The organism is Rossellomorea aquimaris (assembly GCF_020171925.1).
Classification (GTDB): Bacteria; Bacillota; Bacilli; order Bacillales; family Bacillaceae_B; genus Rossellomorea; species Rossellomorea aquimaris_F.
On sequence record NZ_JAIVAR010000004.1, the window covers coordinates 1 to 57,671 of the forward strand.

Sequence of the window (57,671 nt, forward strand, 5' to 3'; positions counted from 1 at the left end):
TCCTAGATTTCCAGATAAATACTCGATGACAAGTTTCATTTTAAATTCATCACTATATTTAGCCAAAAAAACACCCCCGAAAGTTAGTTTTTTCACTCTAACTTTCGGGGGTCGGTACCAAGGTCATCCTTTTGGACGTTTTTTATTTTGATGGGTTGGTGTAAGTATATGCAGGATTTTTCGCTATACCAAGAGAGGTATGAGCAATGATTTATGTGCGAAATTTCATTTTTATGCTCTAATTCTCTGATATATGCGCGAAATTTTCATTATATGTGCGAAACCCCATTTTTATGCGCGAACTATCGATTTTTCGACAAACCGCAATCCGGAATACCCTTCCTCCCGAAAAGGATCATCCACATCAATAAAGGTCTCCTTCAATAAAAAAACCGGCCCCCATATGGAGAGCCGGCAACTAATCACAATTCGCTTTTTCAGATAAACTAGAATAAGTCCTTAAGGTTATCCATTTGATCAAGAAATCTCCTGGATTTCAACATTAAACCTGAATTCTCGTCGTAGTACGTCCTGATTACGAGCTTGAGCTGACGTTTAGTTTCGTCTTTTACCGAGATATTCCCTAAACGATTGATATCAAAATAATAAAATAACCTCAATAATTTCACCGTACCTTGTGAAATGGGTAAATGATGCGGATCATTTTCAAGGCATCGGTGACAGATGAATCCATTTTCCTTGAAGGAAAAGCCAAATGTCCCTTCTGTTTCACCACAGACAGCACAGCCATTCAGATGAGGATGCAAACCTAGTACCGGAAGCATCTTCATTTCAAAGATATGCATGATGATTTCAGGATCGTAATCCTCGTTAAGATAGTGCAATACCTTATATAAAAGTTCAAATAGAAACGGGTTGGGTTTTCGGTCCTCCGTACTCTTATCGAGAAGGTCGACGATATACGTAGCATATGCGGTCTTAAAAAGATCTTCCCTCACATGCCTGAGGGATTCCGCAATCTCCCCTTGCTGGAGAGTCCCCAATCCATTTCCTTTGATAAATAAGAAATGGCCATATGTAAACAATTGGGAGATGGAGGAAAGACGACTGTTCGGCTTTTTGGCGCCTCGAGCCATCATTCCTACTTTCCCGAATTCTCTCGTGTATAAAGTGATGATCTTGTTCGATTCTCCGTAATGGTTGGTTCTGATCACAATTCCTTCACACTTTTGCAGCATGCCGGCCACCTCCCGAAATGATTCCACCCGGGTGATGACAACCTATTACGTCAGGGGGAAGTCGACTTCCGAAACCTCTTCCTCTAGTTGAAAAGGTTCTTCCATCCCTTCTTTCTCAAGCTCCTTAAAAAGTAAATATGTGTCGATATTACCTGTTTGAGAAAAAACTTTCCAAGTTAAGTCTAACATCAAAAACCCACCTTTCTGGATTTAAACTAGCAAGACTTCAAAGCTTTCTTGTGATTAGACTTAGCATCTTTGTAGTAAAGCATGTGAACTAAATATTGTTAATTGAATCGGCTTGACATTCCGCAAGTCTGGATTTAATACTCATCATCATTGAAACCGAAATCTCGCAGGTTCGAGGAGCGATTACGCCAATCCTTTTGCACCTTCACCCATAACTCGAGATACACCTTCGATCCCAAAAGGTTCTCTATATCCACTCGGGCACGCTTCCCTACCTCTTTAAGCATGGAACCTTGTTTCCCGATCACAATCCCCTTCTGGGAATCCCTTTCGACTACAATCGTGGCGAGGACATCAATCAGGTTCTTTTCACCTTTTCTTTCCATCTTATCAATGACAACCGCAATGCTATGAGGAATTTCTTCACGAGTCAGATGAAGTACCTTCTCGCGGATCAATTCTGAAACGATGAAGCGTTCAGGATGATCCGTGATTTGGTCGGCAGGATAGAACTGCGGTCCTTCAGGAAGGTTATCCTGGATAAGTCCGAGCAAATGCTCCACATTATTGCCTTCTAATGCAGAAATCGGAACGGTAGCGGCAAATGGAAACTGGTCATTGTACTCTTGGATGATCGGTAATAATTCGTCTGGATGGATTTGGTCGATTTTATTCAGGATCAAGAATACTGGAGTCTTGATTCCTTTCAGTTTCTCGATGATGAATTGATCGCCTTTTCCAAACCCTTCTTCGACATTGACCATGAAAAGGATGATATCCACTTCTTTTAGCGTATTTTGAGCGATCTTCATCATGAAGTCGCCGAGCTTATGTTTAGGTTTGTGAATACCCGGGGTATCAATGAAAATCATTTGCGACTCATTGGTTGTCAATACGCCCTGAACCTTATTACGGGTCGTTTGTGGTTTGTCACTCATGATGGCGATTTTTTGACCGATCACACGATTAAGGAATGTGGACTTGCCCACATTTGGACGACCGATTATTGAAATGAATCCTGATTTGTAAGCTGTGTTTGTTTCAATATTATTCATTGAGATCCTCCGGAGAAAACGCTCCAGGGAGCAGCTCGGCAACAGTCAACTCTTCCACATCGCCCTTAAGATTTGTCAGTACCACTTTCATATCCTTGGCACAAAGTTCCGAAATGACTTGGCGGCATGCACCACATGGAGGGACCGGTCTCGCCGTGTCAGCAACAACGGCAATCATGGAATAATCTTTGTCACCTTCCGAGTAAGCTTTGAATAGCGCTGTTCTTTCTGCACAATTACACATGCTGTATGCAGCATTTTCAATGTTGCATCCGTGATAAACCTTGCCGTCTTTCGTAAGAAGAGCTGCACCGACCTTGAATTTACTATAAGGTACATATGCTTTTTCTCTTGCTGCTTTCGCTTCTGTAATCAATTGTTCTTTGTTCATTGTTTAACTCTCCTTTTAGTCCTTACATATTTCATTTTACTATATTTTTCATAAAAGAAAATGGGCTGATATCATTTTGTAATGAAATAGTTAGATTATTCAAATAATTTAACGATAAATATTTTGCTTACGCCCTACTTATTCTATACAACAATAAGAGCGTTTTCAAATCAAACAGGGTTTTTGACGCACTTTATCAACGTAAAAAAAGGGGCGCTATGAAGAAATGCTCCATACAGCCCCTTTATTGACTAGAATCTGAATATTTTCGGAATGAAGATCAGGCACCCAATGATGAATGATCCAATCGCAAAGAAAAATACTGCAGCGGAAGCCAAGTCTTTTGAAGCCTTCGCCAACGGGTGATACTCCTCTGTAATGAGATCTACCGCTTTTTCAACCGCTGTATTCAATGTTTCAAGTGCCAGCATGCCGAATATTAGAAGTACAAGGATCATCCACTCCACCACCGAAATGGAAAGGATGATCGCGAGAATGACGGCAACAAACGCTGCACACACGTGAATCCTGAAGTTCTGTTCCGATTTCCAGACACCCTTGATCCCCTGCCATGCATAGCCGAACGATTTGGTGAACCGCCGCATCCCAAATTTATTCTCTTTTAAGTCCATATTCTTCCAATATATCCTTTTGTCTTTTGAACATTCTTTTCTCATCTTCAGGGTTCATATGATCATATCCAAGAAGATGAAGAAAACCGTGAAGAGCAAGGAATCCGAGCTCACGTGACAGTGAATGACCATATTCCTCCGCTTGATCCTTCGCCTTTTCAACCGAAATGATGATATCCCCCAACACCCGGGGCATATCCGCTCCCACGATCTCGATTTCATCCTCGCCCATTTCCTCGAGTGCGAAAGAAATGACATCTGTAGGCTGATCTTTGTCACGGTATTCTCTATTTATTTCCCGTATCCGTTCATCCGTTACAAATGTCACCGACACTTCACTCCCTTCCTCGACCTGTTCTTTGCCTGCTGCAAAGTCCAAAATACCTTTAATCAGAACCGAATGTTCCTCTGTTAATCGATCCGTTTCATCGATGAAGTCTATTGATAATGTCATATATTATTCTCCTTCTGCTTTAAGTTCTGGGTATTCGATCCTCGGGTGATAAATTCCGTTTAATGTTTCGCATAGTGACTTCTTTACCAACTCAAGCTCTTTTAACGAAATATCACATTCATTGAATTGGCCATCGCTCAGCCGGTCTTTGACTATGGCTGCGACCAGCTGCCTTATTTCTTCCTGAGTCGGGGATTTCTTCGATCTCACGGCCGCTTCCACACTGTCGGCAATGTTGATGATGGCCGTTTCCTTGGATTGCGGTTTAGGGCCGGGGTATCTGTATTCTTCCTCTGTTACATCTTTCCCCTGTTCTTTCGCCTTATAATAGAAAAATTTCAGTAACGTCGTTCCATGGTGCTGTTCCGCAATATCGACGATTTCTTTTGGAAGCTTGTTCTTCCTAAGCATCCCCGCGCCGTCGGATGCGTGGTCTATGATGATCCTCTTACTTGTTTCCGGCGACATCTTGTCATGGGGGTTTTCCATATTCATCTGATTCTCTATGAAGAAATGTGGGCGCTTCGACTTTCCGATGTCATGATAATAACAACCGACCCTCGCCAGGAGCCCGTTTGCCCCGATTGCTTCACAAGCTGCCTCAGCCAGGTTGGCTACCATGACACTATGGTGGTAGGTCCCTGGCGCCTCGGTCAACAACTTCTTGAGCAGCGGTTGGTTGGGGCTTGAAAGCTCCACCAACCTCATGGAGGACAAGATTCCGAATCCTGTCTCGAAGAAAGGTAAAAACCCGATTGTCAAAATCGAGGAACCGATTCCAGAGACGAGCGCAAACACCAGGTAATAAATATATTCCGTGCTAGAATACGATACGTCGCTCAAAAGAACGAGGAATGCGATGATCAGGATATTCACAAAGGAAACATAGATCCCCGCTCTCAGTACGTTTGTACGCTGATTTCTGCTAACAAGCGTCAAGATACCCGCTACACCGCTGAATAACGTGTAAATGGCGACCTCTATATCGACTGAACCAGAAAATTTCTCGTTGAATACGATGCTCGCACACGCAGACAAAATAAAGACCATCATCATGGCAATCCGTTCATTGAGCAGGATCCTTAAGATCATGCCGGTAAAAGCTGCTGGAAACAAAAATGCAATATCATTGATTTCTAACTGCTTCAATAGTCCGGTTATTTTCATGATCAATAATGAGATGACAAACACGATACTCGTCAAAATCAAGTAATTCTGCTTCTGTTCTTCCCTGACTTCCAGCGTATAGAAGAAATAATACAGGCAGCTGATGATGACGATGATGAACAAAGCCAGCCCTATCAGAGGTTTCAGTGAAAAATCTTCTTCTACCATGCCGAAAGCGTTTAACTTTTCATATATATTCGGAGTGATCAGGACACCTTCTGCCACAATAAGTTCCCCATCGAGAATCTCAACAGGCTTGATCCCTTCTCTCGCTTGCTTTTTCAGCATTTCAGTCTTCTCTGCATTGTAGTACTCTGTCGGCTCGATGGCAGATTTCCCAAGAGCGACTGCGGCTTCTTCAAGCTCACCTTTGAACGAGAAGCTGGAAATCCTTTGTTCTAAGTTCAAGGAAGCTTCCTTCAAATCATCTTCCTTCACTTTATCTCCCATGATGACCTCGAGCTGGGTGGAAACGATCGATTCGACTCTTTCGAGATCCGTCACTTCAGCCGCAAGGAGCGTTGTGAGGATGTTATCATTGAGCGTCTTTGTTACATTGTTTTCCTCACCTGATGGAAGGCGCTTCTTTAATTCCTCTAACTGCTTATTTAGATTCGAAGTTTGAGGGTTCAAAGACTCCTCTTCCGGCGGAATGGCATCGGCAGATTCGCTTTTTACTTCGATGACGCTGTCGATCAAGGAACTTACGAGTTTCACTGCGTTATCGACTGCCCCTTCTTTCGGGCTGTATACTTTGTCGACTTCTGCTGCAGCTGCTTCCCTTTTCTTTTCCGTTTCTTCCTCATCAGGTATCGTCCTTGGTGCCCTGATGGTTTCCGGTGCCTCTTCATACAGATTCAAATCCATCGGTTTCGGCTTGACGTTTCCATATAGTACGCCGAATACAATGATCCCGAGGAGGACAAACATGATATTCGTAAATAACCTGTAACTCAAAAAATTCCTGATTTTATGTAAGAATGGGTGTGTGTGCATATGTACCCCCTATAATGACGGCCTCTGACTAGACAATCTATTATGTAAAATGATAACAGTTTTTGGCTTAATTATCTATTCTAACCTACACGCTTTTATTTTCCCGGGATTTGAAAAGGATGTGACTCATGACGTATGGCTCCCGCCACTAATAACGATAAAAAAGATTGATCGGCATCCTTGATGCACGATCAATCTTTCAAATAAACGATTATTTCTCACTGTTTTCGTATGCGTTGATGACTTTCGCCACAAGCGGATGTCTCACAACATCAGCCTGCTCGAGATAAATAAAGGATACGCCTTTGACATCCTTTAATATCCTCTCGGAAGAAATCAGTCCTGATTCGACCCCTCTTGGCAAGTCAACTTGGGAACGGTCACCCGTTATGATCATTTTGGAATCGAATCCAAGTCTCGTCAGGAACATCTTCATTTGAGCCTTGGTCGTATTCTGTGCTTCATCGAGTATGACGAACGCATCATCAAGCGTCCGCCCCCTCATATACGCCAAAGGTGCAATTTCAATCGTGCCTCTTTCAATTAAGCGGGCTGTGTGCTCTGCCCCCAGTACATCATGCAGGGCATCATACAGAGGACGAAGATAAGGGTCCACCTTTTCCTTTAAATCACCTGGCAGGAATCCAAGGCTTTCGCCAGCTTCAACGGCGGGACGTGTTAGGATGATCTTTTTGACCTCCCCATTCTTCAATGCATGGACAGCCATTACGACTGCGAGATACGTCTTTCCGGTTCCGGCAGGGCCGATCCCGAAAACCATATCGTGTTTCCTGATGGAGTGAATATATTGTCTTTGACCAAGGGTTTTTACCCGAATCGATTTCCCCTTGGCATTTTTCGTTATTTCTTCATTGTACAAATCGATGAAATAGTCCAATGTGCCGTTTTTGCCCATTTGAATGGCATGAAGAACATCACGCTGGCTGATATTGATGCCTTTCTTGATGACATTCACTAAACGGTCACAAATCTCAAGGGCCAGTTCTGCTGTATCTTCCTTTCCTGAAACTAGCAATTCTTCGCCCCTTGTCACAATTGAAACATGTAATTCTTCTTCGATTAGTTTAAGGTGAGAATCTGAAACTCCAAATAAAGCGACTGCTTCGTTTGGGTTGTCCAGCTGTAATTTCATTAAGATATCATCTGACATTCATTAGTCTCCTTGGATAATTGGTTGGCCTTCAGCAATATTTTCTACAACTTTAAAGTGAAGATTCACCTTAACTTTACCATTCTCCACCTTTTCTTGCAAAATTTTTTCACTGATGATCTTTGCATCTTCTGGCAGGGATGATTTCAGGTTATTTTCGGCAAGTTCTTTCGCTTGCTCCACTGCCTCATCCTTTGAATACACTCGTTCAACATTTTCCTTTTCTTTCATGCTTTTATCGATGTAAGCAATCGGTAGCTGCCATTTAAGGAAATTGATCGGCTTTTCAGTTTCTTCCGTTACATATTCCTTGAATTCCGGCTTACCAAATCCCCAAATCGGAATCCTCAATGAACCAATTTCAAGGTAATGATTTCTCTTTTCATTCCCACTGAAAACTGCGAAATCGCTCTTCAAGGGGAGTTCCACAGCCGTCTTATACCACGTTTCGCCCAGTACCTCGGCTGTCGCTGAGACTCCCTTCGGCTCTTTCTCGTTTCCGATCACTCCGGAAACAAGGAGTTGTCCTTTTTGAACGTAATCATTGACTTTGACCTGGGGATCCCCCTCTTCTACGAACATTTTGACGATGACAGCTTTTTTCTTAGCGACAATATGCTGCAGTCCCGTCTTCTCAATCGGTTCTGGAGCATTTTTCTCCACAACTTGAAAATGGAAGGTTGTCCCTCTTAATTCAACACCTACCCAGGTGATGTTATCCATCCTCGAGGATAGCTCCCTTTGAATGTTTTCAACATCCGGGATGGAGAATTGCATCTTACCGGTCGTGACACCCATTGCATTTAGTTCCTTGCGGATGTTATATTCCGTTTCCGGTGAAGCTCCTTTGATCTGGATCCCCCAAACCATATTCGAGAGCAGGAAGACCAGTATGAAGAACGAAAGTGCCCCTATAAGGAAACCTGAGTTCTTCAACGTTCTCTTGAACAGGAACGGCCCTCCCTGACCCCTTAGGAACGTTACCTTGCATTCTGATGACCTTACCGCTCTTCTGAAGTTATGTACATCCTCCAACCCAAGGTAAAACGTAACTGTCTCTGTACCGGCCCTTTTTACATTCCAAATGGAGATATTCGACCTGATCAATTGGTTGATGACCCTTTCAATCGACCTGCCTTCCATCTTCACCAATACTTTGCCCCTCAAAGAGGTGATCCAATGGTTCTTCAAGTTCTTCCCTCCTAATTCTCTAAGTACGTCACATCTACAATTTTTCCTTGAAGAAGTATTTCTTCCGGAAGGATCATTTTAATGACAAACTGTTCCCCCCGTATCAATAATTGCCCTTGCTTAAGCAATAATCTCACTTCACGATCGGTGAACGTCAGGAGTCCCCGGTGGTTTTCTATATAGATATGGATTTGTCCAATCATTGTGACGCGCGGAAGGTCCATCATGACATCCTCAGGCAGGTCCATGGTTTGCGTCATCCATTTCCGCATTTGCTGTACCCAATTTTTCGCCATAAAAAAAGAACCCCCTTTCATCTCATATTTATGAAATGAAAAGGGGATTCATCACTGTTATTTTCGATGATGCGGTTTTTTTGCACGTGGCGGACCGAATACTTCCGAGAAGATGAAACCTTTCACGATGTCATCCTTGCTCTCAAAATCGATGCTATAAGGTGAGTCCTTCATTTCTTTGATGGACTTCACCTTTGTCCGATGCATTTGTGCCTGCTTCTTATAGCCTTCTTCCTGTTTCTTAAGCTGGGCATACTTATTCTCGATCTTATTCTTCTGTTCTTCGAATTTTGTCTGTGCAGCGTAGGTTTCAGCTGAAGGATAACCAGGTTCATCGTTATCTTCAGGACGGGATTCCTCACTGTATGATTGTACCGGTCTTCCCGTCCCGATTGTTCTTGGCTTTTGCCGATTTGACTCGGAAGACGATTCTTTCATCCGGTTGAAAATGGTCGTCACGATCCCGATTATGACGGCAAGAATTAGACCTTCCATAGAGAAGTCTCCTTTCTTATCGGGGGAGATTATTCACCTTTAGGATTTTTCCCGTCCTTCTTATCCCCTGTAAGTTTTCCGATGGAGTCCCTCATATCGGTATCAGCATCGATATTTTTGATGTTCATGTAATCCATCACACCGATATTCCCTGAACGCAAAGCCTCGGCCATAGCAAGAGGAACTTCAGCTTCCGCTTCTACAACCTTCGCTCTCATTTCCTCTACTCTTGCTTTCATTTCCTGTTCATTCGCTACGGCCATCGCTCTTCTTTCCTCTGCTTTTGCCTGTGCGATGTTCTTATCTGCTTCCGCTTGTTCGGTCTGAAGTTCCGCACCAATGTTCTTGCCGATATCAACGTCTGCAATGTCAATCGAAAGAATTTCAAAGGCCGTACCTGCATCCAGACCTTTTGAGAGGACTGTCTGGGAAATCATGTCCGGGTTCTCCAACACTTTTTTATGATTATCGGACGAACCGATCGTCGATACGATCCCTTCTCCGACACGGGCCACAATCGTTTCTTCACCGGCCCCCCCTACAAGGCGATCGATGTTCGCACGAACGGTGATACGTGCTTTCGCTTTCACTTCAATCCCATCCATTGCCACACCGGCGATGAATGGAGTTTCAATCACTTTTGGATTGACGCTCATTTGAACTGCCTCGAGAACGTCACGTCCAGCAAGATCGATTGCTGCACAACGCTCAAATGTCAATTCGATGTTTGCACGGTGTGCGGCAATCAGCGCATTGACGACACGATCTACGTTACCACCTGCAAGATAATGGCTTTCCAGCTGATTGATACTGACATTGATCCCTGCTTTATGAGCTTTGATAAGAGGATTGATCACTCTGCTTGGGATAACGCGGCGAAGCCTCATCCCAATCAATGTGAAGATACTGATCCTCACTCCTGCAGCAATGGCAGAAATCCATAGCATGACAGGTACAAATGTAAATAGTACTGCTAACAAAATAAAACCTACAACGATCGCAACGATTAATAAAATCGTACTCGGTCCGATTACCATGTAATCACCCTCCTGATATAAATTAGAATTAGTCTCTTTATTCTACCCTACGGCAGTCGCAACCGCCCAAGGGGTTGAATCAATACTTTTTAAGAAAGGTCCCGGACCACTATGCGTGAGCCCTCGACTTTCACGACCTTGACCTTTTGGTTCACCGCGACATATCCGCCTTCTGTAACGGCATCAATTCTTTCATCCTCGATGATGATTGTACCGGACGGCCTTAGCGGGGTTTTCGTTATACCAACCTTCCCGATCAATTCAAGCCTGTTCGCATTCGACACATAGCCGCTTTCGGTATTGGTTGAGTCCTTCAAAATGATTTTATTGAATAGTTTCATCCTTTTACCCAACACCTTTACAAAAATGATCATGGCAATTACAGCAATCAATAGCGCAATCAGAATGGAAATGCCCATTTGCATCAGATCCCCTCCTGCCAGCATGATACTGCCAAGCACCGCAGCTACCCCGAGTCCCCCCGCGATTCCACCCGGCAGGAAGAATTCAGCCACGATCAATATGAGGCCAATCACAAACAGGATGATTGTTTCATATCCTGCAAGCCCAGCCACCAGATGTCCATAGAAAAACAATAACAACGATGCCAGCCCGATTGATCCCGCAACCCCGAATCCAGGTGAATACAATTCCACCACGAGACCAAGACTTGCGAGTGATAATAAGATAGGAACCACAATGGGATTGGTAATGAATCGTGCCAGTTTCTCGGCAAATGTTTCTTCAACCACATGCACCGACGCACTGTCTACCTCAAGCTCTCCATACAGCTCCTCCAGGTTATTGACGGTTCCTTCTGAATAACTAACCTCTTTGGCTTCCCTCGCACCCAGGGTGAGCAATTCACCTTTCTCAATGCCAAGCTCCGGTATTTCGATCGTCTCATCTGCCATGGCAAGGGCATATAACGGGTCGCGCCCACTTGATTCAGCTGCACTTTTCATCGCTGACAGCCAGTAACTCTGTGCTTTCTTATCGGCTGCATTCCCAGCCTGATCAATGACGGCGGCAGATCCTATATGACCACCCGGGACCATATAGATTTCGTCAGCATGCAAGGCGATAAAAGCTCCTGCAGACAGGGCATTGTTATTCACGAACGCTACCTTCCTTGCCTCCACACCATCAAGAAGCTGTCCGATATCGCCAGCAGCATCGACCAGCCCCCCTGGCGTATCAATATCGAAAATGATGGTTTTTGCATGATTTTCTTCAGCATCCTTCAGTGCCCTTTGAAGAAACGCATGCAAGCCCTTTTCCACTTCTTTCTGGATCGGTATGACATATACAGCCTTTTCTTCTTCAGCTTTTCCCAAGATTGGAAGCAGAAGGCTGACCCCAAGGATCATCACTAAAAAGAACAGTATGCCTCTTTTCACTTTAACCCCCTCGTTTCAAACAAATTCGTTTCTAGCTTATGTACGAATGAAGCCTCTAAAAAGTTTCAACTTTTTTTACAACATGGCATCGAACTTCAATTCGCGATTGGTGGCACTATGAAAGGCCTTTCACCTCATATTAAAAAAGCCGGGAAACCCTAAGTTTCCCGGCCTTTACTGTTATGATAGATGTTGAAGAACAAGTTTATTGACGAGAGCTCCATCAGCTTTCCCTTTTACCTTAGGCATGATAGCCCCCATCACTTTACCCATATCAGCCTTTGAGGAAGCATTGACTTCAGCGATCGCCTGTTGAACAATCGCTGAAACTTCTTCTTCAGAAAGCTGTTTGGGCATATATATTTCGACGTAAGTCAGTTCTGTTTGAATTTTTTCAGCAAGGTCTTCACGGCCCGCTTTCGTAAATTCATGGAGGGAGTCTTTCCGTTGCTTGACTTCTCGAGAAAGGACAGTCAACTCTTCGTCTTCAGAGAGTTCCTGTTTACCAAGCTTGATCGCTTCGTTTTGAAGTGATGCTTTAAGCATACGGATCACAGAAAGTTTCTCTCTTTCTTTATTTTTCATCGCTTGTTTCATATCATCATTTAAACGATTGAGAAGACTCATGATTACACCCTCTCTTAGAACTTACGCTTTCTTGCAGCTTCTGATTTCTTTTTGCGTTTTACGCTTGGCTTTTCATAAAATTCGCGCTTTCTAAACTCTTGTAAAGTTCCTGTTTTAGAAACTGAGCGTTTGAAGCGACGAAGAGCATCTTCAAGCGATTCGTTTTTACGAACAACTGTTTTTGACATCTCTCTTTCCCTCCCTCCGAACACACTACACTTACATGTTCAAGTCAAGAAAATGGTTTGAACCCGATTTTCCGGAGACGGCTATTCGTCTCTTCACTTAACCAAAAGGTTTGGTTTAGCCCTTGGATCTTTGTCACAAGGGGACAGAAAGTGTATGTCTTTCTTGGATGAATTCTTTAAATTAATAAAGAAATCCATGTACTTTGCAATTATAATATAAGTCTTCGAATAGGTCAACAATTTCTGTGCAATTGCTTGTATTATTAGGCATGTCTCTTCATGCATTCCCATACATTAGTCGTAAGCATGTACCGGAGTGGAGGGGTTGGTGTGATGGTGAATCTCATCTTATTTATCTTATTGATCTTGTGTTTTTTATTGGGAATGGTATGGCTGAGGTCGGGACTGTTTAACATTGCGAATGCAAAGGTAAAGAAATGGCTTCACTTCTTGACGGATACACCGGTGAAAGGTGTAGCAACGGGGACGGTGGTCACGGCATTCATTCACTCTAGCTCTGCCGTGATGGTACTGACCGTAGGACTTGCTTCTTCTGGCCTCATTCCATTCAGGCAAACGATCGGCATCATGCTCGGTTCAAATATCGGGACGACATTCACCTTGGAAATGTTCACGCTGAACTTGAACTATTTGATTTTCCCCTCGATCGTAATAGGGTTGATTCTCCTCTTATTTAAGAAGAGTGCCTTACGTAATACAGGCTTGATATTCACAGGGTTTGGCATGATCTTTGCATCCATACAGGGGATTCAGCGAGTCGCTTCACCGTTAGCGACTCATCCACTTCTTCACACGTACATAGAAAACATCAATGATCACTTGTTCTATGCCCTTCTCATCGGTTGTATCCTGACAGCACTCATTCAATCAAGCACTGTCGTGACCGGGGTCACGATGGGTTTTCTTGCATCACATTCAATCCATTTGGATGCTGGGATTGCCATCATGCTTGGTGCGAACATCGGGACGTGCATCACGGCATTCATCGCCAGTATCGGCGGTGGAGCGCAAGCCCGCCTCACCGCTTTCGCCCATATTTGGCTAAATGTAATCGGCGTAATGGTTTTCATCCCACTGATCCCGTTACTTGGAATGTTTGTGGAAAGACTCGGGGACTCACCTGATCTGCAGCTCGCTCATGCAAGTGTTATTTTCAATGTCCTATGTTCACTACTCGTTCTTCCATTCACTTATCAATTCGCTCTATTTATCGAGAAAATGCATATGAGAAATGGCTAAGCTTATGAACCAAGAGTTGTCAGTACATCGGTTTTATAAAAAAGAGACGGGGGACATAACTAATAACTCCACAAATAAAGATTGTCCCGTTATAAAAATAGTTAAAAACCCGAACTAAATTGCCTTCCAAAAGACAAATTAGTTCGGGTTTCACTCTGTCTGAAACACTTATGTCCCAGACACTTTAGCTATTAATAATCAGAATCGCTTGTTAATCCTTGTACAATTTTCACTCCGGAGCTTGCTCCAAGACGAGTGGCACCTGCTTCAATCATAGCCTGTGCATCTTCTGCAGAACGAACACCACCGGAAGCTTTCACACCAATGTCAGGACCAACCGTTTTTCTCATCAATGCGATATCTTCTACAGTAGCTCCGCCAGTTGAGAATCCAGTTGATGTTTTAACATAATCAGCGCCTGCTTCAACGGATAATTCACAAGCCTTTACTTTCTCTTCATCAGTCAATAGGCATGTTTCAATGATTACTTTCGATAAAGCTTTGCCTTTAGAAGCCGCAACAACCGCTTCGATGTCACGCTTAACAAGTTCATAATCACCGCTCTTCAATGCGCCGATATTGATGACCATATCCACTTCCGTAGCGCCTTTTTCAATGGCATCCTTTGTCTCGAATGCTTTTGTTTCCGGCGTTGAAGCTCCAAGCGGGAAACCGATGACAGTACAAACCTTTACTTCTGTTCCCTTTAGCAATTCACTTGAGTAGTTCACCCATGTCGGATTCACACAGACAGAAGCAAATTTAAACTCTTTAGCTTCCTGGCAAAGTACTTCAACTTGCTCTTTCGTTGATTCTGGTTTAAGTAATGTATGATCAATCATACTTGCGATATTTGTAGTCATAATCTCTCTCCTTTTCGAGTTGTCCGTACCTCTTATATCATAACAAAATACAAGTGAAATGACGAGTTTTTCTTTTTATCTTGCCCGTTTTTCAACAAATCATGTATTTTAGTTGGAAGTGTTTACATAGGTTGAAGTTCATCATTTCATTCGTACAAGTTCATTCTTGTGAGCCCAGGTCTCCTGCCGGCAATCAGTCTGCTGTCACAAAAAAAGCCGCCCGGTTTCACGGGCAGCTTTTAGTCATTTATTTCACACGATACACCCTTGCCTCATATGGCATTAATGTAAGTGTATCTGTAGAAGCATGAGCTTCCACCTTATAATTGTTAAGGAGAAGGTTTTCAGATGATACATTGAAGTCCATTGGACACTGTGCCTTTTTCGTGGAAAGGTTTGTGACTACTACCATCTTGTCATTTTCCCCTGTGCGCGTATACGCATAAATCTGTTCATCGTCAGGAAGCAACAAGTCGTAAACGCCATATGTGAAGACCGTTTCCTCTTTCTTCAAGGCAATCATCCTCTTATAGAATGATAAAATTGAATCTTCATCCTTTTCTTGCGCTTTCACATTGATGGTCGTATAATTCGGATTCACTTTCATCCAAGGTGTCCCGATAGTAAAGCCGCTGTTTTCTTCGTCTGACCATTGCATCGGCGTCCGGCTGTTATCCCGAGAAGATGCCCAGATGGTCTCCATGATGTCCTGATGCTCGACTCCCTCTTCGCGTTTTAATCGGTACATGTTCTTGACCGCTACATCATCATAGTCTTCAATAGAAGGGAATTGAACATTTGTCATCCCGATTTCCTGTCCTTGATAGATGAACGGAGTCCCCTGCATGAGGAAGTACATAGCCGCCATGGCCGTGGCACTTTCTTTCCAGTACTCTTTATCATTCCCCCATGTTGACACCACGCGAGGCTTGTCATGATTCTCGATGAAAAGTGCATTCCATCCATTCCCTTCAAGCCCTTTTTGCCAACGCGTCAGTACTTTCTTTAATTCCACGATATCAAGATCCGGATTTGTTTCAGCATCCCAAAGTCCCAGGTGCTCAAACTGGAAGATCATATCCATCTTGCCATTTTCTTTGCCTACCCACAGTTCAGCTTCATCCGCTTTAACTCCATTTGCTTCACCGACCGTCATGACATCATAATTCGCGTACGTCCGATCCTTAAATTCTTGTAAGAACGTATGAATCCCCTTTTGATTCATGTGCATGTCAAATGAAGAAACGTATTTCTTCTTTTTAGGGTTCGGCATGTCAGGTAGACCCGGACGCTTCTTGATATGGCTGATTGCATCAATGCGGAATCCGTCAATTCCTTTATCGAGCCACCAGTTCACGGTGTCGTATAAGGCATCCCTTACCTCCTCATTCTCCCAATTCAGATCAGGCTGTTTAGTGGAGAATACGTGAAGGAAGTACTGATCGGTCTTCTCGTCATACTTCCACGCAGAACCTCCAAAAATACTTTCCCAGTTATTCGGTTCCTTCCCTGCTTTTCCGTCCCGCCAGATATACCAGTCTCGCTTCGGATCATCCTTAGAACTTGCCGATTCTATGAACCAAGGGTGTTCGTCACTTGTATGATTCAGCACCAAATCGATGATCAGTTTCATATCACGCCTGTGAACCTCATCCAATAATTGATCGAAATCCTCCATCGTACCGAAATCTTCCATGATATCCTGATAATCGGAAATGTCATATCCATTATCATCATTGGGTGACTTATACATCGGGCAGATCCAAATGACATCTATCCCTAAATCTTTTATATAATCCAAACGCTGAATGACTCCTTGAAGATCACCGATCCCGTCTCCGTTGGAATCCTGAAAGCTCCTAGGGTAGATTTGATAGCCAACAGCCTCTTTGCGCCAAGCCTTTTTCATGATAACACCTCATTGAATTATGATAAGTTACAAACGCTTACATTTTATTTTTTGAGAATTAATGCGTGCAGGATGCTTCGACGCGTGCTGATTCACGATAAGTGCTTACACGCGCGCAATCGTTTGCACTAATGGGTAAAAAAAATCGCTTGCATTTATTTATGAACATTACTAGTTTACATCCTTATTCCAATCTTAGCAATAGATATTTTTAGTTTACGTTACAAATGGTTGTCAGCTAGTATGTTTACACCTTGGTTTGACCCTATTGAATACCTCTGCCCGGTTCCTTGCTAGACTTCAATCAATTAAGGACCATGTTCAAATAAACAGAAAAGAATTCTTTCAAAAGCTTTTGGCTTTTGAAAGAATTCTATATGAATGGTATTTAAATGGCGGCTTTTTCACCTTTATCTTCATTTAGTTCCTCTAGAACCCTGACAAACTGACCTTCATTCAGAGGGTAGCCCGCTTTTGAGATCTTGACTTTGACAAGTTGACCTACCATTTCTTCGCTAGCTGGGAAGACGACTTTCAAATAATTATCCGTATAGCCGACATATCGACCATCGTCGTATACTTCTTCAGGGATGACTTCTAACACTTCATCTTCGAAACCGGAAGCATATTCCTTCGCTAGTTGATTGGATAATTCGATCAAGCGGTGGACACGTTCATTCTTTACTTCTTCATCAATCTGATCATCCATTCGTGCAGCAGGCGTACCGGTACGCTTTGAATAAGGGAAAACGTGCAACTCAGAGAACTTTTGTTCTTTGATGAAGTTATAAGTTTCCATGAACTCTTCTTCCGTTTCGCCAGGGAATCCAACGATTACATCGGATGTGATCGCTAAACCTGGCAGAGCTTTCTTGAGCTTTTCTAGGCGCTCAGCAAAGAATTCCATCGTATATTTCCTGCGCATCCTCTTCAGGACCGTATTGGATCCTGATTGAAGTGGCACGTGTAGATGGCGGACTACAATATCGGATTGATCGATGACTTCAATTACTTCATCCGTTAATTGACTTGCTTCGATGGATGAAATACGGATCCTCTTCAATCCTTTCACTCGCTGCTCCAAATCACGAAGAAGCATGGCCAGATTGTAATCTTTCATGTCTTCCCCATATCCGCCTGTATGGATACCGGTAAGGACGATTTCCTTGTACCCTGCATCTACGAGCTGCTGGGCTTGGTTCACGACTTCTTCAGGATCACGGGATCTCATCAAGCCACGAGCCCAAGGGATGATGCAGAAGGTACAGAAATTATTGCATCCTTCCTGGATTTTAAGGGAAGCACGTGTACGATCCGTGAATGCAGGAACGTCAAGTTCTTCGTATACACGGTTCTTCATGATGTTTGTTACGCCATTGATTGGCTGGCGTTCTTTTTTATATTCTTCTATATACGTAAGCATCTTGCGTCGATCCTGTGTACCGACAACAACGTCCACACCAGGAATGGCCATGATTTCCCCAGGTGATGTCTGGGCATAACAGCCCGTTACACAAATGACGCCATCAGGATTCTTTCTGATTGCACGGCGAATGACCTGTCGGCTTTTCTTATCCCCGGTGTTTGTGACTGTACATGTATTGATGACATAAACGTCCGCTATTGAATCATAGTCCACACGTTCATATCCTTCCTCTTTAAATAACTGCCAAATGGCTTCTGTTTCATAGTGATTCACTTTACACCCTAATGTATGAAACGCTACTGATGGCATTCATAATCACCTCATTAATTCTAATTGATAGCTTATGGCTGAAAGGACGTATAACGGGGCCGTCTCTGTACGTAAAATACGTGGACCAAGCCCGCACACCAAGAAGCCTTCCTCCATGGAGCGTTCTACTTCTTTTTCGGTTAAACCGCCCTCTGGTCCGAACACAACCAAAATACTCTGACCTTCTTTCGCTGAAGTCAACACTTTCGATAGATTCCCTATTTCTCCTGCTCTTGCTTCTTCTTCGTAGGCGAGGAGTGTGTGGTCAAATTGTTTACTTAGCGTCAGCAATTCATTAAATGGAACGGGAGCAGATAAGGAAGGTACAACATTTCGATGAGATTGCTCTGCAGCTTCCTTTACGATCTTTTCCCAGCGTTCGAGCTTCTTTTTCGCCTTTTTCTCATCCCATTTCACGATGGAGCGATCCGCATTAAAAGGGATAAATTGATCTGCCCCAAGCTCCGTACCTTTTTGGAGAATCAACTCCAATTTATCCCCTTTCGGCAGCCCGCTCGCAATGGCAACCTTGACCGGCAGCTCTTTATTGTCTGTCTCCCATTCTACTACCCTGACTTCAACACAGTCACTGGAAATCCTTTCAATAGAAGCAACAGCCGAGGTTTGATCAGGGAACACCACAAAGATCCGGTCATCTTCCTTCATTCTCATGACACGGACAATATGATGATAATCCTCCCCCGTTATCACAACCGGGCCGTCTTCTTCATATTGATTTTTGATAAAATATCGCTGCATACATTTCACTCCACCCTACTTTAAAGGCTTTTTGGCAATGATGGCAACCCAGTCCTCCATGACCATCACTTCTTCAACGGAAAATCCTGCTTCTTCCAAAGAATCCTTCACTTGTTGTTTCTTTGGCTGGATGATTCCGGAGGTGATGAAATATCCCCCTGGCTTCACAAGTTCAAATGCATCATTTGTGAAACGCAGGATGATCTCAGCCAATATATTGGCAACAATCACATCCGACTGACCAGAAATGCCTTGTAAAAGATTGTTCTGATCCACTTTCACTCTGTCCTGTACTTTATTCAGCTTAACGTTCAATCGAGCGGATTTCACGGCTACTTCATCCAAATCATATGCTCTTACTTCAGAAGCAGAAAGAAGTGCAGCGGCAATGGATAATACGCCTGACCCTGTACCGACATCAATAACCGAGTCATCAGGCTTTACGATGCGCTCGAGTGCCTGGATGCACATAACGGTCGTTGGATGTGTGCCTGTCCCGAAAGCCATGCCCGGGTCCAGCTCGATGATGAGTTCATCACTGTTCACAGGGGAGTAATCTTCCCAGGTAGGAACAATGGTGAATTTATCGGAAATCTTGACCGGGTGGTAGTATTTCTTCCAGGCCGTTGCCCATTCCTCTTCATTCACTTCCGAAATTTCAACTTTGTTTTGACCAATATCAATATCATACGTTACGAGATTCGTGATGCCCTGCTTGATTTCTTCGACTGTTTCACCCAGGAAACTGTTCACAGGCAAATAAGCTTTTACCAATACGCCTTCACTTGGATAATCCTCAGGATTGAGTTGGTAGATCTCCCCAAACATGTCCTCTCTCTCTTTAATCAGATCAAACGGATCTTCGATGACGACTCCGCTCGCACCTGATTCATGCAGGATATGTGAGATTGGTTCAATTGCTTCGTTTGTAGTTAGGATACTGATTTCTGACCATTTCATGGATCTACCAACTCCGTTCTGAGTTATTCGCCTTTAAAGGCTTTTTTCACTTTATCAAAAAAACTTTCATGCTGTTCATCCGGTACTTGTCCGCTGATGTCAGCAAATTCTCTTAGTAATTGCTTTTGTTTTTCAGTCAACTTAGTAGGCGTGACCACTTTCACTTGTACATGCTGGTCTCCTGTACCATATCCACGTACATTCGGTACGCCTTTACCCTTCAATCTGAATCTTGTGCCCGTTTGAGTACCTGAAGGCACCTTCAGCTTGACCTTTCCGTGCAATGTAGGGACTTCAATTTCATCCCCCAGTGCCGCTTGGGCAAACGTTACCGGCATCTCACAGTAGATGTCATCGCCGTTACGTTCAAAGAAATCATGTGAGCGTACATGGAAGACCACATATAGATCTCCAGGAGGTCCTCCGTTTACACCAGGTTCACCTTGACCTGTTACACGAAGCTGCTGACCGTCATCGATTCCTGCAGGGATCTTCACATTGATTTTACGGCGTTTTTGAACCTTTCCTGCGCCGCCGCATGTTGTACACTTTTCTTTGATTTCTTTGCCCGTACCATTACAGTAGTGGCACACACGTCTATTTACGACGCGGCCGAACGGTGTATTCTGTTCAACATTCAATTGGCCAGAACCATTACAGTGTGAACATGTGTTGACCTTCGTCCCAGGTTTCGCCCCTGAGCCGTGGCATGTGTCGCATTCTTCTTCTTTTGGTATTTCGATCTCGGTTTCTTTGCCGAACACGGCCTCTTCGAATTTAAGTGACATCGTATACTGAAGATCGGCCCCTTGTCTCGGTGCGTTAGGATCTCTTCTGCGACCTCCGCCACCACCGAAGAACGTATTGAAAATATCTTCGAAGCCGCCGAAACCGCCGCCTCCAAAGTCAGCACCGCCACCGAATCCCTGGTTTGGATCGGTATGACCGAAGCGATCATATTGAGCACGCTTTTGTTCATCGCTCAACACTTCGTATGCTTCAGATATTTCTTTGAATTTTTGATCTGCATCCGCCTCTTTATTAATATCCGGATGATATTTTTTGGAGAGCTTCCGGTATGCTTTTTTTATTTCATCTTTTGAGGCGCCTTTTCCGACACCCAGAACTTCATAATAGTCCCGTTTACTCATGAAAACACCACTCCCGAATCATTTGCATAAAGGTTATTTTAACATTGAGCTCCATCGATTATCAATAAAAACAATAGAATCAATGAGAATTAAGCATACTCATAGAAAAAGTCAAAGCCAAGAACCGTCCTGACTTTGACTTTTTACTCTGTTCATCTTATTTCTTATCGTCGTTTACTTCTTCATATTCAGCGTCAACGACATCATCGTCTTGCTTTGCTTGACCATCTTCACCTTGAGCAGCTTGTGCTTCTGCTTGAGCTTGCTCATAAAGCTTCATTGTCAATGCTTGAACGATTTCTTGAAGTGCATCTTTCTTTTCACGGATCAGATCAAGATCGTCTTTTTCGATTGCTTCTTTCAATTCAGCTTTCGCATCTTCCGCTTTTTTCACTTCAGCTTCATCGACTTTGCCTTCGAGGTCTTTCAGCGTTTTTTCCGTTTGGAATACCAATTGATCCGCTTCATTGCGAAGTTCAACTTCTTCCTTACGTTTTTTATCCGCTTCTGCATTTTCTTCCGCTTCTTTGACCATACGTTCTACTTCATCTTCTGAAAGGCCTGTAGAAGATTTGATTGTGATGTTTTGCTCTTTACCTGTTCCAAGATCTTTCGCGCTAACATTTACGATACCGTTCTTATCAATATCGAATTTCACTTCGATTTGTGGTACTCCACGTGGTGCCGGCGGAATATCAGATAATTGGAAACGGCCAAGCGTTTTGTTATCCGCTGCCATCGGACGCTCACCTTGAAGTACGTGGATATCAACGGCAGTCTGGTTGTCAGCGGCAGTTGAGAATACTTGGGACTTAGATGTCGGGATCGTTGTATTACGCTCGATTAGCTTAGTGGATACACCGCCCATTGTTTCAATACCAAGTGATAGTGGCGTAACGTCAAGTAATACTACATCTTTAACGTCTCCAGTAAGGACTCCACCTTGGATAGCAGCACCCATCGCTACTACTTCATCAGGATTTACACCTTTAGAAGGTTCTTTACCCGTTTCTTTTCTGATTGCTTCTTGTACCGCCGGGATACGAGTCGAACCACCAACAAGGATGATCTTATCGATTTCGCTTGCAGAAAGACCTGCATCTTTCATTGCTTGGCGAGTTGGTCCCATTGTACGTTCCACTAGATCAGAAGAAAGTTCTTCGAATTTCGCTCTTGTCAGGTTCACTTCCAAGTGAAGTGGGCCTGCTTCACCAGCCGTGATGAAAGGAAGAGAGATTTGAGTTGATGTAACACCTGAAAGGTCTTTCTTCGCTTTCTCAGCTGCATCTTTAAGGCGTTGAAGAGCCATTTTATCTTTAGAAAGATCGATTCCGTTCTCTTTCTTGAATTCTGCTACTAAGTAATCGATGATCACTTGGTCGAAGTCATCCCCACCAAGGCGGTTGTCACCGGCAGTTGAGCGTACCTCGAATACACCGTCGCCTAGTTCAAGGATGGATACGTCGAATGTACCGCCACCAAGGTCATAAACGAGGATCGTTTGATCTTCATCCATTTTATCAAGACCGTATGCAAGTGCAGCAGCAGTAGGTTCGTTGATGATACGTTCAACTTCAAGACCTGCGATTTTACCAGCGTCTTTTGTTGCTTGACGTTCTGCGTCATTGAAATAAGCAGGTACAGTGATGACTGCTTTTTCGACCTTTTCACCAAGATAGTCTTCTGCATATGACTTCAAGTGCTGAAGGATCATTGCTGAGATTTCCTGAGGTGTATATTCTTTCCCTTCAGCTTCCACTTTGTGATCTGTACCCATGTGGCGCTTTACTGAAATGATTGTGTTCGGGTTCGTAATTGCTTGACGTTTCGCAACTTCCCCAACTTGTTTTTCACCATTTTTAAATGCAACGACAGAAGGAGTCGTACGGTTACCTTCCGCGTTTGCAATTACTTTCGGTTCTCCGCCTTCAAGAACGGATACACAAGAGTTTGTTGTACCTAAGTCAATACCGATAATTTTACTCATCGTCATTATACCTCCCTAGTTTGTATGTAATTTCTATATTATTGGTTTACCTTTACCATGGAAGGACGGATCACTCTGTCCTTTAGCTTGTAGCCTTTTTGGAATTCTTCCACGACGATATTGCTGCCGTATTGATCATCTTCAGTTTGCATAACGGCTTGGTGAAGATGTGGATCGAACTCCTGGCCTACGGCATCGATTGGCTCGACGCCTTCTTTCTTCAAAGCATCGATCAAGCTGCGGTGAACCATCTCCATTCCCTGTAGAAGGGTTTTGGTTTGATCATTATCAGCTTCTATATTCAAGGCACGTTCGAAATTATCAAGTGCCGGTAAAAGTTCAGTAATGAGGGACTGAGAGCGATACTTTTCCTTCGCCTCGTTTTCAGTATTGATCCGGCGACGGAAATTATCGAAATCCGCTCTTAAACGAAGATAACGATTTTCAGATTCATCAAGTTGTGCTTGCAATTGAGCAACTTCATCTGTTTCTTGCTCAGCATCCTGTAGCTCTTCTGCGAACACTTCCTCAACAACTTCCTCATGATCTTCTTTCACTTGCTCTTCCTGCTGTTGTTTCGTTTCTTCTGACATTGCGTTCACCTCCTTAAAATAGATCGTTAATCCATATCCATGGCCCGCTTTCATATCATAGTCCGAGGCCCATTAACCCTTTATACAATATGTCCACTATCCCTTGCTTTGATACAGTTTCGTAAGCACCTGAGACATATCATTGGAAAAGAAATTCAATAGACTTACAACCCTTGAATACTCCATCCGGGTCGGCCCGATAATCGCAATGGAACCCAATTGCTCTTGACCGATTGAATAGGTGGCGGTGATCAAACTGCAATTCTCCATTGCAAGATGATCATTCTCTTTGCCAATCTTTATATTCAAGCCTGATGCCGATGGACGGATGAGATTGTAAATGCTGTCTTCCTGCTCGATCATTTCGAGCAGCATTCGCACTTTTTGTACATCATTGAACTCCGGCTGATTGAGCATATTGGTCTTTCCACCAAAGAACAATTTGTCTGTAACGGTTGAGTTGATGGATTCCGTAATTGAATGGAGGATAAAATCATAATTCTGGATGTGTTCCCTTAGGAGAAGGGCCACTTCCTTGAAAATTTTATCGTTCAATTCATTCATCGGAACCCCCGTTAGTCGTTCGTTCAGAATGTTGACCAATTTTTCAAGCTCCGACGCATCCATCGTAGGAGGGATTTGGAACAGTTTGTTTTCCACATGCCCATTATCCGTAACGATGATGGCAATCGCAGTATCCCTATTAAGGGGCACGAGTTGAATTTTCTTCAACTTGTTCTCCTTCAATTCAGGTCCCAATAAAATGGTTGTGTAGCTCGTCAACTCAGAAAGGATTTTAGCCGACTTCTGAACGACTTTCTCCAATTCATAGATCCTTTCAGAGAATATGGACCGCAGGGCGTGTACATCTTTCTTCTGCAATTTTTGAGGAGAAAGTAAATGATCCACATAGTAGCGGTAACCCTTCTCTGACGGAATTCGCCCTGAGGAGGTATGGGTCTTCTCAATGAAGCCCAGTTCCTCTAGGTCGGCCATTTCATTCCGGATCGTTGCGGAACTGAATGAGATCTCATCCTTTTTGGATAAGCTCCTTGAACCGACCGGCTGAGCGGAAAGGATAAAATCATCAATGATCACTTGAAGAATTAGAAGTTGTCGATCTGTTAACAACATTCATCACCTCTGTTAGCACTCTGTTATGATGAGTGCTAAATCTAATTAATAAATTATCAAATAGGATAATGGATGTCAATATTTTAGATTGGGTGTTTTGTTTAACTTGTTTCCTCTTTTACTGATTGGGATAATATCACCTTTAACACCACTGAAAACCGCTGTTGATTTCCGTGGAAGACTTCGCTTTCCGCGGGCGGTTGGTGAGCCTCCTCGTCGCTTCGCTCCTGTGGGCAGAAAAGCGGAGGCGGCTTGTTCAGCCCCGACAAGCATAAGATGAATAGGCTGAAAAGGCGCTTTTTGCCTTTTTTGCCTATTTAGCTTATGACCTCGAGGGGCTAGCCGCCGGAACTGGACAGGTCTCACCTAACTCGCATCTCCCGCAGGAGTCTTCGTCTTCCACTCCAATCAACAGCTGGAACCTGCTAAATACAAAGATTAACGCTGACAGGTCAAGTCAAAAGAAGCTATATGAACTAACAGTTTGTATTAATAACCCTTAAATTACCCCAAGGAACGACTGAAAAACTTCGTTGCCTAGGAATCTCCCCTGCTTTGTTAGCGCGACACGTTCATCGTCTACCAGAAGGAGTTTGCGGTTTTGCATTTCTTCGAGTGAAGACTGGAAGACGGATTCGATTGAGCAGCCGAATTTTTCTATGAAGGCGGATTTGCTGACGCCTTCTACTTTTCGGAGGCCAAGGAACATTTCTTCTTCCATCATTTCTTCCCTGGTGACTTTATGCTCCTGGATTGTCGGAAGGCCTCCGTCGGCTAAGGGCTCCATGTATTTCTTCAGGGGACCGAAGTTCGAATAGCGCACTCCGTTTATATAGCCGTGTGCACCAGCGCCTAAACCATAATATTCATTGTTGTCCCAATAAACGAGGTTATGCTTGCTTTCGTAGCCTTCTTTGGCGAAATTGCTGATTTCATATTGATTGATCCCGAATTTCTCCATCGTCTCGATCAGCACCTCATACATCGCCGCTTCCTGCTCCTGTGAAGGGAGTGAAAGCTTGCCTTTTCTCATCAAATTATAAAAGACGGTCTTCGGCTCTACGATAAGGGAGTATGCTGAATAATGAGGCAGGTCAAGCTCTAGAGCTTTTGTCAGAGTATCCTTGAAATCCTCCTCCGTCTGCTTGGGAAGACTGTAAATCAAGTCAATGCTAATATTGGAGAATCCTACTTTCTGGGCTGTTTCCACTGAAGTATAGACATCCTGACTTTTATGTGTCCTGCCGATCCCTTTCAGCAACTCATCGTTGAACGACTGTACACCGAAGCTCAATCGATTGACACCATGATCCTTTAAGACCCTGAGTTTATCCTCAGTCAAGTCCCCAGGATTGGCCTCAAATGTGAACTCCCCTTGATCAAACGGCAGGCTTTCGTTAATTTCCGCGCACAATTTGTCCAGTTGGGCTGCATTCAACGAAGTGGGGGTGCCTCCCCCTACAAAAATTGTATCGACCTTACTTGTGGGATCCACTCTCCGCTTCATTTCCATGCCGAGGCTGTCCAGGTATCCGTCAACCGGCTGACCTTGTAAAAATACTTTATTGAAATCGCAGTAATGGCATATATGCTCACAGAAAGGTATATGAATGTATGCTGATTTAACCAATGTCGATCCCTCCTTTACTTGCAATCATAGAGAAAAGGGGGTAAGCAGAACTTGTGGATCACAAGCCTCTTTCCCCCTTTATCAAAAGCAATATTATTTCGAATCAGTATCATCCATCTTCAAGACTGCCATGAATGCTTCCTGAGGCACTTCAACGGATCCGACGGATTTCATCCGCTTCTTCCCTTCTTTTTGTTTCTCAAGAAGTTTTCGTTTACGTGAAATGTCTCCTCCGTAACACTTGGCAAGGACGTTTTTACGGATTGCCTTGATTGTGGATCTAGCCACGATTTTCTGTCCGATGGCCGCCTGTACCGGCACCTCGAATTGTTGTCTCGGAATCAATTCCTTTAATTTCTCAACAATTAACTTCCCTCGTTCGTATGCGAAGTCCCTATGAACGATGAAGCTTAAGGCATCCACGTTTTCACCATTCAAGAGAATATCCATTTTCACCAGTTTGGACTGCTTGTAGCCGATTAGTTCATAATCAAAGGAAGCATATCCTTTTGTATTGGATTTTAACTGATCAAAGAAGTCGTAAACAATCTCAGCAAGCGGGATTTCATACACGATGTTCACTCGCGTATCATCCATATATTGCATATCGATAAAGTTTCCGCGTTTCCCCTGGCAAAGCTCCATGACTGCTCCAACGTAGTCATTCGGGACCATGATCGTCGCTTTGACATATGGCTCCTCTACGTAGTCCACTTTTTGCGGATCAGGCATCATGGAAGGGTTATCGACTTTAACTTCTTCTCCATCCGTCAACTGGACATGATAGATAACACTTGGAGCAGTTGTGATTAAATCAATTTTGAATTCACGCTCGATACGTTCCTGGATGATCTCCATATGAAGAAGTCCCAAGAATCCACAGCGGAAACCAAATCCAAGTGCTTGTGAAGTTTCAGGCTCATATTGCAGAGCTGAGTCATTCAATTCGAGCTTCTCCAGTGCTTCCCTCAAATCGTTGTAGCGGTTCGAATCGATCGGATAAAGACCGCAATACACCATTGGGTTCAGTCTGCGATATCCAGGCAGTGCTTCCTGAGCCGGATTTTTCGCAAGCGTGATTGTGTCACCCACACGCGTATCTCCCACGTTCTTAATGGAAGCTGTCAGGAATCCTACGTCACCGACCGTCAATTCTTTTTGGCCGGTCGGCTTCGGAGTGAATACGCCGACTTCCGTCACTTCGAATTCTTTACCCGTCGCCATCATCCGGACTTTATCCCCGACTTTGACGGTACCTTCCATCACCCTGATATATGCAACGACTCCACGATAAGCATCATATAATGAGTCAAAGATAAGGGCTTTGAGCGGTGCATCCGGATCTCCCTGAGGTGCAGGGACTTTTTCCACGATTTGTTCCAGTATCTCTTCAATTCCGATTCCTGCTTTTGCCGAAGCGAGGACGGCTTCTGATGCATCAAGTCCGATTACATCTTCCACTTCCTGGCGCACACGCTCAGGATCCGCTGCCGGAAGGTCGATCTTGTTGATGACCGGCAGGATTTCCAAGTCATTGTCAAGCGCCAAATAGACATTTGCAAGCGTCTGGGCTTCAATGCCCTGCGCAGCATCCACAACGAGTACCGCACCTTCGCAGGCAGCGAGACTCCGGGATACTTCGTATGTAAAATCGACATGTCCCGGTGTGTCGATCAGGTGAAAAATATATTCTTCGCCATCTTTCGCCTGATATTTCAATTGCACGGAATTCAATTTGATGGTGATTCCGCGTTCTCTCTCCAAATCCATGGAATCTAGCAATTGCTCTTTCATTTCACGTGCCGTCAACGCCTTCGTTTTCTCCAAGATACGGTCGGCAAGCGTCGATTTACCATGATCTATATGAGCAATGATAGAGAAGTTTCTTATTTTTGATTGTCTTTTCAGTTTTTCTTCACGGTTCATTATTCGTTCAACTCCTGTTATATCCACACATGTACACTATGTTGAATTATAGCAGTACAGTATCCATTATTCAATCTAAACCGGAAGTCCCTCTTTGGTAAATTAAACGAGTCTTGACTCAGGTGGGCAGATATGACTGCTTAGTAACTACCACAATGTATCGAAGAGAACGATGATTCAATAGATTCAATCAAATCAACGATGCAATAAATTCGACTAATTTGCCGGTTATGCCTTCAATCAGATCCGCAAGTGCCTTTCCAATCGATGAAAACGCGTTGAACGCTTTCATTTCCTCAAGTTTCTCTTTTTTCTCGGCCAATGTCCTGCTTTCGACTTCATTTCCGAGGAAGGTTGCTTCCACATTGCCTTCATCATTCTTTTTCATGTTCACCGGAGAAGTGAAGGATTCTTCTTCATGACCTTTCATCTCGACGATTCCCTCATTGGCATACTGCATCCCCATCAGCACTCCCACAAACAGGAAACAAATGAGAATGAAACATTTCAAGAAAAATTTAACCATAATGAACCACCCTCCTCGAGTTTACTGTTTGACCGGCTCTGGAGATACGCGGTGATCGACCTTCTCCGCCTGCCAATAATAGTCTGCGAAAACCTTTGAAAATGCGATGGATGAACGCTGCAGTTCTTCAAACGTATTATCCACCCCTCCGAATTCCAATAGCATGGCATTCCCGGAAAGGTCTTGGTTGAATTTTCCGTTTGTCCCGCTTCCTTTTTTAGAAATCACTCCACGGGACAATCCTTTGTACTTCGATTCAAGGAGTCTATGGAGTTCTGTGGCCACCTTCAGATTCTCTTCATAATTCGGATGCTCCTCACCGACTACGAACGCAAGCTTTGCATAAGCCTTCCCATCAATCTCCGTGGTGGTCACTTGCTTTCGCTGGGAATCCCTGTGAATATCGATCAAGTATAGTAATTCTTTATTATCTGCCATCGCTGCTTGCACCAAAGGCCTGGATTCCTGATAAGCCTGAAAATAGTCCAGTCCTTTTTCATTCAGTCTTTTGACGACATCTGTTTTATCAATGCTCGTACCTATCCCCTGTTGCTCCAGATCCTCCTTCAACATGTCCCCCACCTTTGTGACATTGATTTTGGAGTGCATAGCTGAATCAGGGTCTGATACGCCGTCCAAATAAGGGAGATATGATTCTCGCGTATGTGTGAAATAAAGAAGTACCGTTTTTGTATCGCCAGTCGTCATGACCGACTTACCAGCGTCTTTTCTATCATTTCCATCTTGGATATCACCCAGGTTCTTTAACCCTGCTTCCGTTTCAGTGTCCAATGCTTCCTGTGGCGGAACCGATTCTATCGGCATATTCGTGAAATCCGTCCCTTCCCCTGCAACCTGGATGCTCCCGTCAAAAATTGAAAATCCCGGGAGCTCCCTTCCGAGAAAACTTCTTGGGTCGTCAAACCGGACGTTGGTGGCAACGCTGAACAAGACCGATGAAATGCCGGGGATTTCCTTTCCGGTCGATATGCTGTTGAAAGCCCTGTTTTCCATCGTGAATAACGTATAGAGCATTTCTCCCTTTACTACGGATGCCGCTTGATTCAACGAGTCAGAGGAAATTCTATATTGAGGTTTCATTGAAGTCATCATGCCCGTAATCGAAAAAATTGATAGGATGGCGATGATCAAGAAGATGATTCCTTTGAAAATGGTGGATGCATTCACCGAGACAACGTATTGAGTGGCTTTAATCGATTTCATGACCTCACCCTTTCTAAAAACTACTCTAGTACATGCTATGTATTTGATAGAGAAAGTAGAACACTAGTTACTAGTCAGTATGAGGTTTTATTCAGGGCTTTAAACGACTGAAATGAAAATAAAGAAAGCTGCGGCATCGACCTCCGCAGCTTCCTCATCATTCATCGTGTCTTGAATCCTGTGTTGTCCTGACTGACCGCATCATGCAATGCAGCATTCAGTCCGTTCGCCACTAAATTGGCCATGTCTTCAATGAATACATCGACTTCCTTAGGAGTCACCATCAGATTGTGGCCGATAGGCGCAAGCACTTCATGAATCAATTTCCTCTTCTCTTGATCCTCCAATGTCCCAACGATTCCCATGAACGTTTGACGGTGCTTTTCTTCAGGAAGATCTTCTTCTGTCAGCTTCTTCCTTTCGCCAAATGTCAAACCCGCTGGGGCAAGCGAACGGGACGGCCTGCTTCCTTCCTTCATCTCCTTGCCAAAGTGCTTCAGCAAGAAATCGACCGTATCACTCACGATTGTAACCGCGTCAAGCACTGTCGGAACCCCGATCGCTATGACAGGCACACCCAGCGTTTCTTGGTCGAGTCCTTTTCTTTTATTGCCCACCCCCGAGCCTGGGTGGATCCCTGTATCCGAAATCTGGATCGTTGAATTGACCCGCTCGATCGAACGAGAAGCCAGCGCGTCAATCGCAATGATGAAATCGGGTTTGGATTTCTCAACCACCCCAAAGATGATATCACTGGTTTCAATGCCGGTAAGCCCCATCACGCCTGGTACTAGGGCACTGACAGGACGATACCCCTCTTCTACGGATTCCGGCTGAAGTTCAAATAAGTGCCTTGTCACCAGGAGATTTTCACACACCTGCGGCCCTAGTGCATCGGGAGTGACATTCCAATTCCCGAGACCCACGATCAAGCAGCTTGCATTTTTGTCAATCTTGTTGCTTTCGAGAAACTTACTGAATTCATTCGCAAACACTGCCTCTACCTTTTGCTGCAAGTCCGTGTTTTGCTCCCTTATTCCATGGGCTTCAATCGTCAAATAGTTACCTGCTTTTTTCCCTATATTTTCTTCCCCTTCAGGCGTAATGGTCACAAGGGAGATCTTGATTCCTTCATCCTCCCTCTCCTTGATCACGACACCTTTTATCTCCGAGGATACGTCTCCTTTTTCAGGAGCCTCTTTTTTTCCATTTTCTGAAATCGCCATTTCCCTTGCTTCTACGGCAAGATCCGTACGGACCGAATATACATTCAAGTCTAATTCTCCTTGAACTGGTTTCTTCTGGTCTTTCATTTCCGTCACCCTCCAAACATTGAGTCTTATACGATTATGTTTTATGTTTACCTTTAAGCCACGGCTTCATTCACTCGTTTATTTTCTCTCGTTAGTATTGCATTCTAGCCATTCGTTTGATAAAATATCATTTGTTCTAATAGAATAGGAAATGAAATCGAGTCACATAGAATCTCGATCCTTTTATAGGAGGTGACAGGAATGCCAAACATTAAATCTGCTATCAAGCGCGTTAAAACTAGCAACGAGCGCAACGCACAAAATGCTACTGTAAAATCTTCTATGCGTACTGCTGTGAAGAAAGCAGAAGCTGCAGTTGCAAACGGTGCTGAAAACGCTAAAGAACTAACTTATGATGCAATCAGCCAATTAGACAAAGCAGCTCAAAAAGGTCTTATCCACAAAAACGCTGCAGATCGTCAAAAATCTCGTCTAATGAAAAAAGCAAACTAATTTGAAAAGTTCAAGGCTGACCCCTCGAGGGATTTGGCACTGGAGCTAATCAATGAAAAAACCACTGGAGTCCATCCAGTGGTTTTTTTTGCTCTTTCACACGAAGAAGCAATCGACGGTTATTTTTTTCATCATGCGAATTCTTCGTGATTACATTTCATTCAACTTCAGAAGGAACATTTCGATCATGAGCTCCTTTTTGACTCTCCCCGTTTTAATTTCATAATCACCTTCAGAGAGCATCTCAATGATTTTTGCCAGCTGGCTGTCATTGAAATGTTTGGCATGTCCTGCAGCAAGCTTCACCCGAAAAGGATGGACTTTCAATGAGGTGGCAATCTTCTGTTGTCCATAGCCCCTTCTTGATAATTCTTTCGTTCCGTAAATCAACCTGAATTGACCGGCAAGGATTGAAAGGATCTTCAAGGGCTCTTCATTTTGCTTCAGTAAATCGTAATAGATACGAAGCGCCTCATCGATCCTCCTCTGCACGACTTTATCAACGAGCGCAAAGATATTCTGCTCCAGGGAGCGGGCCGTTAACTTTTCTACCGCGGCTGCATCGATATGACTTGTATCGCTTGCATACAGTGACAGCTTGTCCAATTCTTGGGTGAGCATCATCAGATTCGTACCGGCGAGTGTCAATAACAGTTCGATGGCGTCTTCATCGATTTGAACAGAATTTTCAGCGGCCCTCTCCCTCACCCACACTTTTAATTCTTGTTCATTGAGTTTTTTTGCTTCAACGACTTCAGCACTTTTCTTCAGGGCCTTGGTGATCTTCTTTCGTTCATCCAGCTTTTCATACCGGGCCGTCAGTACAAGGATGGTATAGGGGGCAGGGGATTCTATGTATTGTTCCAAACGCTTGATGTTATGTTCTACCTTTTCCTTCGTTTTTTCCGCCGTAAGGAAAACGGGGTTGTCCAGGATGACGACACGCCTCTCCCCCATAAATGGAAACGTTTCAGCGTCTTCAATCGCCAATTCTACGGGCGTCTCTTCCAAATCATATTTAGAAAAATTAAAATCCATTTCTTCTTCTGTCAATGCTTGAGAAACGATTTTCTGTTTTGTTTCATTGATTAAAAAGGATTCATTTCCATATACTAAATAAATAGCAGCAAACTGCGATCTTTCAATTTTTTTCCAAGTATTAATAACCAAGTCAGCACTCTCCAATAACTGATTTATCCTCTCTATGTTAAAAAAGCTTTGGGGATTTGACAAGTGGGTAGGGGACGCCCGGACTGAAAGAGGGACACCCCCTATATCTATATTAACGTTGACGCGGAAGACCTAGGACCCTTTCGCGTCAACGGTATTCCTTTACAATGATTAGTGTCTCCCCGATGCGGGGAACTTATATGTGACAACTCTTGTCATTAAAGGAAAAAGTACAGCGAAGTATAGATTTTTTCAAAACGATGTTCTATACTAGAATAGAAATAGGAGGGGTAGTTGTGAACCAATTTGAAGAAAGTGTACAATCAAAGAGAAATGACGCAGTAGATTCTGGTGTCGGCTTTATCGTTTCATTTGGATTCTTTGCTACGATGTTTATTATCGGGACTGTCATTAAGCTGATTGGATCTTAATGAAAAGACATAAGGGGAAGACCCAAAAATGTCCGGTTTCTTCAAATTCCAAATATGGTACTTAAAAAACGTATCATACAAGTGGGTTGAAGGCCTGACGCTTTTGCGGTCTGCCCCTTTTTCTTTAGCGCTTAATGTGTGTTGGTACTACATACTATGGATGTTGGGCAAAAAACGTTCCATGTTCACCCAAAAAACGATATGAAAGTGCCCCATGTTCTGCCGTTGTGTGGATGACGATCTTTTGCTCATCCAGCCTTTTTATCACATCTGGATGAGGGTGACCGAACCGATTTGACCTTCCAGCAGAAATGACGGCGAAGGAAGGCTTGAGTTCGTCAAGGAATGCTTCTGTCGTTGATGTATCGCTGCCATGATGCCCTACTTTCAACACATCAACCACCAAATCGTACCTCTCTATAAACTCCCTTTCCCCCTCTTCTTCCAAATCCCCTGTAAACAACCACTTAAGTCCCCCGATTTCAGTGAACACTACCAGTGAATCATTATTTCCAGCATACTCAACATCTATAGGAGATAGGATATGAAACGAATTCTTTTCAGACCCCCAACGATAAGGGGAATACACTTGATTTACTTCAATTCCTTTCCTTGTTGCCCTGCTAACGAGCATTTCCATTTCCTTTTTCACCTGGCTGTTGGGAGTGATCATTATTTCTTTTATGAGCATCGAATCAATCAACTCTTCCGCCCCTCCGATATGATCATGGTCTGCATGAGTGAGGATCAATTTATCAAGTGAGGTCACACCTTTACTCTTCAACAGGGGGAGAAGTACATCTTCTGCGATTGAATACTCATTCGTTTTTCTTTTCCAGCCTTCTTCTTCGAACGTTACCACCCCACCTGTATCAATCAAGTATGCCCCTCTGTTGAAAGGTAGTTTTATGAGAATCGAGTCACCCTGTCCCACATCGATGAAGACGACTTCCCCATAAGGATCAAAATGTTCCCACTGCGTATGGAGAACAATGATGATACAAAGGACCATCGAGGCACCGAATCCCTTCCCCTTTTCCAAACCCTTGAAAATGATTCCGATCAATAGAATATATCCAATCGTCACCAACATATGAGGCTTTCCGAGAACAACTGTATTCAAGGGATTGCCTGCAAGCATTGCGGTTATCTTACTCAATCCCTCCAGTAACCACCCATACAGAATGAGCGGCATTGAAAACTCACCCGGAATCGATACGTGTAAGAGGAAAGTGATGAGCGCCATCGGAAGGACGATCAACGAATAAACGGGGACGAAGAAGAGATTTGAAACAAATCCAATCAATGAAAATTCATAAAAATGAAAGACGAGGACGGGCATGGAAGATAACTGAGCGATTACCGTCACCTTCAACAATTGAGGAAAAGTGGAGTTCGACGAGAGGATGCTTCCAGAAGACAATACCAATGAAAAACTGACAGCGAAAGAAAGTTGGAATCCAATATCAAAAACATAATAAGGATCGATAAAAAGAAGACAGATGAATATGACAGACAAGCTGTCCAATACAGTCAGTTTCAGTCCGAATTTCCGTGTGAAGATCAGAATGGCCAACATGAATGAAGCGCGGATTACAGGCGGCGCACCTCCCGTGATGACCATATAGAAACATAAAAAGACGATTAGCATCCAGGAAGAAGATTCACGCGATATCCCGATTCTGAGAAGAAGGTAATAGAAACAGCCGAATATCAAGCCAACGTGCAGACCTGAAATGGCAAGCAAGTGAATAATCCCCAGTTCCCGATAAGACTCCATTATCTCCCCTGGAATCCTCGCTGTCTCACCGAATACCAGAGCCTGGGTCATTCCGATCGTTCCTTCCGGAAACTGCTCTTCTATATACTTTAACCCTTTCAGCCTCCAATTGGCGAGCAGATATCTGCCATCGATATTCAGAGAGTCGCATCCATCAATGGACTCAATTTTCAGCACCCAGTGAATCCCCCTTTCATAGAGATAGTTCCTGTAATTAAACAGATGGGGATTGGAGTTCCCGGACGGCTTTTCAAGTGTGCCATGTACGTTGCACACGACCCCGGGATGGAGTCCGTTCATGATTTCAACTTGATCCTGAGAGGGTATCCGATAAGTATATGCGACTTCTTCGTGTTGGGCTTTCCCGTAACCGCGCATCGAATCACCATCAATAAAGGGGATGGAATCAAATGTCATTTGAAGATCTTTGATTTGTGGAGAGAGTGTTGTTCTTTGTTTACTTTCATGGAATTCAGTCATGGAAAATGCCGAGAAAAAGGTGATCAAGCAGACCATCCAGAGGGTAGTAGATGATTCCCGCTTCAGGAGCGAGAGGATAAGGAAGGAAAGAAAGAAGGCACCCCATGGGGATTGAAGTGCCAAGAGACAGCCCGATACAGTTGAGGCTGCCAGGGAGAGCATGAGATAATCATGGATTCCCTTATTCATTAAACAGATGTATGTATTCTTGCTCGTATTTATCGATTGTTTCCTGATTGCCACCATTATGGCGAAGTTCTTCAATCAATTCAAGGACAAAACGTGATTTCTCCTTATTTTTCGGATCGATGCTTTTTTCCTCAAAAGGTACTTTTTCCACCCTTACTTCAGCCTGTTGAAACAACTGTGCTGCGTATGGATGGTTTTTATAATCAGTAGCATAATATACCGTCTTGATTCCCGCTTGTACAATGGCCTTACAGCACTGCAGGCAAGGAAAATGGGTTACATATATTTCTGCCCCATCTGTCCCTACCCCGAACTTTGCACACTGCAGCAGGGCATTCATTTCTGCGTGAATGGTTCTCACACAGTGGTTGTCGATGACATAGCAGCCTTCGTCGATGCAATGGTCCCCACCCGCGATCGAGCCATTATATCCCCCTGCAATGATCCTTTTATCCCGGACAATCGTAGCGCCGACAGTCAGACGGGTACAAGTGCTCCTCAGTGCCAGCAAATGACTCTGGGCCATAAAGTATTGGTGCCAAGCAATTCGTTTCATTTTTTCTCCCACCCCTTCTCATTTCGGTATCTTCCTTTAGTGTATAAAGAGCATGAATGATTCGTCAATTCATTGGACGAAAATATGCTCCTTTAATTTTTCGAATGTTTTTTCTCCTATCCCGGAAATGTTTTTGATATCTTCAATTTTTTTGAAAGGTCCATTCTCTTCCCTGTACTGCACGAATGTTGCAGCCTTTGCAGGGCCGATTCCTGGCAGGGAATCAAAATCTTCCTCTGTAGCAGCGTTCAGATTGACTTTGTCCTTCTCCGGACTGCCCTCCATTCCTTGCACGACAGGAAACTCAGCAGCCGCCTCTCCTTTTTTGGGAACATAAATGAGCATCTCATCGGTCACCTTGATGGCAAGATTAATAACGCTGCTCTCTGCATTGGAAGTGAAACCACCAGCCTTGTCGATGACAAATTTCAGCCTTGTACCCGATTCCACTTGATATAGCCCCGGTTCTTGAACTTCCCCCTTTAGGTCCACGTATACACTTTCATCCTGCTTTGCCTCTTTATGACGAGGATCGGAATCTGTTTCTTCTACGATCGGTTCACCTGCCGCCACTCCCAAGGGTGTGATTTCCGCCTCATCTTGATGCCCGCCTATGAACATGTATAAATAAACGGCTAGACTAACTGAAATTAATGAGAGGATGAAAAAGATCCTTTTATATTTCTCAAACATTGTCTGCATGTTGAAAATCACCCCGTTTGGAATATTCATTGTACGCATTTCATAAGTTGTAGGAGAAAACAATTTTATTGGATATTCTTTTTTCATGCCTATATAGGGGGCTTGCGTATCAGATTATAAAAATCACCTCGGATTAAAATACCTACATGATGGTATTTTCTTTTGTGTTGGCCTTTTGTCTGGATGAAGGTTGATTATGACGATCGCTGGTGGAAATTCACACTAGAAAGTAAGGAGGGCTGCATATGAAGGTAGGTATTATCGGGACTGGGAATATGGGGAAAGTGATAATAGAGGCTCTGATCGAGTCAAAAGCGATTTCACCGTCCCAACTTTATATGACGAATCGGACGTTGGATAAAGCAGAGGAAATTCAAAAGACGACTGGGGGAAATGTAAAAAAGACAAACAGGGAAGTCATCAAGTCATGTGATATCGTATTCATTTGTGTCAAACCTCATCATGTTCACGGAGTCATCGAGGAGAACCGGGATGATTTTACAAAGGATAAATGTGTCGTTTCTATCACAAGTCCGGTAAGTGTAGATCAATTACAATCGATGATTCCTTGTTCTTGTGCACGTTTCATTCCGAGTATCACAAACCGCGCACTGAGCGGGGTATCACTGTTGACATTTGGAAGCAACTGTACTGAGAAATGGAGGAACGACTTGAAAGACCTTGTGACACATATTTCCACACCTGTAACCATTGAGGAGGATGTCACAAGGGTGGCGTCTGATATCGTGAGCTGTGGGCCAGCTTTTTTCAGCTATTTGACACAGAGATTCATCAATGCTGCCGTCGATGTGACGAAAATCGATTCAGAGACTGCTACGGTCCTTGCTTCAGAGATGTTAGTCGGATTAGGGGATTTGTTAAAGAAAGATATTTATACATTACCGACATTGCAAGAAAAGGTATGTGTAAAAGGCGGAGTGACAGGGATAGGCATTGCCGTGATGGAGAAGGAATTGGGCGATGTGTTTGAGCAATTATTCGAGGCGACACAGAAAAAATTCGAAGACGATACGACTGAAACCCAATCACAATTCGGAGTCTAATCAGGCTCCTTATTTTATTTCGACACAAACATCGAAATTCCTGCATGAATTCCTGGTTAAAAAGAAATAAACCGGAATGACACGAATGTCATTCCGGTTTATTTTTTTCTGCAGGTGAAGAAAATCCGTTCGCTATCATGGGATGGCGGCAATTCTTGAAAGTCTGCCGTACTACTCAACACCTCGAATCCTGAAGAATCCAGCCATTCGGTAAGCTGTAAAACAGGATATGTACGCTGCTTATGAAGCTCCTCCACTCGTTCATAGAGACCGGTGTGTTCATCAAGAACAAAGAAGGTCAATTCATGTTCCACACTATTCGGTGCTTCACCAGGGAAACAATCCCATATGTAAGATACAGAGTCGTCATTCAACGTAAAGGTGCTGTTCATGAATACTTGTGACATTTTATAGAGGGAATGCACATCAAATAGGAAGAGTCCGTCTTTTCTCAAATGCCGATGTACGTGATCAAATGTCCTGATTACGTCTTCTTCCGTCTCCAGATAATTCAGAGAGTCACAGAATATCGTGATGACATCAAATTCCCTCTGCAAGTCCAGTCTGGACATATCCTGCTGAAAAAGGGCAAGGGACTGATTACTTTCCAACGCTTTCTGCTGGGCCATAACCAACATATCTTCCGATAAATCGATCCCTGTGACCTCATACCCCTGTGAAGCGAGCCTCAGGGATAATTCGCCTGTACCACACGCAACATCGAGAATTGACCGACCTCTTACTCCATAGGCTTCGGTTTGACGCTTGATATAGTCCAGCCAGCCTTCATAATTGACATCCTGCATTAAATAGTCATACAAGTAAGCAAAACGTTCATAGCTCATTAATGCGTTTCAGACACCTCGACAAATGAGGCATCTCCCCATAGTCGCTCCAGGTTATAATAACCCCTTTCATCCTTATGGAATACGTGAGCAACGATATCACCGAGATCGACCAGGATCCAGCGTGCTTGATCAAATCCCTCAAGACGTTTAACCGTGTAGCCGTTCTCCTCTGCCTTGTCTTTCAATTCCCTTGCAATGGCCTGTACTTGTTTATCTGAATTACCATGACAGATCAGGAAATAGTCCGCAATCATTGAAATACCCTTCATGTCAAGTACCACGATGTCTTCTGCACGTTTGTCGTCAGCCGCTTTGTAAGCTAATTCAAGTAAATTCTGTTCCATTTGTTCATCTCCTCTGTTCAAGTACCAGTTGATTATAAAATTTGAATGTATCAGGATAAATGGGCTGTCCTTTCTTCATCAAAAAACCAACTGTGTTCTGCAATGCTTTTATGATTGCTTTATCAAGCGATTCCCTTGCCATTTCCCTTACTTCTTCAACCCCGGGAAACGAACGATTCGGCTCTATATAATCCGCCAGATAAATCACCTTATCCAACGTTGACATATCCTCGCACCCGGATGTGTGATAGCGTATGGCATTCAATATTTCCGCATCATCAATGCCGACTTCACGCTCAACCAGGATGGCACCAACCGGGGCATGCCAAAGCTCTCCGTTATACTCTAACAAGTCTTTCGGCAACGCTTCCGATTCAATCATTCGTTTCATTTCTTCTTTATCACGGAATTTGGCGTAATCATGAAAGATCGCTGCGATCTCGGCTTTCTTCTCATCCGCCCCAAATCGACGTGCAAGCAAGATTGCCGTCTCCATCACTCCGCATGTATGGATATAGCGATGGTCCGTCAGCTGTTCTTTCACAAGTTCCAAAGCTTTTTGCCTATCCATATAGTCCATCCTCCTCTATGATCCGATACACTTCATCCGTCACAAGATAACGGATTGATCGATGATCGCGCACAGCCTTGCGAATAAAGGACGAGGAAACCTTCAGATCCGGGACATCCACCAGCTCCACATTGTAGGGAGTTTCATGGGAGTATTCCGGCCTGTTCACCCCGATGAACCTGACCATGTCAATTAGTTCATCGATCCTGGACCACTTTGGCAAGTATTCGATCATATCTCCGCCAATGATGAAAGAGTACTCCACTTCAGGGTCCCTTTCCTGTAACGCCTTGATTGTATCATACGTATAGGAAGGTCCTTCCCTTTCGAGCTCGATTCTTTCGATGGCGAATCTCGGATTCCCTCTGATGGCTCCCTCGAGCATCCGAATCCTTTGATCCACCGTAACGGATACATCTACCTCCTTATGCGGAGGTACATGGTTGGGCAGAAATCGGATTTCGTCCAGTCCTGATTGATTCAATACTTGTTCGGCAATGACAAGATGGCCGATGTGGGGAGGATTGAAAGTCCCACCCAACAGGCCCACTTTTTTCTTCATATGCTACTCACCCTTATCGTGGCAGAGTGATTTGCTTATTTTCCTTTGATTCTTTATAAAGGACGATTGTGTTTCCGATGACTTGTACAAGTTCTGCACCAGTCCCTTCCACAAGTGCTTCTGCCACTTCTGTTTTATCCCACTCACAGTTCTGAAGGATGCTTATTTTCATAAGCTCCCTTTTTTCAAGCGCATCATCAATCTGCGCGATCATATTTTCATTTACGCCGCCTTTCCCCACTTGGAAAATCGGTGATAAATGATGTGCTTCAGAACGTAAAAATCTCTTTTGTTTACCTGTTAACATTGTTAGCCTCCCAGTTGTTTTAAAACTACATTTCTCATTAATGCGATATTCGGTTTCTGCCCCGTCCAGATTTCGAAGGCAAGTGCGCCTTGATGAATAAACATCTCAATTCCATTTTGGATGGCTGCACCGCTTCTTTCCGCCTGCTTCAAAAATGACGTCTGAAGGGGATTGTAGATGATATCACTGTAAACCGCACCTTGTTTGACCCTCCCGACCTTGAGAGGGGATTGGTGCCCGTTCGGGGACATACCGATTGATGTCGTTTGAATGACAACATCATAGTTAATCAAATTCGCTTCCGCTTCCTGAAGGTCCAAGTAGCAGGACTGGATACTCGCCGGACACGAGGAAATCATGTCTACGGCTTTATCCTTCGATCGATTGGTAAGGTCGATCTTGTTTACACCCAGTGAAGCGAGGGTGTAATAAATGGCCCTTGCCGCTCCTCCAGCTCCTATGATCAGGACGGTCTTACGTGATAATTCTCCCGTCACGATTTTTTTCAGGCCTTCGACATAACCTAATCCATCCGTATTATACCCGATCAACTTTCCTTCTCTGTTCACGACCGTATTGACCGCTCCGATCGCTTCAGCAAGGGGATCAATCTCATCCAATAGAGGCATGACAGCCGTTTTATGGGGGACCGTCACATTGCAGCCTCTTAGTCCGAGTGCCTTGATCCCCTTGATGCCATCCGTCAAATCTTCCTTAGTGACATGGAACTTTCCATAAACCGAACGGATTCCGAGCTCACCGAAAGCCGCATTATGCATCTCCGGGGACATGGAGTGGGCAATGGGATCCCCTATGACTCCGAATAGTTCCTCCACTCGATCACCCCTAAATGAGAGATTTCCTTAAAAATACACTTACTCCCTTTGGCACATGGGCAGCAATGGAAGCGCCCGGTTCATTCACCGTTATCCACCCCAGCCCTGAGAATACGATGTCAGTCTTCGCTTCCTTGATCTTGAACTCATGTTTCACAAGCTCTGGGAATGTATCCATGTCTTCCATGCGCGGTGGCTGAAGAAGTTCACCTGCATGGTTTTTATAGAGTTCATCTGCTTTTTCCATTTTTGTGCGATGGATCGCCAATTCATTTGAGAAGTATGCAGTAAATGCTTGACGGTCGCCTTTCTGGAAGTCAAACCTCGACAATCCTCCGAAGAACAGAGTCTGTTCAGGATTTAGTTGGAACGTCCGTGGTTTGATTTCCTTCTTAGGCGTGATGATCTTCAAATCCTGCTTGTCCACGAAATGGGCCATTTGGTGATGATTGATGATTCCCGGTGTATCAATGAGGGACTCTTCTTCGTCCAATGGAATTTGGATCATATCAAGCGTCGTTCCCGGAAAGTGGGATGTAGTGATGACATCCTGCTCACCTGATACCTGTTTGATGATGCGATTGATGAATGTAGACTTCCCGACATTCGTGCATCCCACGACATAGACATCTTTCCCATTGCGGTATTTCTCGATCGCATTGATTGCCTCTTCAATTCCGATTCCTTTAGCGGCACTGACCAATTGTACATCGATCGGCTTCAGACCCAACTGGCTGGCTTGATGCTTCATCCAGTGGATCATCTTGGAGTGCTTTACCGACTTTGGCAGCAAATCGACCTTATTCCCGATTAACAGGATCGGATTGGATCCGACAAAGCGATGCAAGCCCGGAAGCCAGCTTCCGTTAAAATCAAAAATGTCGACGATTTTTACAATCAAGCCTTCGGAATTTCCAATCTCGTTTAAGATCTTCAGGAAATCGTCATCCGTCAATGGAACATCCTGCACTTCATTGTAATGCTTCAAGCGGAAACATCTTTGACAAATGATTTCCTCTTTATTCAATGCAGACGGCGGAGCATAGCCCATGCCTTCCTTATCCTCCGTTTGAATCCCTACACCACAACCTACACAAACTACTTTGCTCAATTCTTTTCCTCCCACTCAAGCATACCTTTCCGCTTGAAAAACTTCATGATCCTTCTTTCCACTTTCCGGTTGAACTTTGTGACAAAGCCATCCGATTGGGCAACAGGCACGACCAGAATCGTGTGGAATCCACTTCGATTCCCACCTAATACATCCGTCAATAACTGATCCCCGATTACAACGGTCTCTTCTTTCTTTACGCCCATCTCCCTGATGGCACGTCTGAATGCACGCCCCATCGGCTTACGTGCTTGAAATATAAAGGGTACCCCCAAGGGATCGGAAAACTCGCCCACCCTTTTTTCATTATTATTTGAAACAATCGTGACAAGGATGCCATGCTCCTGCATTTCCTTGAACCACTGGATCAATTTCGGTGTTGCACTTGGCCTGTCCCATTCGACGAGCGTATTATCCAAATCGGTAATGATGGCCTTCATCCCTTTTTCCTTTAAGTACTCGGGACGGATACTGAATATGTCCTGAACCTGTTCATCAGGTAAAAATTGCTTTAGCACCTACTATACACCTCGAATTCCTACATCGTTTATACGTTCTTATACCTTAATAACATCAATGATAACCAATTTTACTTGCAGATTCAAAATAAACCATATTATATGGGTGTGGTCAATGAATATTCCCATTATTTATAAATATTTTTCGACAAAATTCACCCTGTCTCGATTCTGTGGATAACCTTATTCACATTATTCCCTCAATAAACCTCTGTACTTTTACCAGTTGTATACAATTTAACCACAACTTATCCACCATTTACTGTGGATAAAGGAACAGTTGTTCTATAAATCGATATTTGGTAAAGTTTAATTACTACTTCATAACTTACAAACAATATGCAATGAACATACAATATATAACCATTCTGGAGGTGAAAGAAATGAGGAAATTATCAGACGAGCTATTGTTGGATTCTTATTACAAAGCGTGTCAGTTGAAACTGAACTCAGAGTTTATTCGCCTCATCGAAATGGAAATTCACCGTCGATCACTATCACATCGAATCAAAGCAAGTTAGTATAGAAAAGCGCAGGCGGCTTGGTCAGCCCCCTCAAGCCACAAAAAATGGGACGGATTTCGAATCCGTCCTCTTTTTTATCCAATGTTCAGCTTAGGGGCTGAACATTAATAAAATTCACCGATCGTTTCACCCATTTTCACATCCCGGGGGATTTGTTTCCCCTCAGAGAATCGGAAACAGTCTTTTTCAAATAATAGAATGACGGTGGACCCGAATGTGAAATAAGCCACCTCTTCCCCTTGATGCCAAACATCTTTTTCCTGCACATACTCTATGCTATTGACGAACATCGCTCCCACTTTCACAACGGAAACTTTCCCACGTTGATGCTGCAATTCCGTGATTTCACGATAATTTTTTGCAAGGACGTCCTTACCATACATGAGCCCGTAGTCGTTGACCGGATAGGAGTCTCTGCCAAGCGACCATCTATTTAGTACTGAACCGTCCACCGGACTGTGGATTCGGTGATAATTAGCAGGACTTAAATAGAAGACCGCAAAATCCCCTCCTATATAAGGGGTGGATTTTTCTTCACTACCCATCATCTCAAGCACGGAGTACCGTTTTCCTTTCACAAGGATTTCCAGGTCATCGGTGATTGGGCCTGCTTCTGCCAAATACCCATCCACTGGACTGACAGCATCATGTTCCCCATATTGGACTGTCCTCGCATCCTCTTTCAGCCTGCGAATAAAGAAATCATGTAAAGTCCTATACTCTTTCTCACTGACTGGCAGTTCGTCCGTATTTATGCTGAATGTACGGATGAAGCTTGAGATGAACGGCCGGCTCAAGCTGGATTGTACAAATTTCCTCAATAAGAGGGAGCTCCATTTTTTATTTGTCAGTTCGATACAAAATCGATAAATTGATCTTTTCATAATAAGTCCCTTTCCATTCAGACGACAGATGTCAATCTTCCACGATTCATTAAGTATATAATAAATCGAGGTTAGATACTATATGGAAAGAACTTTTTTGACAGTTCTGAAGTCGTCCAATAAGAAAGACCCGGGAAGTGAAGATATACTTCCCGGGTCTTCATCTGGAACATTTGTTCATGCCGTGCTTTTCAATCAGCAATTAGTATAGTACCACCAGCCACCGAATAAGAAGAGTAGGATGAGAAGGATGACTGCCAGCGCAAAGTAGAACCCTCCACCGCCGTAATATACCGGGGGTCCATAATAGGGATAGCCAGGATAACCGTAGGGCATGAGATTACCTCCTTACATACTTATTATGATTAATATATGTACCCGGCCCGGGATCTGTATGGGCCATCAACCCGTCCATTTAGCCCGATGGCCCGTATACTTTTACTGGACGTGCAAAGTCGGACTGTTTCCTTCATATGCTTCTAGTATAAGTCCTTCATGGAGGTGTAAATATGTCTGGCGTTCTAACAGCACTGGGATATTTCTTCAAAGAATTGATATTCCTCGTCTCTTATGTGAAGAATAACGCATTCCCCCAACCTTTATCAGCCGCTGATGAAAAAAAATATTTACGGTTGATGGCGGAGGGTGATGATCACGCACGTAATCTGCTCATTGAGCACAACCTACGTCTGGTTGCGCATATCGTCAAAAAATTTGAGAATACAGGCGAAGACCCAGAAGATTTAATTTCCATTGGGACCATTGGCTTGATTAAAGCCATCGAAAGCTACTCGGAAGGAAAAGGAACAAAGCTTGCCACCTATGCGGCGAGATGTATCGAGAATGAGATCCTCATGCATCTCCGTGCCTTGAAAAAAACAAAGAAAGATATTTCGTTGCATGATCCGATCGGCCAGGATAAAGAAGGGAACGAAATAAGCCTGATCGACATTCTGAAATCGGAAATGGATGATGTCATCGATACGATTCAATTGAGTATGGAACTCGAGAAAGTCCGTAAATATATTTGCGTGTTGGACGACAGGGAGAAAGAAGTGATTGTCGGCCGATTCGGTTTGGATCTCAAGGAAGAAAAAACGCAGCGAGAAATCGCGAAGGAACTCGGGATATCGAGGAGCTATGTTTCAAGGATTGAAAAGCGTGCGCTCATGAAAATGTTTCATGAATTTTATAGGGAAGAAAAAGAAAAAAGATCGCAATAATAAAAGCACGCGGAAATCCGCGCGCTTTTTTTGCGTGTGTAAAACGTTTTATGGTGGAAGAGATCATTGGTGGCCGATTCCGGTTGCAACCATCATTGAAGTTCCATTGTACATACGACGATCACCCATCATTCCCATCCCAAAAATGATAATAGGGAATGGACCTCGGTACCGGTCATGGCGATGATGATCGGTTCAGCGGGAGCATTCCTTCATGAAGTGGTCCTTCTCAAATCCACTTTTAAAAAAGAACCTTGTCTTCATCTTTGTGTTATGGATTATCTCGATGTCTACCGTTTCCGGATTCATTTTCTATTTAGTTTAATAAGAAATAAAGGCAGCTGATTCGTTATCAGCTGCCTTTTGATATAATGTTATTCGCCCGTTTCCGCAAAACGGCTGATTCTTTCACCGATTTCATCACGGACACGCTGGAAGAATGCCCACTTCTCTTCTTCGGTTCCTTCCGCTTTTGCAGGGTCATCGAATCCCCAGTGCTCCCGTTTCACATGAGGTGGAGTCATCGGACATTTATCAGCCGCATCGCCGCAAAGCGTTACGACTAAATCTGCATTATTCAAGATTTCAGTGTCGATGATATCGGAAGTTTGATCCGTGATATCGATTCCGGATTCTTTCATCGCCTTCACTGCGTTTGGATTCAGACCGTGTGCTTCGATTCCTGCACTGTATACGTTCCACTCGTCACCCAAATGTTTTTTCGCCCAGCCTTCAGCCATCTGACTGCGGCATGAATTACCTGTGCATAGGAAATAGATGGTTTTCTTTGACATGATGAATCTCTCCTTTAAAATTTAATAGATGATTAATAACCATATATAAAGCCCGACCAATGTAATGAATAGGGTTGGGATGGTCAGGATGATCCCTGTTTTGAAATAGGTCCCCCAGGAGATCTTCACTCCTTTTAACGAGAGGACATGGAGCCACAATAATGTGGCGAGTGACCCGATCGGGGTGATCTTCGGTCCAAGATCCGAACCGATGACGTTGGCATAAATCAATGCTTCTCGGACGACCCCGGTCGTATCCGTACCTGAAATCGCCAGCGCGTCGATCATCACCGTTGGCATATTATTCATGATCGATGACAGGATGGCCGCGATGAAGCCCATTCCGACCGTTGCCGCGAATAACCCCTGATCCGCCGTCAACTGAATGATATCCGAAAGCACATTCGTGAGCCCGACATTACGGAGACCATAGACGACAACGTACATACCGATTGAGAAAAACACAATAGCCCAAGGTGCGCCTTTGATGACGGTTTTCGTGTTGACGGCTGCACTCCTTCTTGCCATTGTTAAGAAGAAGATAGCCACGATCCCGGCAATGATCGATACAGGGAGGCCTATGAATTCACTCGCGAAATAGCCGATTAGGAGAATGGAGAGCACCACCCATGAAAGGCGGAACATCTTGATGTCCTGTATGGCATCCACTGGTTTCTTCAGTTGAGAGACATCATAATGGTCCGGAATGCTCTTTCTGAAGAAGAGATAGAGGACCAAGATGCTTGCTCCCAATGAAAATAGATTCGGCACGATCATCCGGGAAGCGAATTCTGCAAACCCGATTCCGAAAAAGTCAGCGGACACAATATTCACAAGGTTACTGACCACCAATGGAAGGGATGTCGTATCGGCAATGAATCCACTCGCGATAATGAATGGAAACACAAGCTTCTCACTGAAATTCAAGTTTCGTACCATCGCAAGGACGATTGGTGTCAGGATCAGGGCCGCTCCATCGTTAGCGAAAAGGGCCGCCACCACAGCTCCAAGGAGCGAAACGTAAACAAACATCCTTACGCCATTCCCTCTTGCTGCCTTCGCCATGTGCAAAGCAGCCCACTCGAAAAATCCGATCTCATCAAGTATGAGTGAGATGATGATGATGGCGATAAATGCCAATGTCGCATTCCAGACAATGGACGTCACATCCACCACGTCATTGAAATCAACCACCCCTGCAATCAACGCCAATACGGCTCCGCCGCAAGCGGACCATCCAATGGAAAGCCCCTTTGGCTGCCAGATGACAAGAACAAGGGTGATGAGAAAAATCACTGATGCTAAAATAACCATAATTCCTTTTTACCTCCAATTAGTCACAAGATATACGTAAGCCCCGCTCTTCCAACTCCTTCAATTTGAAGTCTTGGTTCGGTAGGTGATCAAGAAGGGTTTGAATCATCGGAAAGTACTCACTGTCGCGATTGAGGGAATAAATAATCCACTGGCCTCTGCGCTTTTCCCTTACAATCCCCACATCCTTCAGTTTTCGGATGTGCTGACTGATGGCAGGTTGACTTGCTTTGAAAATCTCGACGAATTCACATACACAGCAGTCATTCGTGTCTAATATTTTCACCATCGTCAAACGGGTTTTATCCCCCAATAATTTCAAAACCACAGCAGTCTTTTCGATGTCAACAACCGGTAATTTCATTGAATCACCTCCTGGTACCTTTTTGGGCATCAACATATTATTCTATGCTTATATAATATTTCACTTATATATTGGGCGCAATAGGTTTTCAGTTATTTTAAATATTCTCAAAATGAGCATTTAAGGCCATCACTAAACATTATCCCCAGCTGATGTCCCATAAGTCTACTGTGATACGCATCAACAGTAAGAACACCCTTAAAGCAAAAATAAAAAAGCGAGCCAAAATCGGTTCGCTTTTTCAACATATTCCAGATTTCTTTCCTTTAATCCACACTAACCTCAGCCGCAATGACCAACCCAATAACAGATGTTAATACAAGCCCCATGATCATAGAGAACATGATTTTCACTCCCTTTTTGCCATTAAACTCAATGACTATTCTTACTATTAATGTATCACTTTTCAACCAGGAATCCCCCGCCATTCGTGAACAACTATTTACTAATACTTGACAGATTTGTGACTTAGGAATCATCCTCTCCAACTAAAAAAAGGATCCCTGGTTTCAGGGGGATCCTTTCCACTCAACGCTTGCTTCTTCTTTTGTTCTTACGGAAGAATGCAGTCCAAAAAACAACGTTCAACATCTCTACCACCAGCCTTCCAATTTGCTAGGCAGAGTCCTTCTCCACCCATAGCGCATTTAGTCTTTTCTCCTGTACATACATTTTTCATTCTCCTCTCCAAAAGTGATATAGCGATCGTCTCTTTATTAATAAATATTGGACAGATAATGCTGTTTCGCTTTCGTTTGTTCGTATTGCTTTGTCACGGTGTCATTGTGCACAGCTTCTTGGAACGTTTCGTGCTTCTTTTTAATTGTTACGGTCATGAACAATAAATTCAGTGTCATACCTATCACCCCTTTCAAAGCCTTTTTCAGGCAGTAAAAAGCCGCAAAGAGATCCTCCTCTTGCGGCACAAAAAAGCCGCAAGGAAGTACATTCTCCCTACGGCTTCATTTAAATGGTTACGTTTAAAATTAAGCGGATTTCTTCCCGTAAGCGGTCGAATGATTTACACAATATTCAGTTGGATAGGTTTTCTTAGTAGCAATGTTCATGTTATTCGACCTCCTTACATGTATTATTTTTCTTACATTGGTTAGTATATCCAATTTCAACCAGGATGTAAACATTTTATTTTCTACAAAATTCGACCACTTCTCTACAGATGCCTTACGGACCATGAATCAAATAAAAAAGGACCCTAACTCGGGCCCTTTCAATCATTCATCTGCAGATTGCAAATCTTTTTTATATTTAATTGCCTTGGTGAAAAAGAGAAGTGAAACCGACAATAATACAACGGTGCCCGACATGAGTGTCATCACCTTGACCGGTGTCACGGTCTCGGATGGAATGACCACGCCAAGGTACATGAATACGCTCAGTGCCAGTAACGTAAACCCAAAGCGTTTGTAATCATTGATTTTATTTTGAATCCCTTTTTTAGATAACTTTTTCATGTGTTCAATCACCTACTTTTGAACTAGTAACCTCTTAGTCTATGGTAACATAAGAAGGGGTGGTTCCCTTCAGGTAATTGGCACCAGTTCTTCCATCAGGTTTAAACAACAGCCATCATCGGGAAAGAGCGTTTTCAAGGTCCTCAATGAGATCTTCAGCATCCTCAAGTCCGACCGAGATCCTGACCAGTCCATCAGTGATACCCAATTCCATGCGGCGTTCACGTGGAATTGATGCATGAGTCATCCGGGCAGGTACCGATATCAAGCTCTCAACCGCCCCCAGACTTTCTGCAAGCGTGAAATATTTCGTGTTGGTCAAGAGACGATCTGCATTTTCTTCACTTCCGACATCGAAAGAGACCATGCCTCCGAATCCCTCAGCCTGCCTTTTCGCAATATCATGATGCGGATGGGTTTCGAGGCCTGGATAATACACCTTTGAAACCTTTGGATGCTTCACAAGATAGTCGACTATTTTCTTCGTATTCTCTTCATGTTCTTCCATTCTGAGGCCAAGTGTTTTGATGCCCCTGATCAATAGCCAGGAATCCTGTGGTCCCAATACCCCACCTGTTGAATTCTGTACAAAGAATAGCTCTTCTGCCAGCTCTTCTGTGTTGACGACAACGAGACCTGCCACTACATCACTATGTCCTCCAATGTACTTTGTAGCACTGTGAAGGACAATATCAGCCCCTAGGCTCAGCGGGTTCTGCCAGTATGGCGTACTGAATGTATTATCAACGATCGTTACCAGATTGTGTTTTTTGGCGAGTGCTGCAGCCGCTTCAATATCGGTGATTTTCAAGAGTGGGTTGGTCGGTGTTTCGATGTACACCGCTTTTGTATTCGGTTTGATCGCCTTTTCAATATTGCCCACATCACTCGAATCAACGAAAGTGGATTGAATCCCAAGGCGGTTCAGCACTTTCGTCATGACCCTGTAAGTACCTCCGTAAACATCATCTGTCAGGACGATATGGTCTCCACTGTCAAACATCATCATCACAGCAGTGATGGCGGCCATGCCCGATCCGAATGCAAATCCTCTCTTACCGCCTTCAAGTTCTTTGATCAATTCTTCAAGTGCATGTCTCGTTGGATTTCCTGAACGGGAGTATTCAAATCCCTTATGTTTACCCACTTCATCCTGTTTATAGGTGCTCACTTGATAAATTGGAGTAGAAACAGCTCCTGTCTGGGGATCAAGTCCCACTCCACCGTGAATCATTTGTGTCTTCTTTTTCATGATCAAATTCCTCCTTCGTAAATTCTCTTACTTAAGTAACGTTCACTTGAATCCGGGAAGATTGTTACGACATGGCTGCCGGGCTTCGCGCTCTCCGCTTCAATCAGTGCTGCGTGAAGTGCTGCGCCTGATGAACTGCCAACAAGCAGTCCTTCCCGTTCTGCCAATTCTTTCACTCTTCTGAAAGCATCCTCATCCGTGACGGTATGAATCCCGTTAAAGTATGAGGTGTCCATGTAAGCTGGAAGGAACTCCATTCCGATGCCTTCGGTTTTATGTGGTCCGGACTCCCCACCATTCAGGATCGAGCCTTCTGGTTCCACGATGACCGTCCTGATTTCAGGATTCATCTCTTTCAGATACCGGGCAGTCCCCATGAAGGTCCCACCCGTTCCCGCACCTGCAACAAAGTGATGGATATGGCCATCCATCTGCTTCCATATTTCCGGTCCCAACGTCTTATAGTAAGTCGCTGGATTCGCTTCATTCTCAAATTGGCCAGGATAATAGGCATTTTCCATCTGTGCAGAGAGCTCTTTCGCCTTGCCGATGGCCCCTTTCATCCCAAGCGAGGTAGGGGTATGGATGATTTCCGCCCCGAGCGCTTTCATCAGTTCCTGCTTTTCAATGCTGAACTTTTCCGGGACGCAGAACATGACTTTGTAACCTGAATTCACCGCGGCCAGTGCCAATCCGATTCCCGTGTTCCCGGCAGTCGGTTCGATGAAGACACCACCAGGTTTTATTTTCCCCGTTCGTTCAGCTTCCCTCAGCAATTCGATACCAAGCCGGTCTTTGATGCTTCCACCCGGATTATAGAATTCCAGTTTCGCAAAAAGGCGGACACCATTTTTCAGTGGAAAATGTGTTAACTCCATAATGGGAGTATTGCCTATCAGCTCATGTACATTTTTATATACATCCATTTCCTTGCCCCCTTTTTCTCAAATGAAAAAGCTGACCTGTCGCGAGCCTTCTTCATTCCCTCATGAAAACGTAAGCGGGTTTACCGCTGCTTTCATAGGAAGGAAAGAGAAAGGATGGTCGCTTGGGTCAGCTTTTTTCTCTATGTCTTATACAGCTTCCACGATATTCATTACCATCTTGGCAGAGTGAAGAGCTGCTTTTTCAAGGTATTGATCGAAAGAAACGTCTGATTCTTTCCCTGCAATATCGGACAGGGAGCGGATGATCACAAATGGCACATCGAATTGGTGGGCTACCTGAGCAATTGCAGCTGCTTCCATTTCAACAGCCTGGAGGCCGGTGAACTTATCCCTGATTGCATCGACGCGTGCAGGATCATTCATGAACGAGTCCCCTGTTGCAATCAAGCCTGATACCACCTGTGCATCACCCAGTTCGCGGACACTGTCCACTGCGATATTCTTCAGCTTTTCATCCGCTGTAAATGCAGCAGGCAATTGTGGAACCTGACCGTATTCATATCCGAAAGCCGTGACATCGACGTCATGATGACGCACTTCAGTGGATATGACGACATCACCTACATTCAATGAAGGATCGAATCCTCCAGCTGACCCGGTATTGATGATGGCATCCGGCTTAAAGTGCTGCAGCAAGACGGCTGTGGACATTGCGGCGTTTACTTTTCCGATTCCGGAACGGAGTAGGATCACTTCTTTCCCTTTCATCGTCCCGCTTGTATATTCACACCCGGCAATCGTTTCGGTTTGTGGGTTTGTAATATTCTCCCTAAGTAAGGATACTTCTTCTTCCATTGCTCCAATGATGGCGATTCTCACGTTAAAACCTCTTTCTATTGTTTAGTCGCCTCCATGATCCAAACAAAGCTGTTCATCTGCCGGAAATGAACGGAAAATCCCTCTGCAGTCAATAACTCCTCAAGGACATCCAAAGTCGTGTAGTATTCCCGTTTTAAATCTTCGGCCAGATTCAGATATCCACTATCTGAAGCTTGATCAATGGCGGCTTGATAATGCTGCTCCGTTTCAAACATCGTATCAGCAAATACTATTTTACCACCTTGAGCAAGCAAGTTTCCATATATGCTAAATGCTTTTCCTTTTTCTTCGTCGGTCAAATGATGAAAAGCATATGTGCTGACAATCGTGTCAACCGTTTCATCCAGTTTAAAATCGAGGAAATCGCCGTCGATGAATGTGATCTTGTCACCAAGCTTCTGCTGTCCAATGATCCTCATTTCCGGTGAAGGTTCAAACGGAATGACGTTCAACCCAGATTCAGCGAGCTTTTCTGTCAGGTTTCCTGTCCCTGGCCCGAACTCGACAACTGTTCCCTTTGAAAGGGCGACGACCCCTTCCAGGATTTCATCATATTTATTAAAAACTTCCTTGTACTCTGCATCTTTCCCAGCGACCGTATCATCATAAGAATCCGCCCAGTCCCCAAACAGATCTAAGAACTCTCTTCCCATCCTAAGCACCCCAGTTTTAAATAAAGTTTATAATTCCTATAAATATACTATGAATTATTTTTAAAACTGTTATTAAATTATCATATAGCCCCTGCAATTTCAACAATTAATATTTGTAATATTCCTTCCCCCAATTTAAAATGAGTAGGCAAAGCCCTATATAAAGGAGGATCTCTATGAATATTTCGTTTGATTTAATAGAGGATAAAGTCGAGTTTTTTGAAGCCGACCGCCTGAGCACCCTCGAGAAAAAGATCGACGAGCAAATCCATCACAATAAAGCCATCATGCTTCAGGTTCATCATGTACAGCACAATGTATCAATTTACGAAGATGGTAGAAGGCTCTATACCGCCGTGGTCCATTTCAAAGCCAAAAAGTAATCAAAAAAGCTCCGGGTGAATCCACCCGGAGCTTTCCATTTCATTAATCTTTATCATTTTCTTTCAGTACTTCAACCTTTGTCGGCTGCCATCCCTGTCCGTCGTTCCATTGCAAATAGACTCTATACGCTTTAGAGCCGCCTTTCTCCGTGACGGTTCCAATGGATTTCTGAGGGCCACCATTTCCTTCGATGTACCACACTGTCATGTTATCTTGCGGGATACCGGTCGCGTATGACAGGGCTTTTTCTTTTTCTTCCCAGTCGGGACTTCCTGGATCATATGAGGACACATGCTCACCAGACTGCTGCGTGCCGACCGGCTGCCAATCAGGGTGAACAATCGTCTTCTCTACGTTCGGTTCAGTCCCTTCTTCTACTTGGACTTTGCTGTCATCCAAAGAAACGGATTCTTTCTCTTCCTGCTCTTCCTCTTGTTTTTCTGTGTCTTCTTCTTCATTTTCTTCTTTATCAGCCTGCTCGGACGAATCCGTTTCTTCCTCATTCATAGAAACGGATTCATCCTCTTTTTTATCGTTCTCTTCTTTTTTGTTATTCCCTGCTGTCTTTTCAGTGCCCTTCTCTTCCGTGTTCTTCACTTCCGTCGATGCCTTTTCAGATTCGTCGGAACCGTTGCCGGTCAAGATTGTAGCACCGACCACAACAATCAATAGAACAACCACGGCATTCAGTATATTAAGGATTTTATTTGCATTATTTTTAGAACGTCGATCTAATCTCGATTTATATTTCGCCATAAGATTCCCTCCTATTATCCTAAACATTTTAACATGATAGAGGAATAAGAATAAAGCGAAACTTACACCGTTTGTTACGTATACAAGAGATTGATTATTTTGGAACAGGAGCTTTTACTCATGGTCCAGTTTATATACGGCATCAACGCTGTCCTTGAAGATCGGGTAAATGCCCCCCTCACCAATGAGCACGTCCATATTGACTGCCACCAGTGCATATTTAGGCTCATCAAAAGGGAAATAACCCGCGAACCATTTATTGTAAAGCTCCTTTCCCCCCTGCTTTTTTCCTGTTTGAGCCGTACCTGTCTTGCCGGCAATCTTGTATAGGGCTGTATCCAAGTATGGAGCAGTACCCTCAGGTGAGTTGACGACACCCCGCAAATACTGCTGCAGCTTCATCGCCGTGAAAGGGGAAATTTTTTCTCCTTCAATCTTTTTTTGTGGAAAAGAAAACATGCTTGTCCCGTTCTGATAGTCAATGGATGTAGCTGCGCGGACCATATACTTTTCACCACCGCGTGCAATTGTCGCCATCATATTCACCAGGCCGAGTGGGGTGACCCTGACTTCCCTCTGCCCTATGCCGGTTTGAGCAATGTAATTCCGGTCTTTCCGTTCATCATCCGAAACAAAGACCCTGCCTTTACTCACTTGCAGCTGTGAAAAATCTTCATAATGGAATACATCGCCCGTCCATGCGATGTCCCCCAACAAACCGAGCTTCGCTGCGTACTCCTCAAGTGTATTCGGTTCTTTTTCAACAAGTTCGGTTGCAAGATCGGCGAATGTCCTGTTACAGCTGGCCGCGATGCTCGACTTGATATTGATCATGCCGTGCGGCTTTTCGGCGGGCTTTCCATAGATATCTTCATCGCAATTGAACAAGCGTGATTCATCGACGATACCTTCTTCCATCGCCGCTGCAGCCACTACGGTCTTGAAGACCGAACCTGGCGCCAGTACTTTCAGCATGTAATTTTCAGCGCCGCCCCCGAATGGATTGCTTTGGTTCATTGACGGCCTCGATACATTTGCGAGTATTGTACTATTCTCAATATCAACGAGCAGCAGGCCGCCTTTTTCAATGTTATATGCATCCGCAACTTCTTCCAAGGCCACCTGCATTTCCTGATCGATGGTCGTCTTAATGTTGAGCGGATAAAATGGATTGGCCGGTGCGAGATATTTCACATCGGCACCGAATAATGGACCGCCGATGGCATCCACATGATAAATCAATTTAGACTGTTCTTCTGAGATCAGCCATTCATCAAAAATTTCCTGCATCCCTGTCACACCAATCTTCTGGTGTACCCCCTTCACTTTATCCGGGTACCGTTCATGGAATACTTCCGTATTTTCACCCGTTATGCCGATCAGCTGGGAAGCAGGGATCTGTTCATTTTTGAATTTCCTTGTCACGGCAAAAACACCCTGGATCTTCAACCCATTGATCTCATTCATCTGTTCTTCAGACAATTGAAACGGAGTCTTGCCCCCGAATACAATCGGTGCCTTGGCAGATTCAAGCTTCGTTTCAATGATCTCCGGGGTGACATGTATGATGCGGGCTACTTCTTCTACCGGCCATTCGATCCTTTTCAGAAATGGAAAAAGAACCAGAACATTTTTTTCATGAAACGTCAGCGGCTTTCCATCACGGTCAAGGAACTGCCCCCTTCCTTCATCAATGACGAGCTGTTGGGTGCGTTGAGCGACACTCTCTTCAATCAGATTAATTTTATGTTTGGAAAACGATTCGGTCTGGAATAATTGCAGCTGCATCAATCTCGCCGACATCAGCATGAGTCCCATTAGCAGCACAATGCTGAGCAGCCGGACCCGTTTACGTATCATCCGTCTTCACCTCGTCTACATTGTTGACGAGATTTGTGGGTTTTAACCTCAGGGTGCTGAGCGGCTTGGTTGTTTGTGGGAAGGGTAGGGGGTTGGTTCGGGTAGGGGTTGGTTTTGGGGCGTGGTTTCATTTTTGGGACGGGGGTTGGTTTTGGGGCGGGGGTTGGTTTTGGGGCGGGGTTTCATTTTGGGACGGGGGTTGGTTTTGGATCGGAGTTTCATTTTGGGGGAGTATTGAAGAGGTTTTTATTTAGAATTATTCTTAATAGCGCATAAATTTGGAAATTGGAGCATAAATCTGATATTCGGAGCATATTTCTTTGATTTGGAGCATAAATCCGGGATTAGGAGCATAAATTTACGATTTGGAGCATAATTCCTTGGAATGGAGCTTACGTCTAGATATTTAGGGCGTATTTCCTCGCAATGGAGCTTAAATCTAGATATTTAGAGCATATTTCCTCGCAATGGAACTTAAAGCTAGATATTTAGGGCGTAATTCCTCGCAATGGAGCTTAAAGCTAGATATTTAGAGCATATTTCCTCGCAATGGAGCTTAAAGCTAGATATTTAGAGCATATTTCCTCGCAATGGAGCATAAATCTAGATATTTGGAGCTTAAATCTAGATATTTGGAGCATAATTCCTCGCAATGGAGCTTAAATCTAGATATTTAGAGCATATTTCCTCGCAATGGAACTTAAAGCTAGATATTTAGGGCGTAATTCCTCGCAATGGAGCTTAAATCTAGATATTTAGAGCATATTTCCTCGCAATGGAGCTTAAATCTAGATATTTAGAGCATATTTCCTCGCAATGGAGCTTAAATCTAGATATTTAGAGCGTATTCCCTCGCAATGGAGCTTAAATCTAGATATTTAGAGCGTTTTTCCTCGCAATGGAGCTTAAATCTAGATATTTAGAGCGTAATTCCTCGAAAAAGTGCTTAAGCCTAGATATCTAGAGTTCACAACTTCTCGGGATAAAGCATAAATCTAGAAATTTGAATCATCTATCCTCTAAAAGGAGCATTAATCCCAGATTT

The 57,671-nt window shown here is 43.9% G+C and carries 62 protein-coding genes; 7 read left to right on the top strand and 55 right to left on the bottom strand.

The genetic code is table 11. From position 1 onward, the window contains the following. Positions 1-446: 446 nt before the first annotated feature. From recO to rpsU, 15 genes are all read right to left on the bottom strand, one after another. The gene (gene recO / locus LCM10_RS14355; RefSeq protein ID WP_224876991.1) at positions 447-1,199 is read right to left on the bottom strand and encodes a DNA repair protein RecO; all 753 of its coding nucleotides are present in this window, start codon (positions 1,197-1,199) and stop codon (positions 447-449) included. A gap of 45 nt (positions 1,200-1,244) precedes the next feature. Beyond that, positions 1,245-1,388 carry a YqzL family protein gene (locus LCM10_RS14360; RefSeq protein ID WP_224876992.1) on the bottom strand — a complete coding sequence of 48 codons (144 nt, stop codon included), beginning with the start codon at positions 1,386-1,388 and terminating at the stop codon, positions 1,245-1,247. Between the two features lie 134 nt (positions 1,389-1,522). Then, positions 1,523-2,443 (bottom strand): GTPase Era, encoded by a 921-nt coding sequence (gene era, locus LCM10_RS14365; protein WP_224876993.1) that lies wholly within the window; start codon positions 2,441-2,443, stop codon positions 1,523-1,525. Beyond that, a complete protein-coding gene (locus LCM10_RS14370; RefSeq protein ID WP_224876994.1) occupies positions 2,436-2,834 on the bottom strand; it encodes a cytidine deaminase in 399 nt (132 codons plus the stop codon). The genes era and LCM10_RS14370 overlap by 8 nt, the downstream gene beginning before the upstream one ends. Positions 2,835-3,085: 251 nt before the next feature. Then, positions 3,086-3,466 (bottom strand): diacylglycerol kinase, encoded by a 381-nt coding sequence (locus tag LCM10_RS14375; protein WP_224876995.1) that lies wholly within the window; start codon positions 3,464-3,466, stop codon positions 3,086-3,088. After that, positions 3,447-3,920, bottom strand: a complete 474-nt coding sequence (ybeY, locus tag LCM10_RS14380; protein WP_224876996.1) for an rRNA maturation RNase YbeY — start codon at positions 3,918-3,920, stop codon at positions 3,447-3,449. The genes LCM10_RS14375 and ybeY overlap by 20 nt, the downstream gene beginning before the upstream one ends. Before the next feature lie 3 nt (positions 3,921-3,923). Next, a complete protein-coding gene (locus LCM10_RS14385) occupies positions 3,924-6,083 on the bottom strand; it encodes an HD family phosphohydrolase (protein ID WP_224876997.1) in 2,160 nt (719 codons plus the stop codon). A gap of 211 nt (positions 6,084-6,294) precedes the next feature. Beyond that, positions 6,295-7,254: a PhoH family protein gene (locus LCM10_RS14390; protein ID WP_224876998.1), complete on the bottom strand. Its 960-nt coding sequence runs from the start codon at positions 7,252-7,254 to the stop codon at positions 6,295-6,297. A gap of 3 nt (positions 7,255-7,257) precedes the next feature. Then, positions 7,258-8,445, bottom strand: coding sequence for a sporulation protein YqfD (gene yqfD, locus LCM10_RS14395; protein ID WP_224876999.1), 1,188 nt, complete (start codon positions 8,443-8,445; stop codon positions 7,258-7,260). A gap of 11 nt (positions 8,446-8,456) precedes the next feature. Beyond that, entirely contained in the window at positions 8,457-8,741 is a 285-nt protein-coding gene (gene yqfC, locus LCM10_RS14400; RefSeq protein ID WP_224877000.1) for a sporulation protein YqfC, read from the bottom strand. A 57-nt stretch (positions 8,742-8,798) separates the two neighbouring features. Next, positions 8,799-9,236, bottom strand: a complete 438-nt coding sequence (locus tag LCM10_RS14405) for a hypothetical protein (RefSeq protein ID WP_224877001.1) — start codon at positions 9,234-9,236, stop codon at positions 8,799-8,801. 29 nt (positions 9,237-9,265) lie between these two features. Next, positions 9,266-10,273 (bottom strand): flotillin-like protein FloA, encoded by a 1,008-nt coding sequence (gene floA / locus LCM10_RS14410; RefSeq protein ID WP_263621520.1) that lies wholly within the window; start codon positions 10,271-10,273, stop codon positions 9,266-9,268. Positions 10,274-10,362: 89 nt separating this feature from the next. Next, positions 10,363-11,643 carry an NfeD family protein gene (locus tag LCM10_RS14415; protein WP_224877202.1) on the bottom strand — a complete coding sequence of 427 codons (1,281 nt, stop codon included), beginning with the start codon at positions 11,641-11,643 and terminating at the stop codon, positions 10,363-10,365. Positions 11,644-11,853: 210 nt separating this feature from the next. Continuing rightward, the gene (locus LCM10_RS14420) at positions 11,854-12,300 is read right to left on the bottom strand and encodes a GatB/YqeY domain-containing protein (protein WP_224877002.1); all 447 of its coding nucleotides are present in this window, start codon (positions 12,298-12,300) and stop codon (positions 11,854-11,856) included. Between the two features lie 14 nt (positions 12,301-12,314). Beyond that, positions 12,315-12,488 (bottom strand): 30S ribosomal protein S21, encoded by a 174-nt coding sequence (gene rpsU, locus LCM10_RS14425; protein WP_032087602.1) that lies wholly within the window; start codon positions 12,486-12,488, stop codon positions 12,315-12,317. Between the two features lie 333 nt (positions 12,489-12,821). Here rpsU and LCM10_RS14430 point away from each other — a divergent pair, with 333 nt between their 5' ends. Next, positions 12,822-13,748, top strand: coding sequence for a Na/Pi symporter (locus LCM10_RS14430; protein WP_224877003.1), 927 nt, complete (start codon positions 12,822-12,824; stop codon positions 13,746-13,748). A gap of 191 nt (positions 13,749-13,939) precedes the next feature. On the opposite strand, the gene deoC is transcribed toward LCM10_RS14430, so the two are convergent. From deoC to gpr, 14 genes are all read right to left on the bottom strand, one after another. After that, entirely contained in the window at positions 13,940-14,611 is a 672-nt protein-coding gene (gene deoC / locus LCM10_RS14435; RefSeq protein ID WP_224877004.1) for a deoxyribose-phosphate aldolase, read from the bottom strand. A 247-nt stretch (positions 14,612-14,858) separates the two neighbouring features. Beyond that, the gene (locus tag LCM10_RS14440) at positions 14,859-16,520 is read right to left on the bottom strand and encodes a glycoside hydrolase family 13 protein (RefSeq protein WP_224877005.1); all 1,662 of its coding nucleotides are present in this window, start codon (positions 16,518-16,520) and stop codon (positions 14,859-14,861) included. 388 nt (positions 16,521-16,908) lie between these two features. After that, positions 16,909-18,255, bottom strand: a complete 1,347-nt coding sequence (gene mtaB / locus LCM10_RS14445) for a tRNA (N(6)-L-threonylcarbamoyladenosine(37)-C(2))-methylthiotransferase MtaB (RefSeq protein WP_224877006.1) — start codon at positions 18,253-18,255, stop codon at positions 16,909-16,911. 6 nt (positions 18,256-18,261) lie between these two features. Next, positions 18,262-19,014, bottom strand: a complete 753-nt coding sequence (locus tag LCM10_RS14450) for a 16S rRNA (uracil(1498)-N(3))-methyltransferase (protein WP_224877007.1) — start codon at positions 19,012-19,014, stop codon at positions 18,262-18,264. A 15-nt stretch (positions 19,015-19,029) separates the two neighbouring features. Next, entirely contained in the window at positions 19,030-19,974 is a 945-nt protein-coding gene (gene prmA / locus LCM10_RS14455) for a 50S ribosomal protein L11 methyltransferase (protein WP_224877008.1), read from the bottom strand. A 23-nt stretch (positions 19,975-19,997) separates the two neighbouring features. Beyond that, positions 19,998-21,125, bottom strand: coding sequence for a molecular chaperone DnaJ (gene dnaJ / locus LCM10_RS14460; protein WP_224877009.1), 1,128 nt, complete (start codon positions 21,123-21,125; stop codon positions 19,998-20,000). Positions 21,126-21,282: 157 nt separating this feature from the next. After that, complete coding sequence (dnaK, locus tag LCM10_RS14465; protein ID WP_224877010.1) at positions 21,283-23,112, bottom strand: molecular chaperone DnaK; 1,830 nt, start codon at positions 23,110-23,112, stop codon at positions 21,283-21,285. A gap of 38 nt (positions 23,113-23,150) precedes the next feature. Further along, positions 23,151-23,705 (bottom strand): nucleotide exchange factor GrpE, encoded by a 555-nt coding sequence (gene grpE / locus LCM10_RS14470; RefSeq protein WP_224877011.1) that lies wholly within the window; start codon positions 23,703-23,705, stop codon positions 23,151-23,153. Between the two features lie 96 nt (positions 23,706-23,801). Then, positions 23,802-24,836, bottom strand: coding sequence for a heat-inducible transcriptional repressor HrcA (gene hrcA, locus LCM10_RS14475; RefSeq protein ID WP_224877203.1), 1,035 nt, complete (start codon positions 24,834-24,836; stop codon positions 23,802-23,804). A 502-nt stretch (positions 24,837-25,338) separates the two neighbouring features. Next, a complete protein-coding gene (gene hemW / locus LCM10_RS14480) occupies positions 25,339-26,469 on the bottom strand; it encodes a radical SAM family heme chaperone HemW (RefSeq protein WP_224877012.1) in 1,131 nt (376 codons plus the stop codon). Between the two features lie 93 nt (positions 26,470-26,562). After that, positions 26,563-28,395, bottom strand: a complete 1,833-nt coding sequence (gene lepA / locus LCM10_RS14485; RefSeq protein WP_263621521.1) for a translation elongation factor 4 — start codon at positions 28,393-28,395, stop codon at positions 26,563-26,565. Positions 28,396-28,585: 190 nt separating this feature from the next. Beyond that, positions 28,586-28,921 (bottom strand): DUF3679 domain-containing protein, encoded by a 336-nt coding sequence (locus LCM10_RS14490; RefSeq protein ID WP_224877013.1) that lies wholly within the window; start codon positions 28,919-28,921, stop codon positions 28,586-28,588. A gap of 21 nt (positions 28,922-28,942) precedes the next feature. Continuing rightward, positions 28,943-30,145, bottom strand: coding sequence for a stage II sporulation protein P (gene spoIIP, locus LCM10_RS14495; protein WP_224877014.1), 1,203 nt, complete (start codon positions 30,143-30,145; stop codon positions 28,943-28,945). Between the two features lie 161 nt (positions 30,146-30,306). Beyond that, the gene (gene gpr / locus LCM10_RS14500; protein WP_224877015.1) at positions 30,307-31,458 is read right to left on the bottom strand and encodes a GPR endopeptidase; all 1,152 of its coding nucleotides are present in this window, start codon (positions 31,456-31,458) and stop codon (positions 30,307-30,309) included. Positions 31,459-31,659: 201 nt separating this feature from the next. On the opposite strand from gpr, the gene rpsT reads away from it, so the two are divergent. Continuing rightward, positions 31,660-31,911 carry a 30S ribosomal protein S20 gene (gene rpsT, locus LCM10_RS14505; RefSeq protein WP_224877016.1) on the top strand — a complete coding sequence of 84 codons (252 nt, stop codon included), beginning with the start codon at positions 31,660-31,662 and terminating at the stop codon, positions 31,909-31,911. Between the two features lie 150 nt (positions 31,912-32,061). Here the strand turns inward: rpsT and holA are convergent, their stop codons facing one another. Continuing rightward, a complete protein-coding gene (gene holA / locus LCM10_RS14510; RefSeq protein WP_224877017.1) occupies positions 32,062-33,081 on the bottom strand; it encodes a DNA polymerase III subunit delta in 1,020 nt (339 codons plus the stop codon). A gap of 296 nt (positions 33,082-33,377) precedes the next feature. Here holA and LCM10_RS14515 point away from each other — a divergent pair, with 296 nt between their 5' ends. Further along, positions 33,378-33,512 (top strand): YqzM family protein, encoded by a 135-nt coding sequence (locus LCM10_RS14515; RefSeq protein ID WP_224877018.1) that lies wholly within the window; start codon positions 33,378-33,380, stop codon positions 33,510-33,512. 154 nt (positions 33,513-33,666) lie between these two features. On the opposite strand, the gene LCM10_RS14520 is transcribed toward LCM10_RS14515, so the two are convergent. From LCM10_RS14520 to LCM10_RS14530, 3 genes are all read right to left on the bottom strand, one after another. Continuing rightward, the gene (locus LCM10_RS14520) at positions 33,667-36,018 is read right to left on the bottom strand and encodes a DNA internalization-related competence protein ComEC/Rec2 (protein WP_224877019.1); all 2,352 of its coding nucleotides are present in this window, start codon (positions 36,016-36,018) and stop codon (positions 33,667-33,669) included. Continuing rightward, on the bottom strand, positions 35,954-36,517 hold the full coding sequence (locus tag LCM10_RS14525) for a ComE operon protein 2 (RefSeq protein ID WP_224877020.1): 564 nt from the start codon (positions 36,515-36,517) through the stop codon (positions 35,954-35,956). The genes LCM10_RS14520 and LCM10_RS14525 overlap by 65 nt, the downstream gene beginning before the upstream one ends. A 69-nt stretch (positions 36,518-36,586) precedes the next feature. Next, on the bottom strand, positions 36,587-37,219 hold the full coding sequence (locus tag LCM10_RS14530; RefSeq protein ID WP_224877021.1) for a helix-hairpin-helix domain-containing protein: 633 nt from the start codon (positions 37,217-37,219) through the stop codon (positions 36,587-36,589). A 245-nt stretch (positions 37,220-37,464) separates the two neighbouring features. On the opposite strand from LCM10_RS14530, the gene comER reads away from it, so the two are divergent. Beyond that, a complete protein-coding gene (gene comER / locus LCM10_RS14535; RefSeq protein ID WP_224877022.1) occupies positions 37,465-38,283 on the top strand; it encodes a late competence protein ComER in 819 nt (272 codons plus the stop codon). Positions 38,284-38,381: 98 nt separating this feature from the next. Here comER and LCM10_RS14540 read toward each other — a convergent pair whose 3' ends face one another. The 8 genes from LCM10_RS14540 to LCM10_RS14575 are packed head-to-tail and all read right to left on the bottom strand — an operon-like array spanning position 38,382 to position 43,380. Further along, the gene (locus LCM10_RS14540; RefSeq protein WP_224877023.1) at positions 38,382-39,128 is read right to left on the bottom strand and encodes a class I SAM-dependent DNA methyltransferase; all 747 of its coding nucleotides are present in this window, start codon (positions 39,126-39,128) and stop codon (positions 38,382-38,384) included. After that, the gene (rsfS, locus tag LCM10_RS14545; protein WP_224877024.1) at positions 39,128-39,475 is read right to left on the bottom strand and encodes a ribosome silencing factor; all 348 of its coding nucleotides are present in this window, start codon (positions 39,473-39,475) and stop codon (positions 39,128-39,130) included. The genes LCM10_RS14540 and rsfS overlap by 1 nt, the downstream gene beginning before the upstream one ends. 4 nt (positions 39,476-39,479) lie before the next feature. Continuing rightward, positions 39,480-40,046 (bottom strand): bis(5'-nucleosyl)-tetraphosphatase (symmetrical) YqeK, encoded by a 567-nt coding sequence (gene yqeK / locus LCM10_RS14550; RefSeq protein ID WP_224877025.1) that lies wholly within the window; start codon positions 40,044-40,046, stop codon positions 39,480-39,482. After that, positions 40,039-40,608, bottom strand: coding sequence for a nicotinate-nucleotide adenylyltransferase (locus tag LCM10_RS14555; protein WP_224877026.1), 570 nt, complete (start codon positions 40,606-40,608; stop codon positions 40,039-40,041). The genes yqeK and LCM10_RS14555 overlap by 8 nt, the downstream gene beginning before the upstream one ends. A gap of 13 nt (positions 40,609-40,621) precedes the next feature. After that, the gene (gene yhbY / locus LCM10_RS14560; RefSeq protein ID WP_224877027.1) at positions 40,622-40,915 is read right to left on the bottom strand and encodes a ribosome assembly RNA-binding protein YhbY; all 294 of its coding nucleotides are present in this window, start codon (positions 40,913-40,915) and stop codon (positions 40,622-40,624) included. A gap of 2 nt (positions 40,916-40,917) precedes the next feature. Continuing rightward, positions 40,918-41,751: a shikimate dehydrogenase gene (gene aroE / locus LCM10_RS14565; protein ID WP_224877028.1), complete on the bottom strand. Its 834-nt coding sequence runs from the start codon at positions 41,749-41,751 to the stop codon at positions 40,918-40,920. Between the two features lie 10 nt (positions 41,752-41,761). Continuing rightward, complete coding sequence (gene yqeH / locus LCM10_RS14570; RefSeq protein ID WP_224877029.1) at positions 41,762-42,862, bottom strand: ribosome biogenesis GTPase YqeH; 1,101 nt, start codon at positions 42,860-42,862, stop codon at positions 41,762-41,764. Further along, a complete protein-coding gene (locus LCM10_RS14575; protein WP_224877030.1) occupies positions 42,859-43,380 on the bottom strand; it encodes a YqeG family HAD IIIA-type phosphatase in 522 nt (173 codons plus the stop codon). Before LCM10_RS14575 ends, yqeH begins: the two co-directional genes overlap by 4 nt. 383 nt (positions 43,381-43,763) lie before the next feature. On the opposite strand from LCM10_RS14575, the gene LCM10_RS14580 reads away from it, so the two are divergent. Beyond that, a complete protein-coding gene (locus LCM10_RS14580; RefSeq protein WP_224877031.1) occupies positions 43,764-43,901 on the top strand; it encodes a sporulation histidine kinase inhibitor Sda in 138 nt (45 codons plus the stop codon). Between the two features lie 107 nt (positions 43,902-44,008). On the opposite strand, the gene LCM10_RS14585 is transcribed toward LCM10_RS14580, so the two are convergent. Beyond that, positions 44,009-44,788: a phosphatidylserine decarboxylase gene (locus LCM10_RS14585; protein WP_224877032.1), complete on the bottom strand. Its 780-nt coding sequence runs from the start codon at positions 44,786-44,788 to the stop codon at positions 44,009-44,011. 195 nt (positions 44,789-44,983) lie between these two features. After that, positions 44,984-45,124, bottom strand: coding sequence for a hypothetical protein (locus tag LCM10_RS14590; RefSeq protein WP_224877033.1), 141 nt, complete (start codon positions 45,122-45,124; stop codon positions 44,984-44,986). Between the two features lie 173 nt (positions 45,125-45,297). On the opposite strand from LCM10_RS14590, the gene sigK reads away from it, so the two are divergent. After that, the gene (gene sigK / locus LCM10_RS14595; RefSeq protein WP_224877034.1) at positions 45,298-46,011 is read left to right on the top strand and encodes an RNA polymerase sporulation sigma factor SigK; all 714 of its coding nucleotides are present in this window, start codon (positions 45,298-45,300) and stop codon (positions 46,009-46,011) included. Positions 46,012-46,385: 374 nt separating this feature from the next. Here sigK and arsC read toward each other — a convergent pair whose 3' ends face one another. From arsC to LCM10_RS14645, 10 genes are all read right to left on the bottom strand, one after another. After that, the gene (arsC, locus tag LCM10_RS14600; RefSeq protein ID WP_224877035.1) at positions 46,386-46,805 is read right to left on the bottom strand and encodes an arsenate reductase (thioredoxin); all 420 of its coding nucleotides are present in this window, start codon (positions 46,803-46,805) and stop codon (positions 46,386-46,388) included. Between the two features lie 21 nt (positions 46,806-46,826). Next, positions 46,827-48,119, bottom strand: a complete 1,293-nt coding sequence (locus LCM10_RS14605; protein WP_224877036.1) for an arsenic transporter — start codon at positions 48,117-48,119, stop codon at positions 46,827-46,829. Between the two features lie 19 nt (positions 48,120-48,138). Then, positions 48,139-48,483 carry an ArsR/SmtB family transcription factor gene (locus LCM10_RS14610; protein WP_224877037.1) on the bottom strand — a complete coding sequence of 115 codons (345 nt, stop codon included), beginning with the start codon at positions 48,481-48,483 and terminating at the stop codon, positions 48,139-48,141. A gap of 266 nt (positions 48,484-48,749) precedes the next feature. Then, positions 48,750-48,893, bottom strand: coding sequence for a hypothetical protein (locus LCM10_RS14615; RefSeq protein ID WP_224877038.1), 144 nt, complete (start codon positions 48,891-48,893; stop codon positions 48,750-48,752). Between the two features lie 306 nt (positions 48,894-49,199). Next, entirely contained in the window at positions 49,200-49,340 is a 141-nt protein-coding gene (locus LCM10_RS14620) for a YrzI family small protein (protein ID WP_224877039.1), read from the bottom strand. 375 nt (positions 49,341-49,715) lie between these two features. Next, positions 49,716-49,955: a YrhC family protein gene (locus LCM10_RS14625; RefSeq protein ID WP_224877040.1), complete on the bottom strand. Its 240-nt coding sequence runs from the start codon at positions 49,953-49,955 to the stop codon at positions 49,716-49,718. Between the two features lie 115 nt (positions 49,956-50,070). Continuing rightward, positions 50,071-51,207 (bottom strand): bifunctional cystathionine gamma-lyase/homocysteine desulfhydrase, encoded by a 1,137-nt coding sequence (locus LCM10_RS14630; protein ID WP_224877041.1) that lies wholly within the window; start codon positions 51,205-51,207, stop codon positions 50,071-50,073. Positions 51,208-51,209: 2 nt separating this feature from the next. Further along, positions 51,210-52,133, bottom strand: coding sequence for a PLP-dependent cysteine synthase family protein (locus LCM10_RS14635; RefSeq protein ID WP_224877042.1), 924 nt, complete (start codon positions 52,131-52,133; stop codon positions 51,210-51,212). Between the two features lie 147 nt (positions 52,134-52,280). Continuing rightward, a complete protein-coding gene (mtnN, locus tag LCM10_RS14640) occupies positions 52,281-52,973 on the bottom strand; it encodes a 5'-methylthioadenosine/S-adenosylhomocysteine nucleosidase (RefSeq protein ID WP_224877043.1) in 693 nt (230 codons plus the stop codon). A gap of 14 nt (positions 52,974-52,987) precedes the next feature. Further along, positions 52,988-53,626 carry a class I SAM-dependent DNA methyltransferase gene (locus tag LCM10_RS14645; RefSeq protein WP_224877044.1) on the bottom strand — a complete coding sequence of 213 codons (639 nt, stop codon included), beginning with the start codon at positions 53,624-53,626 and terminating at the stop codon, positions 52,988-52,990. A 176-nt stretch (positions 53,627-53,802) separates the two neighbouring features. Here LCM10_RS14645 and LCM10_RS14650 point away from each other — a divergent pair, with 176 nt between their 5' ends. Then, complete coding sequence (locus tag LCM10_RS14650; protein ID WP_224877045.1) at positions 53,803-54,009, top strand: DUF2536 family protein; 207 nt, start codon at positions 53,803-53,805, stop codon at positions 54,007-54,009. A 43-nt stretch (positions 54,010-54,052) separates the two neighbouring features. On the opposite strand, the gene LCM10_RS14655 is transcribed toward LCM10_RS14650, so the two are convergent. Together LCM10_RS14655 and LCM10_RS14660 are read right to left on the bottom strand one after the other, a co-directional pair. Further along, positions 54,053-54,766 carry a YrrS family protein gene (locus tag LCM10_RS14655; RefSeq protein ID WP_224877046.1) on the bottom strand — a complete coding sequence of 238 codons (714 nt, stop codon included), beginning with the start codon at positions 54,764-54,766 and terminating at the stop codon, positions 54,053-54,055. A 114-nt stretch (positions 54,767-54,880) separates the two neighbouring features. Further along, a complete protein-coding gene (locus LCM10_RS14660) occupies positions 54,881-56,626 on the bottom strand; it encodes a peptidoglycan D,D-transpeptidase FtsI family protein (RefSeq protein WP_224877047.1) in 1,746 nt (581 codons plus the stop codon). Positions 56,627-57,671: the final 1,045 nt, after the last annotated feature.

Excerpts from the sequence above, each read along its gene's own strand:
- recO (WP_224876991.1), bottom strand. The coding sequence starts at position 1,199 with ATGCTGCAAAAGTGTGAAGGAATTGTGATCAGAACCAACCATTACGGA.
- LCM10_RS14360 (WP_224876992.1), bottom strand. The coding sequence starts at position 1,388 with ATGTTAGACTTAACTTGGAAAGTTTTTTCTCAAACAGGTAATATCGAC.
- era (WP_224876993.1), bottom strand. The coding sequence starts at position 2,443 with ATGAATAATATTGAAACAAACACAGCTTACAAATCAGGATTCATTTCA.
- LCM10_RS14370 (WP_224876994.1), bottom strand. The coding sequence starts at position 2,834 with ATGAACAAAGAACAATTGATTACAGAAGCGAAAGCAGCAAGAGAAAAA.
- LCM10_RS14375 (WP_224876995.1), bottom strand. The coding sequence starts at position 3,466 with ATGGACTTAAAAGAGAATAAATTTGGGATGCGGCGGTTCACCAAATCG.
- ybeY (WP_224876996.1), bottom strand. The coding sequence starts at position 3,920 with ATGACATTATCAATAGACTTCATCGATGAAACGGATCGATTAACAGAG.
- LCM10_RS14385 (WP_224876997.1), bottom strand. The coding sequence starts at position 6,083 with ATGCACACACACCCATTCTTACATAAAATCAGGAATTTTTTGAGTTAC.
- LCM10_RS14390 (WP_224876998.1), bottom strand. The coding sequence starts at position 7,254 with ATGTCAGATGATATCTTAATGAAATTACAGCTGGACAACCCAAACGAA.
- yqfC (WP_224877000.1), bottom strand. The coding sequence starts at position 8,741 with ATGGCGAAAAATTGGGTACAGCAAATGCGGAAATGGATGACGCAAACC.
- LCM10_RS14405 (WP_224877001.1), bottom strand. The coding sequence starts at position 9,236 with ATGGAAGGTCTAATTCTTGCCGTCATAATCGGGATCGTGACGACCATT.
- floA (WP_263621520.1), bottom strand. The coding sequence starts at position 10,273 with ATGGTAATCGGACCGAGTACGATTTTATTAATCGTTGCGATCGTTGTA.
- LCM10_RS14415 (WP_224877202.1), bottom strand. The coding sequence starts at position 11,643 with ATGATCCTTGGGGTCAGCCTTCTGCTTCCAATCTTGGGAAAAGCTGAA.
- LCM10_RS14420 (WP_224877002.1), bottom strand. The coding sequence starts at position 12,300 with ATGAGTCTTCTCAATCGTTTAAATGATGATATGAAACAAGCGATGAAA.
- rpsU (WP_032087602.1), bottom strand. The coding sequence starts at position 12,488 with ATGTCAAAAACAGTTGTTCGTAAAAACGAATCGCTTGAAGATGCTCTT.
- LCM10_RS14430 (WP_224877003.1), top strand. The coding sequence starts at position 12,822 with ATGGTGAATCTCATCTTATTTATCTTATTGATCTTGTGTTTTTTATTG.
- deoC (WP_224877004.1), bottom strand. The coding sequence starts at position 14,611 with ATGACTACAAATATCGCAAGTATGATTGATCATACATTACTTAAACCA.
- LCM10_RS14440 (WP_224877005.1), bottom strand. The coding sequence starts at position 16,520 with ATGAAAAAGGCTTGGCGCAAAGAGGCTGTTGGCTATCAAATCTACCCT.
- mtaB (WP_224877006.1), bottom strand. The coding sequence starts at position 18,255 with ATGCCATCAGTAGCGTTTCATACATTAGGGTGTAAAGTGAATCACTAT.
- LCM10_RS14450 (WP_224877007.1), bottom strand. The coding sequence starts at position 19,014 with ATGCAGCGATATTTTATCAAAAATCAATATGAAGAAGACGGCCCGGTT.
- prmA (WP_224877008.1), bottom strand. The coding sequence starts at position 19,974 with ATGAAATGGTCAGAAATCAGTATCCTAACTACAAACGAAGCAATTGAA.
- dnaJ (WP_224877009.1), bottom strand. The coding sequence starts at position 21,125 with ATGAGTAAACGGGACTATTATGAAGTTCTGGGTGTCGGAAAAGGCGCC.
- dnaK (WP_224877010.1), bottom strand. The coding sequence starts at position 23,112 with ATGAGTAAAATTATCGGTATTGACTTAGGTACAACAAACTCTTGTGTA.
- grpE (WP_224877011.1), bottom strand. The coding sequence starts at position 23,705 with ATGTCAGAAGAAACGAAACAACAGCAGGAAGAGCAAGTGAAAGAAGAT.
- lepA (WP_263621521.1), bottom strand. The coding sequence starts at position 28,395 with ATGAACCGTGAAGAAAAACTGAAAAGACAATCAAAAATAAGAAACTTC.
- LCM10_RS14490 (WP_224877013.1), bottom strand. The coding sequence starts at position 28,921 with ATGGTTAAATTTTTCTTGAAATGTTTCATTCTCATTTGTTTCCTGTTT.
- spoIIP (WP_224877014.1), bottom strand. The coding sequence starts at position 30,145 with ATGAAATCGATTAAAGCCACTCAATACGTTGTCTCGGTGAATGCATCC.
- gpr (WP_224877015.1), bottom strand. The coding sequence starts at position 31,458 with ATGAAAGACCAGAAGAAACCAGTTCAAGGAGAATTAGACTTGAATGTA.
- rpsT (WP_224877016.1), top strand. The coding sequence starts at position 31,660 with ATGCCAAACATTAAATCTGCTATCAAGCGCGTTAAAACTAGCAACGAG.
- LCM10_RS14520 (WP_224877019.1), bottom strand. The coding sequence starts at position 36,018 with ATGGTGGCAATCAGGAAACAATCGATAAATACGAGCAAGAATACATAC.
- LCM10_RS14525 (WP_224877020.1), bottom strand. The coding sequence starts at position 36,517 with ATGAAACGAATTGCTTGGCACCAATACTTTATGGCCCAGAGTCATTTG.
- LCM10_RS14530 (WP_224877021.1), bottom strand. The coding sequence starts at position 37,219 with ATGCAGACAATGTTTGAGAAATATAAAAGGATCTTTTTCATCCTCTCA.
- comER (WP_224877022.1), top strand. The coding sequence starts at position 37,465 with ATGAAGGTAGGTATTATCGGGACTGGGAATATGGGGAAAGTGATAATA.
- LCM10_RS14540 (WP_224877023.1), bottom strand. The coding sequence starts at position 39,128 with ATGAGCTATGAACGTTTTGCTTACTTGTATGACTATTTAATGCAGGAT.
- rsfS (WP_224877024.1), bottom strand. The coding sequence starts at position 39,475 with ATGGAACAGAATTTACTTGAATTAGCTTACAAAGCGGCTGACGACAAA.
- yqeK (WP_224877025.1), bottom strand. The coding sequence starts at position 40,046 with ATGGATAGGCAAAAAGCTTTGGAACTTGTGAAAGAACAGCTGACGGAC.
- LCM10_RS14555 (WP_224877026.1), bottom strand. The coding sequence starts at position 40,608 with ATGAAGAAAAAAGTGGGCCTGTTGGGTGGGACTTTCAATCCTCCCCAC.
- yhbY (WP_224877027.1), bottom strand. The coding sequence starts at position 40,915 with ATGTTAACAGGTAAACAAAAGAGATTTTTACGTTCTGAAGCACATCAT.
- LCM10_RS14580 (WP_224877031.1), top strand. The coding sequence starts at position 43,764 with ATGAGGAAATTATCAGACGAGCTATTGTTGGATTCTTATTACAAAGCG.
- LCM10_RS14585 (WP_224877032.1), bottom strand. The coding sequence starts at position 44,788 with ATGAAAAGATCAATTTATCGATTTTGTATCGAACTGACAAATAAAAAA.
- LCM10_RS14590 (WP_224877033.1), bottom strand. The coding sequence starts at position 45,124 with ATGCCCTACGGTTATCCTGGCTATCCCTATTATGGACCCCCGGTATAT.
- sigK (WP_224877034.1), top strand. The coding sequence starts at position 45,298 with ATGTCTGGCGTTCTAACAGCACTGGGATATTTCTTCAAAGAATTGATA.
- arsC (WP_224877035.1), bottom strand. The coding sequence starts at position 46,805 with ATGTCAAAGAAAACCATCTATTTCCTATGCACAGGTAATTCATGCCGC.
- LCM10_RS14605 (WP_224877036.1), bottom strand. The coding sequence starts at position 48,119 with ATGGTTATTTTAGCATCAGTGATTTTTCTCATCACCCTTGTTCTTGTC.
- LCM10_RS14610 (WP_224877037.1), bottom strand. The coding sequence starts at position 48,483 with ATGAAATTACCGGTTGTTGACATCGAAAAGACTGCTGTGGTTTTGAAA.
- LCM10_RS14620 (WP_224877039.1), bottom strand. The coding sequence starts at position 49,340 with ATGACACTGAATTTATTGTTCATGACCGTAACAATTAAAAAGAAGCAC.
- LCM10_RS14625 (WP_224877040.1), bottom strand. The coding sequence starts at position 49,955 with ATGAAAAAGTTATCTAAAAAAGGGATTCAAAATAAAATCAATGATTAC.
- LCM10_RS14630 (WP_224877041.1), bottom strand. The coding sequence starts at position 51,207 with ATGAAAAAGAAGACACAAATGATTCACGGTGGAGTGGGACTTGATCCC.
- LCM10_RS14635 (WP_224877042.1), bottom strand. The coding sequence starts at position 52,133 with ATGGATGTATATAAAAATGTACATGAGCTGATAGGCAATACTCCCATT.
- LCM10_RS14645 (WP_224877044.1), bottom strand. The coding sequence starts at position 53,626 with ATGGGAAGAGAGTTCTTAGATCTGTTTGGGGACTGGGCGGATTCTTAT.
- LCM10_RS14650 (WP_224877045.1), top strand. The coding sequence starts at position 53,803 with ATGAATATTTCGTTTGATTTAATAGAGGATAAAGTCGAGTTTTTTGAA.
- LCM10_RS14655 (WP_224877046.1), bottom strand. The coding sequence starts at position 54,766 with ATGGCGAAATATAAATCGAGATTAGATCGACGTTCTAAAAATAATGCA.
- LCM10_RS14660 (WP_224877047.1), bottom strand. The coding sequence starts at position 56,626 with ATGATACGTAAACGGGTCCGGCTGCTCAGCATTGTGCTGCTAATGGGA.